Source organism: Pseudomonas sp. SWRI154 (genome assembly GCF_014268645.1).
Taxonomy (GTDB): domain Bacteria; phylum Pseudomonadota; class Gammaproteobacteria; order Pseudomonadales; family Pseudomonadaceae; genus Aquipseudomonas; species Aquipseudomonas marvdashtae.
In genome coordinates this window covers 1-56,973 of record NZ_JABWQW010000014.1, presented here as the reverse complement: position 1 = coordinate 56,973, position 56,973 = coordinate 1, and the positions used below count along the sequence as shown (strand labels likewise).

General features: G+C 61.7%; 50 protein-coding genes, 3 pseudogenes and 1 riboswitch (1 of these 54 only partly in view). Of the genes and pseudogenes, 35 read left to right on the top strand and 18 right to left on the bottom strand.

What is annotated here, in order from left to right; translation table 11 throughout:
• Together HU806_RS14585 and gshB are read right to left on the bottom strand one after the other, a co-directional pair.
• Positions 1-572: the 5' portion of an energy transducer TonB gene (locus tag HU806_RS14585; protein WP_186612134.1), read on the bottom strand. It extends 319 nt beyond the left edge of the window; 572 of the gene's 891 nt are visible here — the first part of the coding sequence; its start codon is at positions 570-572; its stop codon lies beyond the left edge, outside the window.
• Between the two features lie 50 nt (positions 573-622).
• Entirely contained in the window at positions 623-1,594 is a 972-nt protein-coding gene (gene gshB / locus HU806_RS14580) for a glutathione synthase (protein WP_186612058.1), read from the bottom strand.
• A gap of 224 nt (positions 1,595-1,818) precedes the next feature.
• Here gshB and HU806_RS14575 point away from each other — a divergent pair, with 224 nt between their 5' ends.
• The 17 genes from HU806_RS14575 to madM all read left to right on the top strand — a co-directional run bounded on the left by HU806_RS14575 (position 1,819) and on the right by madM (position 20,594).
• Positions 1,819-2,247 (top strand): response regulator, encoded by a 429-nt coding sequence (locus tag HU806_RS14575; protein ID WP_186612057.1) that lies wholly within the window; start codon positions 1,819-1,821, stop codon positions 2,245-2,247.
• Between the two features lie 45 nt (positions 2,248-2,292).
• Complete coding sequence (pilH, locus tag HU806_RS14570; RefSeq protein ID WP_186612056.1) at positions 2,293-2,658, top strand: twitching motility response regulator PilH; 366 nt, start codon at positions 2,293-2,295, stop codon at positions 2,656-2,658.
• Positions 2,659-2,668: 10 nt separating this feature from the next.
• The gene (locus HU806_RS14565; protein ID WP_186612055.1) at positions 2,669-3,208 is read left to right on the top strand and encodes a chemotaxis protein CheW; all 540 of its coding nucleotides are present in this window, start codon (positions 2,669-2,671) and stop codon (positions 3,206-3,208) included.
• A 48-nt stretch (positions 3,209-3,256) separates the two neighbouring features.
• Positions 3,257-5,317, top strand: a complete 2,061-nt coding sequence (locus HU806_RS14560) for a methyl-accepting chemotaxis protein (protein ID WP_186612054.1) — start codon at positions 3,257-3,259, stop codon at positions 5,315-5,317.
• 176 nt (positions 5,318-5,493) lie between these two features.
• Positions 5,494-11,418 carry an Hpt domain-containing protein gene (locus HU806_RS14555; protein WP_186612053.1) on the top strand — a complete coding sequence of 1,975 codons (5,925 nt, stop codon included), beginning with the start codon at positions 5,494-5,496 and terminating at the stop codon, positions 11,416-11,418.
• Entirely contained in the window at positions 11,411-11,872 is a 462-nt protein-coding gene (locus tag HU806_RS14550; protein WP_186612052.1) for a chemotaxis protein CheW, read from the top strand. The genes HU806_RS14555 and HU806_RS14550 overlap by 8 nt, the downstream gene beginning before the upstream one ends.
• A gap of 212 nt (positions 11,873-12,084) precedes the next feature.
• Positions 12,085-12,714, top strand: coding sequence for a nucleotidyltransferase domain-containing protein (locus tag HU806_RS14545; RefSeq protein WP_186612051.1), 630 nt, complete (start codon positions 12,085-12,087; stop codon positions 12,712-12,714).
• Entirely contained in the window at positions 12,677-13,102 is a 426-nt protein-coding gene (locus tag HU806_RS14540) for a hypothetical protein (protein WP_186612050.1), read from the top strand. The genes HU806_RS14545 and HU806_RS14540 overlap by 38 nt, the downstream gene beginning before the upstream one ends.
• A gap of 239 nt (positions 13,103-13,341) precedes the next feature.
• Positions 13,342-15,012: a malonate decarboxylase subunit alpha gene (mdcA, locus tag HU806_RS14535; RefSeq protein WP_186612049.1), complete on the top strand. Its 1,671-nt coding sequence runs from the start codon at positions 13,342-13,344 to the stop codon at positions 15,010-15,012.
• A complete protein-coding gene (locus tag HU806_RS14530) occupies positions 15,013-15,888 on the top strand; it encodes a triphosphoribosyl-dephospho-CoA synthase (protein WP_186612048.1) in 876 nt (291 codons plus the stop codon).
• Positions 15,888-16,187 carry a malonate decarboxylase subunit delta gene (locus tag HU806_RS14525; RefSeq protein WP_186612047.1) on the top strand — a complete coding sequence of 100 codons (300 nt, stop codon included), beginning with the start codon at positions 15,888-15,890 and terminating at the stop codon, positions 16,185-16,187. Before HU806_RS14530 ends, HU806_RS14525 begins: the two co-directional genes overlap by 1 nt.
• The gene (locus HU806_RS14520; RefSeq protein ID WP_186612046.1) at positions 16,180-17,031 is read left to right on the top strand and encodes a biotin-independent malonate decarboxylase subunit beta; all 852 of its coding nucleotides are present in this window, start codon (positions 16,180-16,182) and stop codon (positions 17,029-17,031) included. The genes HU806_RS14525 and HU806_RS14520 overlap by 8 nt, the downstream gene beginning before the upstream one ends.
• Positions 17,028-17,831, top strand: a complete 804-nt coding sequence (mdcE, locus tag HU806_RS14515; RefSeq protein ID WP_186612045.1) for a biotin-independent malonate decarboxylase subunit gamma — start codon at positions 17,028-17,030, stop codon at positions 17,829-17,831. The genes HU806_RS14520 and mdcE overlap by 4 nt, the downstream gene beginning before the upstream one ends.
• Positions 17,825-18,448, top strand: a complete 624-nt coding sequence (locus HU806_RS14510; protein WP_186612044.1) for a malonate decarboxylase holo-ACP synthase — start codon at positions 17,825-17,827, stop codon at positions 18,446-18,448. Before mdcE ends, HU806_RS14510 begins: the two co-directional genes overlap by 7 nt.
• Positions 18,445-19,365 carry a malonate decarboxylase subunit epsilon gene (mdcH, locus tag HU806_RS14505; protein ID WP_186612043.1) on the top strand — a complete coding sequence of 307 codons (921 nt, stop codon included), beginning with the start codon at positions 18,445-18,447 and terminating at the stop codon, positions 19,363-19,365. The genes HU806_RS14510 and mdcH overlap by 4 nt, the downstream gene beginning before the upstream one ends.
• Positions 19,366-19,431: 66 nt before the next feature.
• Positions 19,432-19,824, top strand: coding sequence for a malonate transporter subunit MadL (gene madL, locus HU806_RS14500; RefSeq protein ID WP_186612042.1), 393 nt, complete (start codon positions 19,432-19,434; stop codon positions 19,822-19,824).
• Between the two features lie 5 nt (positions 19,825-19,829).
• Entirely contained in the window at positions 19,830-20,594 is a 765-nt protein-coding gene (gene madM / locus HU806_RS14495; RefSeq protein WP_186612041.1) for a malonate transporter subunit MadM, read from the top strand.
• A gap of 55 nt (positions 20,595-20,649) precedes the next feature.
• Here the strand turns inward: madM and HU806_RS14490 are convergent, their stop codons facing one another.
• On the bottom strand, positions 20,650-21,564 hold the full coding sequence (locus HU806_RS14490) for a LysR family transcriptional regulator (protein WP_186612040.1): 915 nt from the start codon (positions 21,562-21,564) through the stop codon (positions 20,650-20,652).
• Between the two features lie 125 nt (positions 21,565-21,689).
• Here HU806_RS14490 and trhA point away from each other — a divergent pair, with 125 nt between their 5' ends.
• The gene (gene trhA, locus HU806_RS14485; RefSeq protein WP_186612039.1) at positions 21,690-22,307 is read left to right on the top strand and encodes a PAQR family membrane homeostasis protein TrhA; all 618 of its coding nucleotides are present in this window, start codon (positions 21,690-21,692) and stop codon (positions 22,305-22,307) included.
• Here trhA and HU806_RS14480 read toward each other — a convergent pair.
• Positions 22,295-23,218 carry a LysR family transcriptional regulator gene (locus HU806_RS14480; RefSeq protein ID WP_186612038.1) on the bottom strand — a complete coding sequence of 308 codons (924 nt, stop codon included), beginning with the start codon at positions 23,216-23,218 and terminating at the stop codon, positions 22,295-22,297. The genes trhA and HU806_RS14480 overlap by 13 nt on opposite strands.
• A 105-nt stretch (positions 23,219-23,323) precedes the next feature.
• Between HU806_RS14480 and HU806_RS14475 the strand changes: the two genes are divergently transcribed.
• Both HU806_RS14475 and HU806_RS14470 read left to right on the top strand, forming a co-directional pair.
• A complete protein-coding gene (locus tag HU806_RS14475; protein WP_186612037.1) occupies positions 23,324-24,565 on the top strand; it encodes a D-amino acid dehydrogenase in 1,242 nt (413 codons plus the stop codon).
• A gap of 24 nt (positions 24,566-24,589) precedes the next feature.
• Complete coding sequence (locus HU806_RS14470) at positions 24,590-25,492, top strand: transporter substrate-binding domain-containing protein (protein ID WP_186612036.1); 903 nt, start codon at positions 24,590-24,592, stop codon at positions 25,490-25,492.
• Between the two features lie 28 nt (positions 25,493-25,520).
• Here the strand turns inward: HU806_RS14470 and HU806_RS14465 are convergent, their stop codons facing one another.
• Entirely contained in the window at positions 25,521-26,240 is a 720-nt protein-coding gene (locus HU806_RS14465; RefSeq protein ID WP_186612035.1) for a 16S rRNA (uracil(1498)-N(3))-methyltransferase, read from the bottom strand.
• Positions 26,241-26,410: 170 nt separating this feature from the next.
• Positions 26,411-27,817, bottom strand: a complete 1,407-nt coding sequence (gene bioA / locus HU806_RS14460; protein ID WP_186612034.1) for an adenosylmethionine--8-amino-7-oxononanoate transaminase — start codon at positions 27,815-27,817, stop codon at positions 26,411-26,413.
• Positions 27,818-28,039: 222 nt separating this feature from the next.
• On the opposite strand from bioA, the gene HU806_RS14455 reads away from it, so the two are divergent.
• On the top strand, positions 28,040-29,800 hold the full coding sequence (locus HU806_RS14455; RefSeq protein WP_186612033.1) for a flavin monoamine oxidase family protein: 1,761 nt from the start codon (positions 28,040-28,042) through the stop codon (positions 29,798-29,800).
• A gap of 752 nt (positions 29,801-30,552) precedes the next feature.
• On the opposite strand, the gene llpB is transcribed toward HU806_RS14455, so the two are convergent.
• Positions 30,553-31,059, bottom strand: a complete 507-nt coding sequence (llpB, locus tag HU806_RS14450; protein WP_186612032.1) for a lectin-like bacteriocin LlpB — start codon at positions 31,057-31,059, stop codon at positions 30,553-30,555.
• Between the two features lie 338 nt (positions 31,060-31,397).
• Here llpB and HU806_RS14445 point away from each other — a divergent pair, with 338 nt between their 5' ends.
• Positions 31,398-31,949, top strand: a complete 552-nt coding sequence (locus HU806_RS14445; RefSeq protein WP_186612031.1) for a cytochrome b — start codon at positions 31,398-31,400, stop codon at positions 31,947-31,949.
• A gap of 32 nt (positions 31,950-31,981) precedes the next feature.
• Positions 31,982-32,563 carry a YceI family protein gene (locus HU806_RS14440; protein ID WP_186612030.1) on the top strand — a complete coding sequence of 194 codons (582 nt, stop codon included), beginning with the start codon at positions 31,982-31,984 and terminating at the stop codon, positions 32,561-32,563.
• Positions 32,564-32,632: 69 nt separating this feature from the next.
• Here the strand turns inward: HU806_RS14440 and rhlE2 are convergent.
• The 5 genes and pseudogenes from rhlE2 to ahcY all read right to left on the bottom strand — a co-directional run bounded on the left by rhlE2 (position 32,633) and on the right by ahcY (position 39,220).
• A pseudogene (gene rhlE2, locus HU806_RS14435) lies at positions 32,633-34,493 on the bottom strand (RNA helicase RhlE2).
• Positions 34,494-34,723: 230 nt separating this feature from the next.
• Positions 34,724-35,535, bottom strand: a pseudogene (locus HU806_RS14430) (substrate-binding periplasmic protein); the annotation flags it as partial.
• Positions 35,536-35,619: 84 nt separating this feature from the next.
• Positions 35,620-36,702: a hypothetical protein gene (locus tag HU806_RS14425; protein WP_186612028.1), complete on the bottom strand. Its 1,083-nt coding sequence runs from the start codon at positions 36,700-36,702 to the stop codon at positions 35,620-35,622.
• 83 nt (positions 36,703-36,785) lie between these two features.
• Positions 36,786-37,631: a methylenetetrahydrofolate reductase [NAD(P)H] gene (metF, locus tag HU806_RS14420; protein ID WP_186612027.1), complete on the bottom strand. Its 846-nt coding sequence runs from the start codon at positions 37,629-37,631 to the stop codon at positions 36,786-36,788.
• A gap of 179 nt (positions 37,632-37,810) precedes the next feature.
• Positions 37,811-39,220, bottom strand: coding sequence for an adenosylhomocysteinase (gene ahcY, locus HU806_RS14415; protein WP_186612026.1), 1,410 nt, complete (start codon positions 39,218-39,220; stop codon positions 37,811-37,813).
• 23 nt (positions 39,221-39,243) lie between these two features.
• Positions 39,244-39,349: riboswitch (S-adenosyl-L-homocysteine riboswitch) on the bottom strand.
• A gap of 189 nt (positions 39,350-39,538) precedes the next feature.
• Between ahcY and HU806_RS14410 the strand changes: the two genes are divergently transcribed.
• Entirely contained in the window at positions 39,539-39,940 is a 402-nt protein-coding gene (locus HU806_RS14410) for an acyl-CoA thioesterase (protein WP_186612025.1), read from the top strand.
• 99 nt (positions 39,941-40,039) lie between these two features.
• Complete coding sequence (locus tag HU806_RS14405; protein WP_186612024.1) at positions 40,040-40,936, top strand: formate/nitrite transporter family protein; 897 nt, start codon at positions 40,040-40,042, stop codon at positions 40,934-40,936.
• Here the strand turns inward: HU806_RS14405 and HU806_RS14400 are convergent.
• Complete coding sequence (locus HU806_RS14400) at positions 40,887-42,056, bottom strand: MFS transporter (RefSeq protein WP_186612023.1); 1,170 nt, start codon at positions 42,054-42,056, stop codon at positions 40,887-40,889. The genes HU806_RS14405 and HU806_RS14400 overlap by 50 nt on opposite strands.
• A 151-nt stretch (positions 42,057-42,207) precedes the next feature.
• Here HU806_RS14400 and HU806_RS14395 point away from each other — a divergent pair.
• Together HU806_RS14395 and HU806_RS14390 are read left to right on the top strand one after the other, a co-directional pair.
• Positions 42,208-42,378 (top strand): annotated as a pseudogene (locus tag HU806_RS14395) (EamA family transporter); the annotation flags it as partial.
• A 49-nt stretch (positions 42,379-42,427) separates the two neighbouring features.
• Entirely contained in the window at positions 42,428-42,811 is a 384-nt protein-coding gene (locus HU806_RS14390; RefSeq protein WP_186612022.1) for an MAPEG family protein, read from the top strand.
• Between the two features lie 81 nt (positions 42,812-42,892).
• On the opposite strand, the gene mltA is transcribed toward HU806_RS14390, so the two are convergent.
• On the bottom strand, positions 42,893-44,080 hold the full coding sequence (gene mltA / locus HU806_RS14385; RefSeq protein WP_186612021.1) for a murein transglycosylase A: 1,188 nt from the start codon (positions 44,078-44,080) through the stop codon (positions 42,893-42,895).
• 124 nt (positions 44,081-44,204) lie between these two features.
• On the opposite strand from mltA, the gene HU806_RS14380 reads away from it, so the two are divergent.
• Complete coding sequence (locus tag HU806_RS14380) at positions 44,205-44,654, top strand: c-type cytochrome (protein ID WP_186612020.1); 450 nt, start codon at positions 44,205-44,207, stop codon at positions 44,652-44,654.
• A 60-nt stretch (positions 44,655-44,714) separates the two neighbouring features.
• On the opposite strand, the gene HU806_RS14375 is transcribed toward HU806_RS14380, so the two are convergent.
• Together HU806_RS14375 and ligB are read right to left on the bottom strand one after the other, a co-directional pair.
• Positions 44,715-45,110: a DUF1090 domain-containing protein gene (locus tag HU806_RS14375; RefSeq protein WP_186612019.1), complete on the bottom strand. Its 396-nt coding sequence runs from the start codon at positions 45,108-45,110 to the stop codon at positions 44,715-44,717.
• A 90-nt stretch (positions 45,111-45,200) separates the two neighbouring features.
• A complete protein-coding gene (gene ligB / locus HU806_RS14370; protein ID WP_186612018.1) occupies positions 45,201-46,874 on the bottom strand; it encodes an NAD-dependent DNA ligase LigB in 1,674 nt (557 codons plus the stop codon).
• Positions 46,875-47,081: 207 nt separating this feature from the next.
• Here ligB and HU806_RS14365 point away from each other — a divergent pair, with 207 nt between their 5' ends.
• Positions 47,082-47,702, top strand: a complete 621-nt coding sequence (locus HU806_RS14365; RefSeq protein WP_186612017.1) for a LysE family translocator — start codon at positions 47,082-47,084, stop codon at positions 47,700-47,702.
• Positions 47,703-47,765: 63 nt separating this feature from the next.
• Here HU806_RS14365 and metK read toward each other — a convergent pair whose 3' ends face one another.
• Positions 47,766-48,956 carry a methionine adenosyltransferase gene (metK, locus tag HU806_RS14360; RefSeq protein WP_186612016.1) on the bottom strand — a complete coding sequence of 397 codons (1,191 nt, stop codon included), beginning with the start codon at positions 48,954-48,956 and terminating at the stop codon, positions 47,766-47,768.
• 19 nt (positions 48,957-48,975) lie between these two features.
• Positions 48,976-49,971: an ArsR/SmtB family transcription factor gene (locus HU806_RS14355; protein ID WP_186612015.1), complete on the bottom strand. Its 996-nt coding sequence runs from the start codon at positions 49,969-49,971 to the stop codon at positions 48,976-48,978.
• Positions 49,972-50,225: 254 nt separating this feature from the next.
• Between HU806_RS14355 and tkt the strand changes: the two genes are divergently transcribed.
• From tkt to fba, 6 genes are all read left to right on the top strand, one after another.
• Positions 50,226-52,223, top strand: coding sequence for a transketolase (gene tkt / locus HU806_RS14350; RefSeq protein WP_186612014.1), 1,998 nt, complete (start codon positions 50,226-50,228; stop codon positions 52,221-52,223).
• A gap of 146 nt (positions 52,224-52,369) precedes the next feature.
• Positions 52,370-53,425, top strand: coding sequence for an erythrose-4-phosphate dehydrogenase (epd, locus tag HU806_RS14345; RefSeq protein ID WP_186612013.1), 1,056 nt, complete (start codon positions 52,370-52,372; stop codon positions 53,423-53,425).
• Positions 53,426-53,449: 24 nt separating this feature from the next.
• A complete protein-coding gene (locus HU806_RS14340) occupies positions 53,450-54,613 on the top strand; it encodes a phosphoglycerate kinase (RefSeq protein ID WP_186612012.1) in 1,164 nt (387 codons plus the stop codon).
• A 31-nt stretch (positions 54,614-54,644) separates the two neighbouring features.
• Entirely contained in the window at positions 54,645-54,869 is a 225-nt protein-coding gene (locus tag HU806_RS14335) for a hypothetical protein (protein WP_186612011.1), read from the top strand.
• A gap of 57 nt (positions 54,870-54,926) precedes the next feature.
• Positions 54,927-55,262: an MliC family protein gene (locus HU806_RS14330; RefSeq protein WP_186612010.1), complete on the top strand. Its 336-nt coding sequence runs from the start codon at positions 54,927-54,929 to the stop codon at positions 55,260-55,262.
• A 149-nt stretch (positions 55,263-55,411) separates the two neighbouring features.
• On the top strand, positions 55,412-56,476 hold the full coding sequence (gene fba, locus HU806_RS14325; protein ID WP_003177554.1) for a class II fructose-bisphosphate aldolase: 1,065 nt from the start codon (positions 55,412-55,414) through the stop codon (positions 56,474-56,476).
• The last annotated feature ends 497 nt before the right edge of the window (positions 56,477-56,973 follow it).

Sequence of the window (56,973 nt, the reverse complement as noted above, 5' to 3'; positions counted from 1 at the left end):
CGCATGGTCGACGCAGCGCTCAGGCGATGAATGCGCGGACGTTTGGCGTACAACTGCTGCTCCTGGGCCAATTCGGCTTCCAGGCTGGCGATGTCACTGGACAGCTGCGAGCTGTCGAAGGTTGGCTCGGGGGCCTTGGGTTTCGGATCAGGCTTGACCTCTTCCTTGACCGGGGCCTTTTTCGGCTTTGGCGCCACGGTGGTGACGGCAGCCTTCGGTGCCGTCTCCTGCACCTCCGGCTTGGCGGCCGGCGGCGGGGTGATCTTTTGTACCTTGTTGTCCTGAAACGGCGCGATCTCGGTGGTCTTGGGAATCGCTTTCTTTTCCAGGGTGCCGCTGCCTTGCTGGTTTTCCTGGGCCAGGAAGTCCGCCTTCTGTGGCTTGGTTTCACTCTTGAAGGTGGCCAGGGTGATTTCCAGGGTCTGGCTGATCTGCTTGGGTTCGACCGTGGCAAAGCCAACGCCCAGCAGCACGGCCAAGTGGATCAATGCCGCCAGGAACAAGGTGAAACCGAGACGATCAGCCGGGCGCACACCGCGATGGGCGAGCTCTTGGGGCAGATCGGACGGCATCTTAGCTACAGGCTTCAAGCTTCAAGCTCCAAGTCAGGCTGCACGCTGCATCAAACTTGCCGCTTGAAGCTTGAAGCTTGCAGCTTTTTGTCGATGGCCTCCATCAACATCCCGCCGATGTCCGTGCCGAAGGCATTGTCGATTTCGCGGATACAGGTCGGACTGGTGACGTTGATCTCCGTCAGGTGCTCGCCAATCACATCCAGACCGACGAACAGCAGGCCTTTCTCGCGCAGGGTCGGGCCGACTTGGGCGGCGATCCACCGATCCTTCTCGGTCAGCGGGCGGGCTTCGCCGCGACCGCCGGCCGCCAGGTTGCCGCGGGTTTCACCAGCGGCGGGGATACGCGCCAGGCAATAATCGACAGGTTCGCCGTCGATCATCAGGATGCGTTTGTCGCCATCGACGATGGCCGGCAGGTAACCCTGGATCATGATCTGCTGCTTGCCGTGCAAGGTCAGGGTTTCAAGGATCACCGACAGGTTCGGGTGACCGGCGGTGTGACGGAAGATCGAGGAACCGCCCATGCCGTCCAGGGGCTTGAGGATCACGTCGCCGTGATGGTCGGCGAACTCGCGCAACACGTCCGGGCGACGGCTGACGATGGTCGGCGGCGTGCACTGCGGAAACAGCGTGGCGAAGAGCTTTTCGTTGCAATCGCGCAGGCTCTGCGGCTTGTTGACCACCAGCACGCCAGCGCTTTCAGCCTGCTCCAGCAGATAAGTGGAGTAAACGAATTCCATGTCGAACGGCGGATCCTTGCGCATCAGGATCACGTCCAGGTCGCTGAGCAGCGCATCGCTTTCCTCGCCCAGTTCGAACCACTTCTCGGGATTGGCGAAGACTTTCAGCGGCTTCATCCGCGCCCGGGCCTGGCCTTCGGCCTGGTAGAGATCACGCTGCTCCATATAGAACAGCTCCCAGCCGCGCTTCTGAGCGGCCAGCAACATGGCCAGCGAGCTATCCTTTTTATAGGAAATGCTGGCGATAGGGTCCATGACAATGCCGACGCGTACGCTCATGGCTTGGTTCCTCGAAAATTGGGTGGGCACGAAGGGCGTGAAAAAGTGGCGTCAGAGTGGCGCCCCCAAGATTGGCGGTCAAGGAAAAACCGCCGTACCGAGCGGCTGATAGATCGGCGCTGGAGACTGTGCTAAAAAGGCTGCCATGTGACGTGCGGGCCTTGAACATCAAGGGTTTGCGCTGTCGATCACTCTTATGCGTTAAAAACCGGTTTGCAGTGGCAATGGCAGAGCATCTTACGCAGCAGCAACCCAGCGCCTTGAAGGTCATGGTCATCGACGACTCGAAGACCATCCGCCGCACCGCCGAAACCTTGCTGCGCAACGCCGGTTGCGAGGTGATCACGGCGATCGACGGCTTCGATGCCCTGGCCAAGATCGTCGACCATCACCCAGGCATTATCTTTGTCGACATCATGATGCCGCGCCTGGACGGTTACCAGACGTGCGCCCTGATCAAGAACAACAGCGCTTTCAAGGCCACGCCAGTGATCATGCTGTCGTCGCGCGATGGCTTGTTCGACAAGGCCAAGGGACGCATCGTCGGCTCCGATCAATTTCTGACCAAGCCTTTCAGCAAGGAAGAGTTGCTGGGCGCGATACAGGCCCATGTCCCGGGTTTTGCCGCTGCCCAGTTGCACCAGGCACATTAATGACGCTCGGCCTCGGGCCCGAGGTCTAGAAGAATGGGGAATACCATGGCACGAGTTCTGATCGTCGATGATTCGCCGACTGAAATGTACAAGTTGACCGGCATGCTGGAAAAGCACGGCCATCAGGTCCTGAAGGCCGAGAACGGCGCCGATGGCGTGGCACTGGCGCGCCAGGAAAAGCCCGACGCGGTGTTGATGGACATCGTCATGCCTGGCCTCAACGGGTTCCAGGCCACGCGCCAGCTGACCAAGGACCCGGACACCGGCCATATCCCGGTCATCATCATCACCACCAAGGACCAGGAAACCGACAAGGTCTGGGGGACGCGCCAAGGGGCGAAGGACTACCTGACCAAGCCGGTGGACGAAGAAACCCTGATCGCGACCCTGAACAAAGTACTGGCGGGTTGAAAGCGCGGCCATGAGCCAATCCCTGACCGCATTCGAGCTGTTGCTGCAGATCGATCGGCGCTGTCGGCTATTGGGCGCGGACTTGCCGTCCCAACCGATCCACCGCGATAGCTGGAGCGGCATCGGCTTTCGCCTGGGCGAACATTGGTACGTGGCGCCCATGGGCGAAGTCAGCGAGGTGCTGCACGAGCCGCGCCACACGCCTTTGCCCGGGGTCAAGCCATGGGTTCGCGGCGTGGCTAACCTGCGCGGACGTTTGTTGCCATTGATGGACCTGTGCGGTTTCTTCGGCCATGAACTGTCCAGCGTGCGCAAGCATCGGCGGGTACTGGTGGTGGATCATGACGAGGTGTTCGCCGGCTTGCTGGTGGACGAAGTCCAGGGGTTGCAGCATTTCCCCCAGGGCAGCCTCGAATCGATTTTGACGAACGACCTCGATGGCCCGGAATCAGCCTTCGTCCAGGGCCGTTTTGGCGCAGAGCGGCAATGGCGGGTGTTCAGCCCGTTTGCACTGGCGCGCTCGCCAGGATTCATGGATGTGGCGGTTTAACGAGACTTAGCGCGGCCCCTGTGGGAGCGAGCAGGACAGGCGAGGACCATGATCAAAACTCAAACAGGCAAGACACTGGAGGCGTCGCGCAGTCGTTCGCAGATCATCGTGCTGTTCGTCGCGCTGATCGTCTTCATCATGCTGTTATTTGCCAATTTCGCTTACCTCAACACCCAGTCTACGTACGACAAGCAGTACATCGGCCATGCCGGTGAGTTGCGAGTGTTGTCCCAGCGCATCGCCAAGAACGCCACCGAGGCCGCGGCCGGCAAGGCCGCAGCCTTCAAGCTGCTGAGCGATGCGCGCAACGATTTCGCCCAGCGCTGGGGCTATCTGAAACAAGGCGACCCGGTGACCGGCCTGCCGCCGGCGCCCGCCACCCTGCGCCCGCAGATGCGCGCTGTGCAACTGGACTGGGAGCGCCTGCTGAAGAACACCGACGCCATCCTCTCCAGCGAGCAGACCGTCCTGTCGTTGCATCAGGTCGCGGCGACCCTGGCCGAAACCGTGCCGCAACTGCAGGTCGAATACGAGAAAGTCGTTGAAATCCTCCTGCAACGCGGCGCGCCGGCCGCCCAAGTGGCCATGGCCCAGCGCCAATCATTGCTGGCCGAGCGGATTCTTGGCGCGGTGAACACGGTGTTGGCCGGCGACGAGAACGCCAGCCAGGCGGCCGACACGTTTGGCCGCGACGCCGCGCTCTTTGGCCAGGTGCTCAACGGCATGTTGCAGGGCGACGCGACCTTGAAAATTTCCCAGGTACAGGACCGCGATGCCCGTGCGCGCCTGACTGAAATCAGCGAGCTGTTCGAATTTGTCTCCGGCTCGGTGGATGAAATTCTCGAGACTTCTCCGGAGCTGTTCAAGGTCCGCGAGTCGGCGGGCAACATCTTCAACCTGTCGCAGACCTTGCTCGACGAAGCCTCGCACCTGGCCACGGCCTTCGAAAACCTCGCCGGTGGGCGGTCCGTCAACACCATTGGCGGCTACGTATTGGGCCTGCTGGCGCTGATGTCGATCATCCTGATCGGGTTGGTGATGGTCCGCGAGACCAATCGCCAGTTGCGTGAAACCGCGGAAAAGAACGAGCGCAACCAGAACGCGATCATGCGTCTGCTGGATGAAATCGAGGACTTGGCCGACGGCGACCTGACCGTGACGGCTTCGGTCACCGAAGACTTCACCGGGACCATCGCCGATTCGATCAACTATTCGGTGGATCAACTGCGCGACCTGGTGGCGACGATCAACCTGACCGCTGGCCAGGTGGCCGCCGCCGTGCAGGAAACCCAGGCCACCGCCATGCATCTGGCCCAGGCGTCCGAGCACCAGGCCCAGCAGATCAGCGAAGCTTCGACTTCAATCAATGAAATGGCCCAGTCCATCGACCAGGTGTCCGCCAATGCCGCCGAGTCGTCGGCCGTGGCCGAGCGTTCCGTGGAAATCGCCAACAAGGGCAACGAGGTGGTGCACAACACCATTCATGGCATGGACAACATTCGCGAACAGATCCAGGACACTGCCAAGCGCATCAAGCGCCTGGGTGAGTCATCCCAGGAAATCGGCGATATCGTCAGCCTGATCGACGACATTGCCGACCAGACCAACATCCTTGCACTGAACGCGGCGATCCAGGCGTCCATGGCGGGCGATGCCGGTCGTGGCTTTGCGGTGGTGGCCGATGAAGTGCAGCGGTTGGCGGAACGCTCCTCGGCGGCGACCCGGCAGATCGAGACGCTGGTGCGAGCGATCCAGGCCGACACCAACGAAGCGGTGATCTCCATGGAGCAGACCACTACCGAAGTGGTCCGCGGCGCCCGGCTGGCACAGGACGCCGGGGTCGCGCTGGAAGAAATCGAAGGGGTTTCCAAGACCTTGGCGGCGCTGATCCAGAGCATTTCCAACGCGGCACAGCAGCAGACCACCTCGGCGGGGCAGATATCCTTGACCATGAATGTGATCCAGCAGATCACCAGCCAGACCTCGTCCGGCTCCACTGCCACCGCCGAGAGCATTGGCAACCTGGCGAAAATGGCCAGTCAGCTGCGCCGCTCGGTGTCGGGGTTCACCTTGCCGGCGACGCCGGTGGCGGATGAGGGCAAGGGGTGACTATTGAGAAGGGTTATGTGGCGGGGGGGCTTTCGTGGCGAGGGAGCTTGCTCCCGCTGGGGGGCGTAGCCGCCCCAAAGATTTTGTGAGCGCTGCGCACTCAAGCGGGAGCAAGCTCCCTCGCCACGGAGTCCTCGGCCGTACCACAGGCATGCGCCTGTTGATTTGGAGTGGTTATGGGTGATCGGCACGACTACGTGGCCCTGGAATGGGTCAAGGGCGAGATTGCCGAAACGCTGAAGCAGGCCCACCTGGCCCTTAATCGCCTGGTGGACGACCCGCAGGCGTCGGATGCCCTTGCCCAATGCCTGGCCTGCATCCATCAGGTCCATGGCGGCCTGCAAATGGTCGAGTTCTACGGCGCGGCGTTGCTGGCCGAGGAAATGGAGCAGCTGTGCGGCGCCTTGCAGAGCGATCGAATCGCCCATCGCGACGAGGCTATCAGCCTGTTGCGCCAAGCCTTGGGCCAGTTGCCGATCTATCTTGATCGGGTCCAGGGCGCTCGCCGCGACCTGCCGTTAGTGGTGCTGCCATTGATCAATGACTTGCGCAGTGCCCGGGGCGAGAGCCTGTTGTCGGAGACCAGCCTTTTCAGTCCGCAATTACCCGATATTGCCCCGCTCGGCGCGGACGCCTTGAAACGGCTCGAGCCGGCCGACCTGCCAGGCACCTTGCGCAAGTTGCGCCAGACCCTGCAAGTGGCCCTGGTGGGGCTGTTGCGCGAACAGGACGACGCCACCCATCTCGGTTACCTGGCCAAAGTCTTTCACCGTTTGGAAACCTTGTGTGCCGGCGCGCCGCTCAACGCACTGTGGCAAGTCGCTTCGGCGCTGGTCGAAGGCATGCGCGACGCACGCATCGGCAACAGCCCGGCGCTGCGCAGCCTGTTCAAGGACGCCGACAAGGAACTCAAGCGCCTGCTGGAGCAGGGCATTGCCGGCATCAATCAGCCGGCCCCACCCCACTTGGTCAAAAGCTTGTTGTTCTATATTGCCAAGGCCGAACACCCCAGCGGGCAGATGCAGATCATGAAAGAACGCTACTCACTTGACGACGCGCTGCCCGACGGCGCCATGGTCGATGAAGAACGGGCGCGGCTGGCCGGGCCCGACCGCGATGCCATGCGCTCGGTGCTGGCGGCGCTTTGCGAAGAATTGGTGCGGGTCAAGGAGCGCCTGGACCTGTTCGTGCGCAGCGACCGCCAGCACGCCTCGGAACTGGACAGCCTGTTGGCGCCCCTGCGGCAGATCGCCGACACCTTGGCGGTGCTCGGTTTCGGCCAGCCGCGCAAAGTGATCATCGACCAATTGGCGGTAGTGCTGAGCCTCGCCCAAGGTCAACGCGACCCGGATGACGCGACGCTCATGGATGTCGCGGGGGCCTTGCTCTATGTCGAGGCAACGCTGGCCGGCATGGTCGGCACCGTCGAGCCTGAAAGCCGCGACGACAACCCTCTGCCAACGACTGACCTGACCCAGATCCACCAGATCGTCATCAAGCAAGCCCACACCTGCCTGCAACAGGCCAAGGACATGATCGTCGATTACATCGACGCCGACTGGAACCGCGAGCAGCTCGAGGCGTTGCCGGGGTTGTTGACCCAGGTGCGTGGCGCGCTGGCGATGATTCCGTTGAACCGTGCCGCCAGTCTCGTGGAGGCTTGCAACGGTTCCATCCACGAGCATCTGCTGCTCGATCATGCCCAGCCGGGTTGGGAAGAACTCGATCATCTGGCCGATGTGATCACCGGCCTGGAATATTACCTGGAGCGTTTGAGCGAAGACCCCCAGAAGCCTGCCGAGGGTCTGCTGGATGAGGTCGAACGCAGCCTCGGCGCCCTAGGCTATTTCCCAGACGAAGCCCGCGTGCCGTTGCTCGATGATGTGCTGAGCCCCAACGAGGCCCAGGTCATGCAGGACTTGCAGGAACTGGACGATCCGCAAACCGTGCAATCGCTCGCCGAAGTCCTGGCCAGCCCGGTCTCGGCGCTCAACCCGCCGGCGAGGAACATGCCGGCCAGCCTGCTGCCGCCGCTGGATGAAAGCCCGGTGGACGACGAACTGCGCGAAGTGTTCCTCGAGGAAACCGCCGAGGTCCTGGACGTCCTGCATGAGTACCTGCCGCGCTGGGCCGCTCACTCGGATGACCACGTTGCCCTGACTGAGCTGCGCCGAGGCTTCCATACCCTCAAGGGCAGCGGTCGGATGGTCCGGGCGCTGATCCTGGGCGAGCTGGCCTGGGCTGTGGAGAACCTGCTCAATCGCGTATTGGAGCGCAGCGTCGAGCCGGGTACTTCGGTCCGGCAGTTGGTTGAAGAAACGGTGCAATTGCTGCCTGAGCTGGTCGCCGATTTCGCGGCCTCTCACCAACGCCAGCGTGACGATGTCGACCGCTTGGCCGCACGTGCCCATGGGCTTGCCAAAGGCAGTGATGAAGAGGATGACGACGAACAGGACGTGGCTGCGCTCGATCCTTTACTCCTGAAAATTTTCGACAATGAAGCCCAGGCCCACCTCGCCACACTCAATCGCTTTCTCGACCAAGCCGCCGAGCAGTTGCCGTTGCAAGCCGGCGACGAACTGCAACGGGCCTTGCATACGCTCAAGGGCAGCGCATCGATGGCCGGTGTAGCGCCAATCGCCGAGCTTGCCGGGGTGATGGACGAAATGGCCCGGGAATACAGGGCGCATCTGTTGGCCCTCGACCTGGAGGAGGTTGAGCTGTTGCTGGAAGGCGAAGGGCTGCTGCGACGTGGCCTGCGCCAGTTGCACAGCGAACCGCTGGCGCCGATCCCCGGTGCCGTCGACCTGATCCAGCGCGCCCGGGCGCTGTTGGCCGAGCGCCTGCAAGCGGCCCACGGCTCGCCGGACCAAGGCGTGCGAACCAAGCGCAATCCGCAATTGATCAATAACTTCCTCGCCCAAGGCATGGACATCCTGCTGGACGCGGAAAACCTGCTGCAGCGGTGGCAACAACACCCCGCCGAAAGCCAGGAATTGAGCGCGCTGCTCGATGAGCTGACCACCCTTGGCGAAGGCGCACACCTGGCCGACCTGCACCCGGTGGACGAGCTCTGCGAAGCCTTGCTCGATCTCTATGGTGCGGTGGAAGAAAGCAGCCTGGCGGTCAGCGAGACCTTTTTTCAAGAGGCGCAACGGGCCCATGAAGCGCTGATCGACATGCTTGATGAACTGGCGGCCGGGCAGCATGTGAATCCGCAACCCGCACGCGTCCAGGCCCTGCGCAGCCTGCTTGAAGAGAGTCTCGATCCAGCCGCCACCGGGCTGATTCGAAGCGATGGCAGCCGCACGCTGAGCATCCGCGAGCTGGGCCACGCGACGGCTGAAATGGAGCGTGACTCGCCCGCCGTTGCCGCGGTGGATGAAGACATCGCCTCGATCTTCCTCGAAGAAGCGCAAGACATTCTGGAAAGCGCCGCCCAGGCCTTGCAGCGCTGGCTCGCCGACCCGGACAACGGCGCACCGTTGTCATCGCTGCAACGCGATTTGCATACCCTCAAGGGTGGCGCGCGCATGGCGGATATCCGGCCGGTAAGCGACCTCGCCCAAGAGTTGGAGAATCTCTACGAAGGGCTGGTGGACCGCCGCTACAGCTACAGCGCGGAACTGGCGCAGTTGCTCAACAGCAGCCACGAACGCCTCGATCTGTTGCTTGGGCAATTGCAGCAAGGCCAGCCGCTGGGGGATCCCGTCGCGCTGATCGACGCCATTCACCGGTTCCGCCAGGACAGGCCGAGCGCCATCGAAGCGGTAGGGACGGGCCAGAACGATGCAGCCGGCCACGACCCCGAGCTGCTGGAAATCTTCCTCGAAGAAGGATTCGACATTCTCGACAGTTCCGGCGCGGCGCTGCTGCGTTGGCAGGAAGAACCGTCGAACCGCCAGGCCGTGGAGACACTGCTGCGCGATTTGCACACCCTCAAGGGTGGCGCGCGAATGGTGGAGATCACGCCCATCGGCGACCTCGCCCATGAACTCGAGAACCTCTGCGAAGGTTTGTCGGCGGGGCTGCTGCAACCGGGCCCCGAACTCTTTGCCTTGCTGCAAAGCAGCCATGATCGGCTGGCGCAGATGCTCGATGCGGTCCGTGCGGGCCAGCCGTGTCCACCCGGCGACCGGTTGATCGCGCGGATCCAGGCAGTGAACCATCCGCCGGTCAACGAGGCGCCTGAAATCGCTTCGCCAGCGCAACCGACATCGCCCCCTGTTCCTGCGCCCCTGCCGACACGAGCCGATCCCGCCGCGCCAGGCGACGGCGCGGACATGGTCAAAGTCTCTGCCGAACTGCTCGATGACCTAGTGAACCTGGCGGGGGAAACCTCGATTTATCGCGGCCGCATCGAGCAACAGGTCAACGACGCGCGCATCGCCCTGAGCGAGATGGAAACCACCATCGAGCGCATGCGCGACCAATTGCGACGCCTGGACACTGAGACCCAGGGGCGGATTCTCAGTCGCCAACAGGTGGAAGCCGAACGGTTGGGCTACGAAGAGTTCGACCCGCTGGAAATGGATCGCCACTCTCAATTGCAGCAATTGTCCCGGGCGCTGTTCGAGTCCGCCTCGGACCTGGTCGACCTCAAGGAAACCCTTGATCGCAGCAATCACGACGCGGAAAACCTGTTGCAACAGCAAGGGCGCATCAACACCGAACTCCAAGAGGGCCTTATGCGTACGCGCATGGTGCCGTTCGAACGAATGCTGCCGCGCCTCAAGCGCATCGTCCGGCAAGTGGCGCAGGAATTGGGCAAGGACGTGGAGTTCGTGGTCGACAATGCCGAGGGCGAGATGGACCGCAACGTGCTCGAACGCATGGCCGCGCCTTTGGAGCACATGCTGCGCAACGCCGTCGACCACGGTCTTGAGTCCGCCGACGTGCGCGTCGCCGCCGGTAAGCCGGCGCGAGGGCGCATCAGCCTCGAGCTGTCCCGGGAGGGCGGCGACATCATTTTCGACATACGTGACGACGGTGCCGGTGTGCCGCTGGACGCGGTACGGCGCAAGGCGATCAAGCGTGGCATGTTGTCGCCAGACAGCGACATGAGCGATCGCGACGTGTTGCAATTCATCTTGCAGCCCGGGTTCTCCACCGCCGAAAAAATCACCCAGATCTCCGGGCGTGGCGTCGGCATGGACGTGGTCCATGAAGAGGTACGGCAGTTGGGCGGCAGCATGGCCATCGACTCGACACCGGGGCAGGGCGCGCATTTTCGCATTCGCCTGCCGTTCACCGTGGCGGTTAACCGGGCCTTGATGGTGCAGTGTCACGAAGACCAGTACGCCATTCCGTTGAACACCATTGAAAGCATCGTCCGGGTGCTGCCCGCCGAGCTGGATGGCTATTACCAGCTCGATCCGCCGGTCTACACCTATGCCGGGCAGCGTTATGAACTGTGCTACCTCGGCGAGCTGCTGAAAACCGCCGCTCGCCCGAAATTGCTGGGCCAGAGCCAACCCTTGCCGGTGCTGCTGGTGCAGTGTAATGAACGGCATATTGCCGTGCAGGTGGACGCCACCACCGGGACCCGGGAAATCGTGGTCAAGAGCCTTGGTCCGCAATTTTCGGCGGTCCGGGGCCTGTCGGGAGCGACGATCCTGGGGGACGGCCGGGTGGTACTGATCCTTGACCTGCTGGCGCCGATCCGCGCTTTGCCACACCAGGCCCCACGTCGCGATGGACGCGCGCAAGGCGAGAGTGAACCTCAACGTCCGCTGTTGGTTTTGGTGGTGGACGACTCTGTAACCGTGCGCAAGGTCACCAGCCGCCTGCTGGAGCGCCATGGCATGCACGTGCTCACCGCCAAGGACGGTGTGGACGCCATGGCGTTGCTGGCCGAGCACTCCCCGGACCTGATGTTGCTGGACATCGAGATGCCGCGCATGGATGGCTTCGAAGTGGCGGCGCAAGTGCGCAACGATCCGCGCCTGGCACATCTGCCGATCATCATGATCACCTCCCGCACCGGCCAGAAACACCGCGACCGCGCCACGGCAATCGGCGTCAACGACTACCTGGGCAAGCCTTACCAAGAGTCAGTGTTGCTCGACAGCATTGCGTACTGGAGCAAAAACCATGCATGACTCTCGCGCCAGTCATCTCACCGGGCTATTGCTGCCCTTGGCCGACCGGCACCTGATCCTGCCCAACGTGGCGGTGGCCGAACTGATCGATTACCAGAGCAGCGCGTTCGATCTGGACACCCCGCCGTGGTTCCTGGGCTGGGTGAGCTGGCGTGAGCGGCAAATCCCGCTGCTGAGCTTCGAGTCGGCCTGCGGCCAGAAGACCGTGATGGGCGAGCGCGTGCGCATCGTCGTGCTCAATGCCCTGGGCGGCCGACCGGAGCTGCGCTTCATCGCCCTGCTGGTGCAAGGCATCCCACGCTCCTGCAAGCTCGACAGCCAGTTGAGCTACGTCGATGTGCCGCTGTGCGGGCTGGAACAGGCGGCGATGCAGGTGGGGGAGCATGTGGCGAAAGTGCCGGATCTGTTGGCGTTGGAAGAGTTGGTGGTGGCAGCGGGGCTGGTAAAAAACTAGGCATGGCGTTGTACCTGTAGGAGCAGGTATTCATTTCATCGAGATCTCAAAATCGTCGAGATTCCGTGGCCAGGGAGGTTTTTCCCGCTGGACTGTGAAACAGTCCCATAAAGGTCTGTTAAGTCCCTTTATGGGACCGAGTTAAGCGGCAAGACTTGATAAGTCCCAAAAAGGGACCTATCGTTCCCTTTTTGGGACTGTAGGTTGCTTCTATGAATCACCTTCCTCTCAGCGATGCGCTGTTCACGGCCACTCAGCGCCGGGTCTTAGGTTTGTTGTTTGGTAAGCCGGATCAAAGCTTCTACACCAACGAAATTGCCCGCTGGGCTCAAATAGGCAAAGGCAGCCTTATGCGCGAGCTGGAACGCCTGCAACGCTCAGGCGTGCTCACCATGACTCGTTTGGGCAATCAAACCCATTATCAAGCCAACCCACGCTGCCCGATTTACGCTGAGCTGCTAGGCATCGTGCGCAAAACTATCGGTATTGCCGAACCGTTGCGCCAGGCATTGGAGCCTTTTTCAGGACAACTGCGCTGGGCGTTCGTCTATGGCTCTGTCGCCAAGGGCCAAGCGAACACATCCAGCGACATAGACCTCATGCTGATTGGCGAGGGCCTGCACTACAGTGAAGTGATGGAGCGGCTCTTACCTCTGGAAGAACAACTGGGTCGCCCCCTCAACCCTACGCTCTACACGCCTCAGGACTGGGTAGCAAAATTTGCGGCCGGCAACAGCTTTGTGGTGCGGGTAGCGCAACAGGACAAGATCAATTTGCTGGGTGAAGTCCCTTTGGAAACCAAGGATGGACAAGCACCAAAACCTGGAGAATCTGTTACATAGCGGCGGCCTGAAAGCCGAACCACCGGATCGCCAGGAGTGTGAGGGCCTGATGCGTTCAGCCGCGGATCGCTTGAAGGATGCCCAAACAACAGCCCTTTCTTTCGCCAGCCGTTTCGACCTGGCATACAACGCGGCCCATGCCTTGGCGCTCACGGCGCTACGCTTGAGCGGTTATCGGTCGGACAAGCGCTATCTGGTCTTCCAGTGCCTAATTCACACGGCGGACATCGGCAAAGTACAGGTCCGGTTATTCGCGTTGTGTCATGAGCGGCGTAACCTTGCCGAGTACGAGGGTTATATGGACGAAGACCATGCACTCCTTACCCAACTGATTGAGAGCGCAGCAGAACTGCTCGAACGGGTCCGGCAATTGATGGCCAAGACTTGATATCCGTGGCGAGGGAGCTTGCTCCCGCTGGGCCGGGCTGGCGCTCCAGCGCAAAGCGGCCCCAAAAGCGACGACTGCTGCGCAGCCGAGCGGGAGCAAGCTCCCTCGCCACAGAAGCATTGTCCGCTGCGGCATTCAACCGTTACTCCCACCGTAACAATCCACCGCTGAGCTTGATTGATGCCCTCGCCACAACACTCCTAAGGTAGCTCCCACGACAGCGAAACCGTGGAGTGATCATGACAACAATAATATCCCCCGACTCGCGCTGGACGCGGCGGCGCAGCGAAAAGCAGCGGCGTCTCGGGCTGGTGAAGGGGTTGGCCGACGGTGTGGTGCTGCCCACCGATAAGATCATTGCCGCGCTGGAGGTATTGATCCTGCCCGGCGACCGTGTGGTGCTGGAGGGCAATAACCAGAAGCAGGCGGATTTCCTGTCGCGGTCGCTGGCGAAAGTCGACTCTTCAAAATTGCACGATCTGCACATGATCATGCCCAGCGTTGGCCGGTCCGAGCATCTGGACCTGTTCGAGCGCGGCATCGCCCGCAAGCTCGACTTCTCCTTCGCCGGCACCCAGAGCCTGCGTATCAGCCAACTGCTTGAAGACGGCTTGCTGGAAATCGGCGCGATCCACACCTACATTGAACTCTATGCCCGCCTGGTGGTGGACCTGATTCCCAACGTCGTGCTGTCAGCCGGTTTCATGGCCGACCGCGCCGGCAATATCTACACCGGCCCGAGCACGGAAGACACGCCGGCGCTAATCGAACCGGCGGCGTTCAGCGATGGCATCGTCATCGTCCAGGTCAATCAGCTGGTAGACGACGTCAGCGACCTGCCGCGGGTGGATATCCCGGCGTCCTGGGTCGATTTCGTGGTGGTGGCCGACAAGCCGTTCTACATCGAACCACTGTTCACCCGCGATCCGCGCCACATCAAGCCGGTGCATGTGCTGATGGCGATGATGGCGATCCGTGGGATCTACGAAAAACACAACGTCCAATCCCTCAATCACGGCATCGGCTTCAACACTGCCGCCATCGAATTGATCCTGCCGACCTACGGCGAATCCCTTGGTTTGAAGGGCAAGATCTGCCGCAACTGGACCCTCAATCCACATCCGACCCTGATCCCGGCCATCGAAAGCGGCTGGGTCGAAAGCGTGCATTGCTTCGGCACCGAGCTGGGTATGGAAAACTACATCGCCGCTCGTCCCGATGTGTTCTTCACCGGCCACGACGGCTCGCTGCGTTCCAATCGCATGGTCTGCCAACTGGCCGGACAGTACGCGGTGGACCTGTTCATCGGCGCTACCTTGCAAGTGGACGGAGACGGCCATTCCTCGACGGTGACCCGAGGCCGCTTGGCCGGTTTCGGCGGTGCGCCGAACATGGGCCATGATCCCCGCGGTCGCCGTCACGGTACGCCGGCGTGGCTCGATATGCGCCACGGCGATGGCGAGGCGCCGTTGCTCGAGCGCGGCAAGAAACTGGTGGTGCAGATGGTCGAGACGTTCCAGGAGGGCGGCAAAGCCACTTTCGTCGAGACCCTCGACGCGGTGGACGTGGCGAAGAAAGCCGGCATGCCCCTGGCGCCGATCATGATCTACGGCGACGACGTTACCCACCTGCTCACCGAAGAGGGCATCGCCTATCTGTATAAGGCCCGCTCTTTGGAAGAGCGTCAGGCGATGATCGCGGCGGTGGCTGGGGTCACCGCCATCGGCTTGCGCCATGACCCGAAAGACACCGCGCGCATGCGTCGCGAAGGGCTGATCGCCTTGCCCGAAGACCTCGGCATCCGTCGCACCGACGCCACCCGCGAGCTGCTCGCGGCCAAGAGCGTGGCTGACCTGGTGGAGTGGTCCGGTGGCCTCTACAACCCGCCCGCCAAGTTCAGGAGCTGGTAAATGCGCGCCCTAAACCTGCAACCCCAAACATTATCCCTGGCTGAACGTTTGGCCGACCTGGCGGTGGACGCGTTGATCGACGAAGCCGACCTGTCACCTAAACCGGCCTTGGTGGACCGTCGCGGCAGCGGCGCCCACACCGATTTGCACCTGGGCCTGATGCACGCTTCGGCGCTGTCGTTGTGGCCGGCCTTCAAAGAAATGGCCGAAGCCGCGTTGGTCTGCGGCGAGATCGGCCTGCCGCTGCGCGAAGCGCTCGGCCGGATCGGCCGTGAAGGCGAAGCCGCGATGCTGGCGACCACGGGCGGGGTGAATACCCACCGAGGTGCGATCTGGGCCTTGGGCTTGCTCGTGGCGGCGGCGGCGCTGGAGCCTGAATCCAACGTCGCTGGCGCCGTCACCCTACGTGCTGCCCGCCTGGCCTTGCTCAACGACCGTCATGCGCCCCAACCGTTGAGCCACGGCGCCCAGGTCGCCCAGCGCTATGGTGCGCGCGGTGCCCGGGAGGAAGCGCAACTGGCGTTCCCGGCCGTCACCGGCCTGGGCCTGCCGCAACTCAAGCACAGTCGCGCGGCGGGCGCGGACGAACAGAACGCCCGGCTCGATGCCTTGCTGGCGATCATGACCACACTGGCCGACACCTGTGTGCTCTACCGCGCCGGCGAAGCGGGTCTGTACGCCATGCAACAGGGCGCCCAAGCCGTGCTGGCTGCCGGTGGCAGCGCGACCTGGGCGGGTCGCCGCCAATTGCACGCGCTGGACCAACAACTGATTGCCTTGAACGCCTCGCCCGGCGGCGCTGCCGACCTGCTCGCCGCGTGCCTGTTCCTCGACCGTATCGAACGCGGCGATGGCTTCTTCCCTGGAGTGTGCTGATGGAAACCTTATCCTTTGAATTCCCCGCCGGGCAGCCGCCACGGGGCAGGGCGCTGGTGGGCTGCGTCGGCTCGGGCGACCTGGAAGTGCTGATCGAACCAGGCTTGGCGGGCACGCTTTCGATTCAAGTGCAGACCTCGGTCAATGGCAGCGAGCAACGCTGGCGGCATCTGTTCGCGCGCATGTTCGACGGCCAGACCCCGCCTGCGATGACCATCGATATCCACGATTTTGGCGCCACCCCCGGCGTGGTGCGCTTGCGCCTGGAACAAGGCTTCGAGGAGATCGGCCATGACTGACAGCGCCGCGTTGCTCAACAAGCACAGCTTCGTCGAACTCGGCGCCCGGCAACGAGCCAAGGCCCTGCTCGATGAGGGTACGTTCCGCGAATTGCTCGACCCGTTCCAGCGTGTCATGTCGCCCTGGCTGCTGCGCCAGGGTGTGGTGCCCCAAAGCGATGACGGCGTGGTGATCGCCAAGGGCACCCTCGATGGTTTGCCGGTCGTTGTGGCAGCTATCGAAGGCGCGTTCCAGGGCGGCAGCCTCGGCGAAGTCGGCGGGGCAAAGATTGCCGGTGCGCTGGAGTTGGCCGCCGAAGACAATCGCAACGGCACTCCCACCCGCGCCGTGCTGCTGCTGGAAACCGGTGGCGTGCGGTTGCAGGAGGCCAACCTCGGGCTCGCGGCGATTGCCGAGATTCATTCGGCGATTGTCGACCTGCGCCAGTACCAACCGGTAGTCGGCGTGGTGGCCGGCAGCGTTGGCTGCTTTGGCGGCATGTCAATCGCCGCCGGGCTGTGCAGCTATTTGCTGGTGACCCAGGAAGCGCGGCTGGGCTTGAACGGTCCTCAAGTGATCGAACAGGAAGCCGGCCTCGACGAATACGACTCTCGCGACCGGCCGTTCATCTGGAGCCTGACCGGCGGCGAGCAGCGTTTCGCCACCGGACTGGTGGACCGTTATGCCGCCGATGATGTGGCACGGATTCGCCAGCAGGTCGCCGAGCTGCTGCACCTGGGCGTGCCCACCGAGCACCGCAGCGCTCAGGCCGAGCTGTTCCTCCAGCGCCTGGCTCGCTTGGATACCGATGTGCAAATCGAACTGGCGACGGTTCGCCAGTTGTATCAGGGAGAACGTCCATGAGTGCGTATTCGTTGAGGGGCTTGCGTTGGTTCGAGGCCCTGAGCGGCGGTGCCGCGCCGTTGGACGGCTTGCCCGCTTCGCTGAAAGTCGCCGATGTCCAACTGGGCGGGCAGCCGGCGCGGCTGCTGGCCGTCGTGGCCGATTCGACCAACCGTTTTCCTCGGGCTCGCAACGGCGAAGTCGGGTTGCTCGAAGGGTGGGGCCTGGCCAAAGCCGTGGACGACGCCATCGAGGCCGACCGCCATGCCGCAGCCAAGCGAGCGTTGATCGCCATCGTCGATGTGCCTAGCCAGGCTTACGGCCGGCGCGAAGAAGCCTTGGGCATTCATCAGGCTTTGGCCGGTGCCGCCGACAGTTATGCCCGGGCCCGACTGGCCGGGCATCCGGTGATTGGCTTGCTGGTGGGCAAGGCGATGTCGGGCGCATTCCTTGCTCACGGTTACCAGGCCAACCGACTGATCGCCCTGCGCGACCCGGGCGTCATGGTCCATGCCATGGGCAAGGCCTCGGCGGCGCGGGTGACCTTGCGCAGTGTCGAAGAGCTTGAGGCCTTGGCCGCGAGTGTGCCGCCGATGGCGTATGACATCGACAGTTTTGCCAGCCTGGGGCTGCTGTGGGAGTCCTTGTCGGTGGAGCGGATCGAGCAACCCACGGCCACGGACCTGGCTCGGATTACTGATTGTCTGCAACAGGCGATCAACGACGTGGTCGGGGCGCCTCGTGACTTGAGCAGTCGCCTCGGTGCGACCCACCGGGCGGCCTCCAGTAGGGTTCGCCAATTGTTGAGAGCGCAGTGGTGAACGGGTTCCTCGCCCATGACCTGCTTTGGGGGATGACCCCGCAGCAGCTGCCCGCCGGTGCGCCGGCATGGGTGGTCGAATCGATTGCCGTCGGGCAACCCGTGGTGGTTCGGCGCTCGCTGACGGCACCGGATCAAATCGCGGTGGGAGTGCGTGGACGCTTGCGTGAGCAACGTTACGCAACGTCGATGGTGGTCGCGGCGATTTCCCGTCGCGTCAGGCCGGAAGCGCTTTGTCACGTCCCGTCGACGCGTGATTTGCCCGCCCTGCAAGCGCTCTCCCGCCTGCGCCCGATACTCGACGCCAGCGGCTGGACCTGGGGTGTGAGCGGTAGCGCCGGGTTTGAACTCGCCACGGGCGTCGAGGCGCTGCATGAGGGCAGCGATCTCGATTTGATTATGCGCACGCCGCGCTTTTTGGACCGTCTCCAGGCCAGGGAGCTGTTGGCGCAATTGGATGCCTCGATGTGCGTCGTCGACATGCAGTTGCAGACGCCTTTGGGCGCCGTCGCGCTGCGCGAATGGGCGGGCTCGTCGCCTCGGGTGTTGCTCAAGGACAACGTTCAGGCCCGGCTGGTGAGCGACCCTTGGCAGCCTTCACTGGAGCAGGTCGCGTGAGCAGCCTCTTCGTCTTTCCCGGCCAGGGTGCGCAGCGCGTGGACATGCTCCATGGCTTGGCGCAGCAGACCCTGGACGAAGCGGGCGACGTACTCGGTGAAGATGTCTTGCAACTGGACACTGCCAAGGCGCTGCAATCGACCCGTGCGGTGCAACTGTGTTTGCTGATCGCTGGCGTGGCGGCTTCTCGTCGGCTGCTGGAACAAACCCCCGCGCCGGACTACGTGGCGGGGCTGTCCATCGGCGCGTATCCGGCGGCGGTGGTGGCCGGGGCGCTGGCGTTCGAGGATGCGTTGCGATTGGTCAGCCTGCGCGGCGAGTTGATGCAACAGGCGTATCCGCAAGGCTACGGCATGACGGCGATCATCGGCCTGGATCTCGCGGCGGTGGAAGCTTTGCTGGCACAGGTCCACAGCGAAACCACACCGGTCTACCTGGCCAATATCAACGCCGACAACCAAGTGGTCATCGCCGGCAGCGACGAAGCCATGGGGCTTGTCGCCGAAAAAGCTCGCAGCCAGGGCGCTGGCAAGGCCTGCCGATTGTCGGTCAGCGTGCCGTCCCATTGCCCGTTGCTGGAGGCACCGGCCTGGACGTTGGCCGAGGCGTTTACCGCTGTACCGTTGAAAGCGCCAACCTTGGGCTATCTCAGCGGCAGCCGCGCTCGGCCGGTGATCAACACCGAGGCCTTGCGCGACGACCTCGCCTTCAACATGTGCCGCGTCGTCGATTGGCGCGGCACAGTGCAAAGCGCCTACGAGCGAGGCGTGCGGCTGCAAATCGAACTGCCACCCGGCGCGGTGCTCACCGCCCTGGCGCGCCGGGTGTTCGAGCAAGGCACGGTCATGGCTTTCGACGGTGCCCGGCTCGATACCTTGCAGACGCTATTGCGTGAGGAGGGACGCCGCCAACCCTAGACACCGACTCAAGCTGGCGAAGCACAAAAACAACAACTTCGACGATGCACTTTGAGGACTATGACAATGATTATCTATGGTGTGGCGTTTCTGGCCTTTTGTACCCTGGCGGGTATTTTCATCGGTGAGCTGCTGGGCAAACTGATTGGCGTGCCGGCCAACGTCGGCGGCGTCGGTATTGCGATGCTGCTGTTGATTGGCTTGGGCAGTTACCTGAACAAGCGCGGCCTGTTCAAGGGCAAGTCCGAGGCCGGAGTGGAGTTTTGGAGCGCGATCTACATCCCCATCGTGGTCGCGATGGCCGCCCAACAAAACGTCTACGGTGCACTCAAGGGCGGGCCGATGGCGATCCTGGCCGGGACCTTGGCGGTGGTCATCGCTTTTGCGCTCGTTCCGGTGCTGGTGCGCATCGGCAACAAGACGCCTGAAGCCGATGTTTCCGCCAAGACCGTAGGGTGATCGCCATGTACGAATCAATGATGAAGGTGATTACCGGCTACGGCCTGATCAGTGGTTTTGCCATCGTCGGCATCACCATGTGGGTGTCGTACTGGATCAGCGACACGTTCACCAAGGGGCGGTTGCACGGCTCGGCCATTGCGATTTTGCTGGGGCTGGTGCTCTCGTACATTGGCGGTGCGATGACCGGTGGGCAGAAAGGCGTCGTGGACATCCCGCTGCTCTCCGGCATCGGTTTGCTCGGCGGTGCCATGCTGCGGGATTTTGCCATTGTCGCCACGGCATTTGGCGTCAGTATCGAAGAACTCAAGCGTGCTGGTTTCGTTGGGGTGCTGGCCTTGTTCGTTGGGGTCGGAACGTCGTTCATCGCCGGGGTCGGGGTCGCGATGGCCTTCGGATATACCGACGTGGTGAGCCTGACGACGATTGGTGCCGGTGCAGTGACTTATATCGTCGGTCCGGTGACTGGCGCGGCGATTGGCGCCAGTTCGCAAGTCATGGCGTTGTCGATTGCCGCGGGGTTGATCAAGGCGATTCTGGTGATGGTGGCGACGCCTTTCGTGGCGCCCTATATCGGGCTTAACAATCCGCGCAGCGCAGTGATTTTCGGCGGATTGATGGGCACATCCAGCGGTGTGGCTGGCGGCCTTGCGGCGACCGATCCGAAGTTGGTGCCCTATGGCTGCCTGACGGCGGCGTTTTATACCGCGCTGGGCTGTTTGCTCGGGCCTTCGCTGCTATATCTGATCATGCGGGGATTGATGGGCTAAGGCTTGAGTGATCGTTCCCACGCAGAACGTGGGAACGATCATGACTGGCTCGGTTTCAGGCCTGGCGGTTGGCGTACATCCGGCATTCAGCCAATAGCGCCAGCAAGTTTGGGTCACGCTCCTTGGCCTTCAGGAAGACCACGCCGATGTGCTGCTGCAACCGGTACTTTTCCTGCAACGGGATCAGCTTCACCCGGTTCTCATACACCGCCGCAATCCTGCCTGGCAGGAGGGCGTAGCCCACCCCTGAGCTGACCATGCTCAGCAGGGTGAAAATGTCGTTGACCTGCATCGCCACCTTCGGCTCGAACCCCGCCTGCTTGAATACCCGGTTACCGTCCTGATGCGTGGCGAAGCCCTGGGTCAAGGTGATGAAGGTTTCGTTGCGCACTTCGGCGAGATCCACTTCGCTGCGTTGGGCAAACGGCGAGTCGGCTGGGGTGGCCAGGAAAATATCATCGGAAAACAGCGCGATCTGCTCGCAATCCGGATCGTTGACGCTGTCGTCCAGGGACACCAGGATCGCGTCCACTTCCATGTTCTTGAGCTTGTACAACAGGTCGATGTTGGAGCCCATGATCAGGTCGATATTGAGTTCGCTGCGGCGGATCTTCAGGCCCATGATCAGTTGTGGCACGGTCTTGACCGTCAACGAATACAGCGAGCCCAGTTTGAAACGCTCGGCGGAAAAACCTGCCGCCTCGCGGGTCAGGCGCACGCTTTCGACCACGTCCTGGATCAGCTTCTGCGCGCGCTCTTCCAACACATAAGCGCTCTCCAGCGGAGTGAGGTTGCGGCCTTCGTGCTTGAACAGCGGGCAACGCAGCGCGCTCTCCAGCGAATGAATGGCCCGGTGCACGCTGACGTTGCTGGTCTGCAAATCCGCCGCGGCCCGCGCCAGGTTGCCGGTGCGCATGAAGGCGAGGAACACCTCGAGCTTTTTAAGGGTCAATTCTTCGTCGATCAGCATGGGGTGGACTCTTATTCGTATGGCCTGATTGTGCCCCAATCGGTCTTGGGGTGTGATCAACCATTGCACTTTGAAGCGCCAGGCCTGAGCCTTGGCGCCTGTTTCGAAATGTGGGGTGGGATTGGATGTATCACGGGGAACGACTCAACGCCTGGACGCATTTGGTGGGGGCGGTCGCGGCGTTTATCGGCGCGGTGTGGTTGCTGGTGATTGCCGGGATGGCCGGCGATCCTTGGAAGATCGTCAGCGTGGCGATCTACGGACTCACCTTACTGGTGCTCTACAGCGCCTCGACGGTTTATCACAGTGTGCGTGGGCGCAAAAAAGAGATCATGCAAAAGGTCGATCATTTTTCGATCTATCTGTTGATTGCCGGCAGCTATACACCGTTCTGCCTGGTGACCTTGCGGGGGCCGTGGGGCTGGACTTTGTTCGGGATCGTCTGGGGCCTGGCGGTGATTGGCATCTTGCAGGAGATCAAGCCGCGTTCCGACGCGCGGGTCCTGTCGATTGTCATCTATGCGGTGATGGGCTGGATTGTATTGATCGCGGTCAAGCCGTTGCTGGCGGCCCTGGGCAGCACCGGTTTCGCCTGGCTGGCCTCGGGCGGCGTGCTCTACACCGTCGGCATCATTTTTTTCGCCCTCGATCATCGCCTGCGCCATGCCCATGGTATCTGGCATCTATTCGTCATCGCCGGCAGCCTGCTGCATTTCGTGGCGATCATGTTCTACGTGCTTTGAGCGCTCACAAACAGGCGATCGAGTTGCGCCTGGGCCTGGCGGGCGACAATCTCCAGCAAGGCGCCCAAGGTGTGTGCCGGCGCCTCATTGGCTCGCGTCACGGCATACAGGGAAATGGGCAGCGGCGGTGACAATGGCCGTATGACCGTGCGGGTGCTCGACGCACCCAGGGCGGTGAACGGGTCGATAACGGCCAGCCCGGCCCCGGATTCCGCCATTGCCCGCGCCAGTGAGTAAGTCTGTACGGCGATGCTCACGCGCGGCGGCGGTTCCACTGACTTTAGGTAGCCGTCCAACCGGGCTGACAGCGGGTCGGTGCTGGACAGGCCGATCAACGGCGCGTCGGACAGCGCCTGCAACGGCATCGGCGTGCCGACCGCCACGTCAGGCCATTGGCCGCTCGGTGCCAGGGCCACCAGCACGCCGCTGGCGAGGGGCTGGGCCTTGAGGCCCGGATGATCAGGCGCTTGCAGGGTCAGGGCGAGATCGATCTCGCGCATCAGCAGGTTTTGTGTCAGCTCACGGCTGTGAGCGCTCGATAACTCACAAAGAATGTCTGGGTAACGTTGGGTCCACTGATGGATCGCCGTCGGCAGCAGCGACAAGGCCAGGGCCGGCGTGGCGCCGATTCGCAGGCTGTGGCCCGGCTCGCGGCGCAGGCTTTGGGCCAACCGCCGCACGCCTTGCAGGCTTTCGCTGACCTTGTCGACTTCGCGCTCCAGCTCCAGCGCTTCAGGCGTGGCCTGCAACTTGCCGCGCACGCGCAGGAACAGCGCAAACCCCAACTGCTGCTCGGCATGCTGCAACACCTTGGTCACCGCCGGCTGGGAAACGTGCAGCAACTGAGCGGCGCCGCTGATGGAGCCGGTCTGGCGAATCGCCTGGAAAATCTCGATATGACGAAGACGCATGGCGAGCCCATAACCTTTGCTTATAGGAGGCTCATCTTTATTCATTGTTCGAGGGCTGTCACCTGGTCCTAATCTCGGTCCATTCGAAACGGGTGTGAGATGGACATGGCTCAGCGGGTTTGCATCATCGGTGGCGGTGTGGTCGGGTTGGCGAGTGCTTATGCGCTGGTTCGCGATGGCGTCGATGTCACCCTGGTAGAGGCGCGGGATGCGTTGGGCAGCGAAACCAGCTTCGCCAACGGCGGCCAGTTATCCTACCGCTACGTCACGCCACTGGCGGACGCCGGTGTGCCGTGGCAGGCGTTGGGCTGGATGCTGCGCGGCGATTCACCCCTCAAGCTGCGCCCGCGCCTGGACCCGGCCCAGTGGCGCTGGATGGCGGCGTTCATCGGTGCGTGCCGGACCTCGGTCAACCGGCGCAACGGCGCGCACCTGTTGCGCCTGGCATTGTTGAGCCAGGCGACCTTGCAGGCTTGGCGCGAAGACGACCACCTTGACGGCTTCGAGTGGCGGCGCAACGGCAAACTGGTGACGTTTCGCAATGCCGGCCATTTCGAACGCGCTCGGCAGCGACTGACCGACCACGCTCATCAGCAAGTGCTGGGCGCGGCCGAATGCGCCAGCCTGGAGCCGGCGCTGGGCGACGTTCCGTTCGTGGGCGGGATCTACACGCCGGACGAGGAGGTCGCCGATTGCCATGGCTTCTGCCAACAACTGGCGGCGCGGCTACGGGCTTCGGGGCGCTGCGAGTTCCTGTTAGGGCGTCCGGTGACCGGCATCCAGCATGCCAACGGCGCGGTGTACGCCATCGACCTGGGCGAGCAACGCCTGGACGTGGAACACCTGGTGATTGCCGCTGGCCACCGCAGCGCCGCGCTGGCTTTGCCCGGAGTGCGGCTGCCGCTGTACCCGCTCAAGGGCTACAGCCTGACGGTGCCGATTGAGGCGCGGCACCGGGCGCCGGAGTTGAGCATCACCGACTATGACCGCAAGGTCGTCTACGCTCGCATCGGTGAACAACTGCGAGTGGCAGCGATGGTGGACATTGTCGGTTTCGACCCAGCGCCAGATCCCAAACGCCTGGCCCTGATCCGGCGCCAGGCCATTGAAACTTTTCCCCTGGCTGGCGATTACCAGCGCGCCGTGGAATGGACGGGCATGCGTCCGGCCACGCCCAGCGGCGTACCGCTGATCGGAGCCACCGGTTACCGCAACCTGTGGCTCAACCTCGGCCATGGTGCCTTGGGATTTACCCTGGCCTGCGGCAGCGGTCGTTTGCTCAGTGAGCTGATTTGCCGGCAAAAACCTTCCATCGACTTGCAGGGCCTCACGCCCCGCGCCGCCTGACCCACCCACAACGGAGAACAACAAATGAAAAAAATCACGTTGATCGGCTGCACCCTGAGCCTGCTGCTCGGCGCCCAGGCTTTTGCCAATGAAGCGCCCCCGGCCGGCACGCTGGACAAAATCGCCAACAGCAAAAGCATTACCCTGGGTTATCGCGATGCCTCGGTGCCGTTTTCCTATGTCGCGGACAATAGCGGCAAACCGATGGGGTATTCGGTGGAACTGGCAAGCAAGATCGTCGAGCGCATCAAGCAGCAACTGGCGTTGCCGCAACTGAATGTGAAGTACAACCTGGTCACTTCACAGACACGCATCCCGCTGGTGCAGAACGGCACCGTGGACCTGGAGTGCGGTTCCACCGGGGTGACCGCCGAGCGGCAAAAGCAGGTGGCCTTTTCCTACGGCTTCATTTACGTGAAGGGCCAGTTGCTGACGGCCAAGGACAGCGGCATCCGCAGCTTTGCCGATCTGCGCGGCAAAAACGTCGTGACGACGGCAGGCACGACCAACGAACGCTTCCTCAAAAGCTACAACCAGGACAACAAGGTCGATATGTTCGTCATCAGCGCCAAGGACCACGGCGAAGCGTTCCAGATGCTGGAAACTGGCCGGGCGGCGGCATTCTACATGGACGATGCACTGCTCTACGGCGAGCGGGCCAAGGCGCGCGATCCGCACAAATGGGTGGTGGTCGGGGAAGAGCAGTCGCGGGAGATCTACAGCTGCATGGTGCGCAAGGACGATCCGAAATTCCTCGCGCTGGTCAATGCGACCCTGGCTGACTTGTACAAGTCAGGGGAAATCAACGCTATCTACGATCGCTGGTTCCAGCAGCCAATTCCGCCCAAGGGCCTGAATCTTGAGTTCCCGATGACCAGCGAGTTGAAGGCGATCATCGCCAAGCCGACCAGTGATCCGGTGAAATAAACCGGTCATGCCGGGACAGTGTTTGGTTTCAGAAATCTCCCCACAACTGCTGTGCCACCGTCAACGCCACCACCGGCGCGGTTTCGGTGCGCAGCACACGGGGGCCGAGGCGGGCGGCGTGGAAGTCGGCGGCCTTGGCCTGCTCGACTTCGCCATCCGACAAGCCGCCCTCGGGGCCGATCAGAAACGCCAGCGTTGACGGTTTGGCGTGGCTGACCAGCGGTTCGGCCACCGGGTGCAGCACCAGTTTCAGCTCGGCGTCGTTCTGCTTCAGCCAGTCGGCCAGCAGCAACGGCGGGTGGATGACCGGCACGGTGGAGCGCCCGCATTGCTCGCAGGCGCTGATAGCCACCTGACGCCAGTGCAGCAGGCGTTTGTCGGCGCGTTCGTCCTTGAGACGCACTTCACAGCGTTCGGTGAAAATCGGCGTGATCTCGCTGACACCCAGTTCCGTGGCTTTCTGAACAGCCCAGTCCATGCGCTCGCCGCGGGACAGGCCCTGGCCTAAGTGAATACGCAAGGGCGATTCAGCCTGACCGGCAAATTGCTCGTCGAGCTGCACGCGCACACGCTTCTTGCCGACTTCGGCCAAGGTGCCGCGAAACTCCTGGCCGGAGCCGTCGAACACTTGAACCGCATCACCCTCGGCCATGCGCAGCACCCGGCCGATGTAATGGGCCTGGGCTTCGGGCAACTCATGGTCGCCGAGGCTCAGGGGCGTGTCGATGAAGAAGCGGGACAGTCTCATGTTTTGTTCTCTAAGTACGGGTGCGCATTGCTGCATGGTCAAGTGCTGTTGTGGCGAGGGAGCTTGCTCCCGCTCGATTGCGCAGCAATCGCAAGAATGGGGGCCGCTACGCCCGAAGCGTCGGACCGGCCCAGCGGGAGCAAGCTCCCTCGCCACGGGAAAGCGTGCAATCAGCCTGGATCGCGATAACCCGGATGGAAGTCCTTCGGCACCGCGACGCTGACCTTGTCCCGGGTGGCGATGTCGATGCCTTCGCTGGCGACCTCGGCCAGGAAGTCGATCTGTTCCGGCGTGATCACATAAGGCGGCAGGAAATACACCACGCTGCCCAGCGGCCGCAGCAATGCACCGCGTTCCAAGGCATGCTGGAACACCGTCAGGCCGCGGCGCTCCTGCCACGGATAGGCGGTTTTGCTGGCCTTGTCCTTGACCATTTCGATCGCCAGCACCATCCCGGTCTGGCGCACTTCCGCCACGTTCGGGTGGTCGGCCAGGTGCGCGGTGGCGCTCGCCATGCGTTGGGCCAGCGCCTTATTGTTTTCGATAACGTTGTCATCCTCGAAAATATCCAGCGTCGCCAGGGCTGCCGCGCAGGCCAGCGGATTGCCGGTGTAGCTGTGGGAATGCAGGAAGGCGCGCAGGGTCGGATAGTCGTCGTAGAACGCGCTGTAGACCTCATCGGTGGTCACGCATGCCGCCAGTGGCAGGTAACCGCCCGTCAGGGCCTTCGACAGACAGAGGAAATCCGGCGTGATGCCGGCCTGTTCACAGGCAAACATCGTCCCGGTGCGGCCGAAGCCGACCGCGATTTCATCGTGGATCAGGTGCACGCCGTAGCGGTCGCAAGCTTCGCGCAATAGCTTCAAATACACCGGGTGGTACATACGCATGCCGCCGGCGCCCTGGATCAGCGGTTCGACGATCACTGCCGCCACCGTGTCGTGGTGCTCGGCCAGGGTCTGTTCCATGGCGGCGAACATGTTGCGCGAATGCTCTTCCCAGCCCATGCCGTCCGGACGGTGGTAGCAGTCGGGGCTCGGCACTTTGATGGTGTCCAGCAGCAACGCCTTGTAGGTTTCGGTGAACAGCGGTACATCGCCCACCGACATCGCCGCGATGGTTTCGCCGTGGTAACTGTTGCTCAGGGTGACGAAGCGCTTTTTGTCCGGTCGGCCGCGATTGATCCAGTAGTGAAAGCTCATCTTCATCGCCACTTCGATGCAGGACGAGCCGTTATCGGCGTAGAAGCACCGGGTCAAGCCCTCGGGCGTCATCTTTACCAGGCGTTCGGACAGCTCGATCACCGGTTGGTGGCTGAAGCCGGCGAGGATCACGTGCTCCAGCTGGTCGACCTGGTCCTTGATGCGTTGGTTGATGCGCGGGTTGGCGTGACCGAACACGTTGACCCACCAAGAGCTCACCGCGTCGAGGTAACGCTTGCCTTCGAAGTCCTCCAGCCACACGCCTTCGCCGCGCTTGATAGGGATCAGCGGCAGCTGTTCGTGATCTTTCATCTGGGTGCAGGGGTGCCACAGCACCGCGAGATCGCGTTGCATCCACTGGTTATTCAGGCCCATGTACAGTCTCCTCGAGGCGGCTCGCGGCGGGCGCGGGCAAAACAATCGCGCAAGCCTATGCAATGGCGGCCTTGCGAACAACCCATTGTGTCGTTGTCGCTACTTTGGGCTAGGCGATAGACGCCGCTAGCGGCGCTTTGATGGCTGACGTATTCTTCGCCGTTCCCGGAGCCGACTGGCTCAAAAAATCGAAAATTCTTACGTCATTCCGGAGTTCGTTGAATGTCTGCTGGTTGGCTGCGCGCCTGTGCGCTGGTGATGATAGGGCTGTTCAGCGTTTCGGCGCTGGCCAAGGACAAGCAACCGACAGCAATTGTCATCGGCGGAGGGTTGGCCGGGCTGACGGCGGCCTATGAGCTGCAGAACAAAGGCTGGGCCGTGACGTTGCTGGAAGCCAAGCCGAGCCTGGGCGGTCGTTCTGGCATGGCCACCAGCGAGTGGATCGGCAACGAAAAAACCCAGCCGGTGCTGAACAAGTACGTCTCCACCTTCAAGCTGAGCACCACGCCGGCGCCGGAATTCGTGCGCACCCCCAGTTATCTGATCGACGGTACCTACTTCTCCGCCGCAGACCTGGCAACCAAGCAACCCGCCACCGCCGAAGCGCTCAAGCGCTACGAAACCACGGTGGACGAGTTGGCCCGCTCCATCGACGATCCGCTGAACCCGGCGGCGACCAATACATTGCACGCGCTCGACCAGATCACGGTGTCCGGTTGGCTCGACCGCCTGCAATTGCCCGCCACCGCGCGGCAACTGGTCAATCAGGAAATTCGTACGCGCTACGACGAACCGTCGCGGCTGTCGCTGTTGTATTTCGCACAGCAGAACCGCGTCTATCGCGGCGTGTCCGACCGTGACCTGCGCGCTTCGCGCCTGCTCGGCGGCAGCCCGGTGTTGGCCCAGGCGTTCGTCAAACAACTGAAAGTCATCAAGACCAGCTCTCCCGTCTCGGCGATTTCCCAGGACAAGGACGGCGTCACCGTCAAGGTTGGCGCCGTTGGCTACCAGGCTGATTACGTGGTACTGGCCGTGCCATTACGGGCGTTGAACAAAATCCAGCTGACCCCGGCCCTGGATGCCCAGCACCTGGGCGCGATCAAAGGCACCAACTACGGTTGGCGCGACCAGATCATGCTCAAGTTCAAGACCCCGGTCTGGGACAGCAAGGCACGCATGTCGGGCGAGATCTACAGCAATGCCGGCCTGGGCATGATGTGGATCGAACCGGCCATGAAGGGCGGCGCCAACGTGGTCATCAACCTGTCCGGCGACAACGCTCGGGTGATGCAGGCTTTCGGCGACAAGCAGATGGTCGATCAGGTGCTGATCCGCCTGCACGCGTTTTATCCACAGGCCCGTGGCGCGTTTACCGGCTATGAAATCCGCCGCTACAGCACCGACCCATCCATGGGCGGCGCGTACCTGGCGTTTGGTCCGGGCCAGATCAGTAAGTACTGGCGTCTGTGGGAAAAACCTTTGCAACGTGTAGCCTTTGCTGGCGAACACACCGACGCGTTGTACCCAGGCACCCTGGAAGGCGCATTGCGCAGCGGCCAGCGCGCAGCCAGCCAGGTGGAAGACCTGGCGGCTGGCAAGTCGTTCGAACCACCGAAAGTCGCCCCGGCCGCAGCGGCTGCCGCCGGCGCGGTGGCGGCGAAGAAAGGCAACTTCTTCAGCAACCTGTTCGGTGGCTCGGATGACGACAAGAAGCCGGAACCGGCCAAGGCCCCCGAGCCGGTAGCCCCGCCTCCAGCGCCTGCACCGACACCCGCGCCAGCGCCTGCCCCGGTCGCGCCACTCGCGCCTGCCCCGGTGAAAGTCGAGCCCGCCAAGAAAGCCGCGGCCAAGCCGGCGGCGAAGAAGCCTGCGGCCAAGACCCCGGCTAAAAAAGCCCCGGCCAAGGCTCCGGTGAAAAAGGCTGAACCGGCGAAGAAACCGGTAGCCAAACCGGCGACAACTACTGAGACCCAGGCTCAGTAACCTTCAGGCGTAAAAAACGCGGCCTAAGGGCCTAATGCGGTTCACTTAAGGCAATCGACAAACCCGTGGCGAGGGAGCTTGCTCCCGCTGGGCCGCGAAGCGGCCCCAAAACCTGACAAATGCGGAATATCAGACATACTGCACCCGCCGGTTTACGACTGCTTCGCAGCCGAGCGGGAGCAAGCTCCCTCGCCACAGCTCCATCATTTTTCTCAAATGAACCACATGGGCCCAAGGGTCGCGTTTTTTTATCCCGCATCAAGCGGATCGGCGCCGCTTGATAAGCGCGACGTCCTACACGCATCGGCGATATATCGGAAACTTCCCACCCTTTAACCGGAAGCAGGCGATAGCGCTTACCAAGGCGTAAGTCTAGGCTCCTCGAAAAACAGGAGTGCGTATGAAAATACTAATTGTAGTGGTTGTATCGGTTTCGATATATGGATGTGTGTATGGCGAATGCCGGGATCCTTTGAAGATTCCGATGATTCCAAAAAGAGATCCGCAGTTGGCATACAAATGCTCCATCGATCCATATAAGCCCGAGTGCTCAGTAAACTAATAATTCACAATTTTCATCTCGTAAAAGCTGGAACTAATATGAAATTGATAGCGGCTTTAATGCTGTTGGCAGCATTCGGTGCCAGTGGTTGCACTGCTGATGGCCGTATGGTGCTGAAAAAGCACGATCCTCAATTAGTTTATAGATGCGACATGGATCCTTACAGACCTGAGTGCGTCAATAAGTAACTCTAGAAAGGCGGCAGTGAAAACGACCAGGTTTTAAGTTCAAAGTCCTCAAATAAAACTTTGACCCGCTTTGGCTTGGACATTCGCCCCGGAACGAAGCCATAGCGGGCCCAGCGAAGATTGCCCGTTCGCATGTCAAAAATGACCAGGTTTCCATCGTCCTGCATGACCATATAGGTGTTGAACCAAAGAGATTTGTCTGTGCTGTGGGTGCTTTCGGCGATCCATAATCGCCGTCTAGACGGATCATAAAGAAAACCACTGTTGCTGACGACGAATTGCAGTGGTTCACGCATTCTCCTCGGATACAACGTGGCGCTGTAAGGCTGTTTATCACTAGCGGTCCAGATAGTTGCCTCGCGGTCTTTGATTACCAGGTTGCCATCGGCCTGTAAGATCAATCGGAACCGTCCATTGCTGGATCTCAGGTATTGCCCGGGGGACATCGTTTGATTAGGAGGTAATTGCGGCGAGCCGCTAGCTTTGAAAGGGGTATAACGAACAGCCATTTTGTTCACCTTGTTCAATGAATTGTTGAGCGCTCATTTGATCAAGGGTAAAAGCGGAAATGGCGATACATATGTATTGCATGGAAAAAATACTTGAGCGGCGGTGATGGCCCCCGCGGGGTCCGCTATGGGGGCGAGCCTGCTGGCGAAAGGTCCATGCAGACACCTAACGGCTGCCTGTATCCTCGCCATTACCCACCGTTTCCCCTTTAATCTTTCCTTAACCCACCCCTTCCAGACTGATGATCGTATTTCTCGATATTTCAAAGCGAAAATTTCCGCTTTAAATCGATAGATAACTCGCTAGTCTTGGTCACAGTTTTTACAGGATATGAGCAATGCAGCTACGCAACTCTTCTTCCCGCTATGGCTGGGTCAGCATCGTTTCGCACTGGGCCGTAGCGCTGACGGTGTACGGGCTGTTCGCGCTGGGCCTGTGGATGGTCGGGCTGGATTACTACAGCACTTGGCGCAAAGACGCGCCGGACCTGCACAAGAGCATCGGCCTGGTGCTGCTGGCGGTCATGGTGCTGCGGGTGATCTGGCGTTTTGTCAGCCCACCGCCACCGACCCTGGAAACCTATGGCCGTCTTACCCGCGTCGGCGCCAAGGTCGGTCATAGTGCCCTGTATCTCGGGCTGTTCGCCGTGATGATCGCCGGTTACCTGATTTCCACCGCAGACGGTGTCGGGATCTCGGTGTTTGGTTTGTTTGAAGTACCCGCGCTGGTGTCCGGACTGCCCGATCAGGCAGACGTCGCCGGCCAGATTCACTTTTACCTGGCGTGGGCGCTGGTAATTTTTTCCGGCCTCCATGCGTTGGCAGCATTGAAGCACCACTTTATCGACCGTGACGCGACCCTCAAGCGAATGCTGGGGCGCCAAGCCTGATGTTCAACCTCGACTCCAAAGGAATAGAAAGCATGTTGAAAAAGACGCTCGCCGCTCTGGCAATCGGTTCTGCCCTGCTGTCCGCCGGCCAGGCCATGGCCGCAGACTACGTGGTTGACAAGGAAGGCCAGCACGCCTTCGTCGACTTCAAGATCAGCCACCTGGGCTATAGCTACATCACTGGTACCTTCAAGGACATCGATGGCAAGTTCAGCTTCGACGCTGCCAAGCCCGAAGCCAGCAAAATCGAGTTCAACGTCAACACCGCCAGCGTGTTCACCAACCACGCCGAGCGTGACAAGCACATCGCTAGCGCTGATTTCCTGAACGCCAGCAAATTCGGCAAGGCCACCTTCGTTTCCACCAGCGTCAAGTCCACCGGCGCGAACACCGCCGATGTGACCGGTGATCTGACCCTGCTGGGCGTGACCAAGCCGATCGTGGTCAAGGCCACCTTCCTGGGTGAGGGCAAGGATCCATGGGGCGGCTACCGTGCCGGCTTCGAAGGCACCACCACCATCAAGCGTTCTGACTTTGGCAAGCAGAAGGACCTGGGACCGAAATCCGACGTGGTCGAGCTGTACGTTTCGTTTGAAGGCGTCCAGGCGAAGTAACGTTCGCCCCTGACAAAAAAAACGCCCCTGGCCTTGCGGCCGGGGGCGTTTTTCTTTGTGCTTGAAAACTCAGCGATTGCGCGTCAGCAGCGCCGGTTTTTCGCCGCGCGGGCGGCTTGGCAGTTCATCCAGCTGCTCAGGCGTCGGGAAACGATCGACCTTCGATTCCTTGTGCATGATTTTCGGCTGGCTGCCACGCGGGTTCTGCACGGCGGGTTCCTGACGAGGCTGGTTGTCATCACGGGCCGGGCGGCGTGGACGAGAGTCTTCGCGACGGGCCTGGCCGTCACGCGGAGCGCCGTTGCGTGGGCCGCTGCGCTTGGCCGGCGGAGTGCCGGTGGACGAGCCGTTGCTGTTGCGCGGACCGTTCTGGCGACCTTGTGGCTGGCCATTGCGTGGTGCGCCCGCAGCCGCGCCTGGTGCCGGTGCGCCTGGACGACGACCGCGACCCTGGGCCGGTTTCTGCTGGGGTACGTAGTCGACACGGTTGCCAAAGTTATCGACATCATCGTCGAGGAACTCGTCCGGGGCACGATCGGCCGCGGCGCGCGGTGCTGGGCGCTGCTGCTCACGGGCTGGCGTACCTTCACGGGGCTTCTGCTCGCGGGCCGGACGTTCGCCGCGACCGCTGGTGGCCGCCTTTTCCTTGCCCTTGTCCTTGCCTTTGTCTTTACGACCGCCGCCACCGCCGCCGCCATTCGGACCGTCGCCGCGTGGACCACGCGGGTTGCGCGGGTTGCGAACATCCGGACGTTCACGCACTTCAGGCTTTTCAGCCTCGATGGTGCTGGAATCGAAGCCCATCAGGTCGCCGTCGGCGATCTTCTGCTTGGTCATGCGCTCGATGCTCTTGAGCAGCTTCTCTTCGTCCGGCGCGACCAGCGAAATCGCCTCGCCCGAACGACCGGCCCGTACGGCCGATACGGTGTACGTAGTCTTCATCGACATTCGGCAACTCGAAGTTGACCACATGCGGTAGCTGGTCGATGTCGAGGCCGCGAGCGGCGATGTCGGTAGCAACCAGGATGCGCACTTCTCCGGCCTTGAAGTCGGCCAGGGCCTTGGTGCGGGCGTTCTGGCTCTTATTGCCATGGATCGCCACAGCCGGCAGGCCATGCTTGTCCAGGTATTCGGCGAGGCGGTTGGCGCCATGCTTGGTGCGAGTGAACACCAGGACCTGTTCCCAGGCGCCGGTGGTGATCAGGTGCGCCAGCAGGGCACGCTTATGGCTGGCCGGCAGGCGGAATACGCGTTGCTCGATGCGCTCGACCGTGGTGTTCGGCGGCGTGACTTCGATGCGCTCCGGGTTGTGCAAGAGCTTGCCGGCGAGGTCGGTGATGTCCTTGGAGAACGTCGCCGAGAACAGCAGGTTCTGGCGCTTGGCCGGCAGGCGGGCCAGCACTTTTTTCACGTCATGGACAAAACCCATGTCGAGCATGCGGTCGGCTTCGTCCAGCACGAGGATTTCCACGTGGGACAGATCGACGCTGCCCTGGCCAGCCAGGTCCAGCAGGCGACCGGGGCAGGCCACCAGCACGTCGACGCCACGCGCCATGGCCTGGACCTGCGGGTTCATGCCGACGCCGCCGAAAATGCAGGCACTGACGAATTTCAGGTCGCGAGCATAGACCTTGAAACTCTCGTGCACCTGGGCCGCCAGTTCGCGGGTAGGGGTCAGGACCAGTACGCGCGGTTGGCGCGGGCCGTGACGCTGGGATTTGTCTGGATGACCGTTAGGGAACAACCGCTCCAGGATCGGAAGGGCGAAACCGCCGGTCTTGCCAGTACCTGTCTGTGCGGCGACCATCAGATCGCGACCTTGCAACACGGCGGGGATAGCCCGCTGTTGCACCGGGGTAGGCTGGGTGTAGCCGGCGGCTTCGATGGCGCCGACTAAAGCCTCGGAGAGACCGAGGGAAGCAAAGGACATGAGTAATCCTGTTTTTAGTGAGGGCCTGGCCCAAAGGGATAGTCTTGCCTGGCGCGAATGGGATCAATCGAAGACCTCATCCCGTCCGGTCCCGCCGGGTCTGGAAGACGGATCCGGACAGGGCTCGCGCGGGCTGGAAGCTGCGCTGTAGCGGTGTCGGGATGCCTTTTGCAAGACCGGGCGTCCGGGCGTGAGCCTGGCGGGAACGCCGGAGTATAACAGAGCAATCGCCGTGCGCCGCTTTCCTGCTGCTCAACGGTGTATTTCAGCGTGGCACCGTGTCGGGCTGCGCCGTCCTGGCCGCTGGGCCGGCGCCATAGCGGGCGCTCAGTTCGGCATAGGCGGGCTCATGCTTGAAACGCTTGAGTTCTGCTCCGAAGCGTTGCACCAGCAGATCCATGCCGGCGCCGCGCCGCACCGCCAGGTATTGGCTTTGGCGGCTCACGACCGTGGGACTTTCGGTGATCTGGTCGCCCAGTTGCAGCGCCTTGAGCACATGCCGGCCGACCCGGCGGTCGGTGATGAGCAAGTCAATCCGGCCCAGTTGCAACTTGCCGAAGTTGGCCTCGTGGGTGGGCGCAGCTTCTTGTTTGAATCGGGTCGATTCCCTGAACGCCTGGCTGTACAGATAACCGGGGGAGGTGCCGACGGTCAGCCCGTCCAGGTCCTCGAGGTTACGAAACGGATGGGGCCTTGCGTTGGCGTAGAACATGACGAACTCCACATCCGACAGCGGTTCGCCGGGGTAGAGCAGCAAGGCATCGCGCTCGTCGCTGCGGAAAATGTCCAGCGCGCCGTCCGCCAGCCCTTGTTCCAACATCGCCAGGCAACGTTTCCAGGGAAGCAGTTGCCATTCTACGTCGATGCCCAGGCGCTTGAAGACGATGGCCGTGGTTTCATAGTCCAGCCCCAGGGTCTTGCCATTTTCTTCATAGACGTAGGGCGCCCAGGGTTCGGTGACAATGCGCAACTTCTCGGCCTGGGCGGCGACGCTCAGGCACAAGAGAAGGAGGGCTGTCAGTAACTGGACGACTACGGGCATGGCCGGAGGTTACGACGAGAGCTCATCAAATAGCTAGAGCGCTCTGGCACGTGGCTTCGTGCCCGGCATCGGTCATGCAGGGCACTAACTGCCTTTCGTCTGCATCAAGTGGCGATAGATGGATTCGCGGCGCTCGCCCAGCACCCATCGAATGAGGGGATGGCTGAGCCACTGTTTGAGCTCATGATCCTGCAAGGGTTTTTTCAGTCGATGTTCGACGTTCTCCAGCGCCTTTTCCCACCAGACCGGGCCGCAGGCTCGATCGAACGGGTTCGGGTGAGGGTAGCAGCCATAGAGGATTTCACGCATGAACTGGCGTTTATGGCCGGGTAGCGCCACGGTAATGACTTTGTACGCCAAGCGTTGGAGTGTGGGCGGGCGGGGCAGGACGGCGGTGACTTGCCGTGTTTCATCCAGCGCATACTGGCAAACCGGCGCTGCGCGATGTTTGTCGTACCAGGCTTTGGTCTTGGCACGGAACAGTTGCTTGCGGCTCCAGTAGTGGTGGATCAGGTCCGGACATTCACTGACCTGGACCTTGCGATAGGCCGCCACCGACAGGCAGAACTCTTCCAGGGTGTAAGCCCCGTTCGCGAGCACATAAAACTCATCCATCAGGGCGATCGATTGGTCCAGGATTGCCGTATCGGCCGCGTAGAGACCGATCACGCCCGAGTTCAGCAATGGCATGGCATCGTCAGCCAGTTGCCGCTGTTGCAGAGGCTTGGCGAGCGTCAGGTACAGTCCCGCATCCTTGTTGGCGCCATAATTCAAGCCGAAGGCGTTACACAGCAGCGTACCTGGCTTGATCCGCTGGAAAAGAGCCAGGGGCGAGCAATGGAAAAAGGTGTCCGTGTCGATCAGCAGTGCCAGTTCATGCTCTTCGAGCACCTTCTGCAGGACAACGTGCTTGGCTCGGAAGTGATAGCCGTGCGGGGCGATCCAGCCTTGCCGTGTTTCGTTGTCCAGCGGGCGCAGCCGAACCGGCAAACCGTCGTAGGGCGCGGGATTGTCAGTGAACACCTGGATGTCCAGCGCTTCACCTGGGGTCTCGCGCAGACCCGCCAGAGCGCTGGCGATGCTGAAGACCGCTTCCTGGTGATAAGTCTCGGCCCCGTAGACCAGATAAATGAGTTGTGGGGTCGTTGACCTGTGACCATTAGGCATCTAACGCAATCCTCCAGATGTTTGTGTAAAAAAAAGCCCTGGTTTTTGCCAGGGCCTTTTTTTGTACCACTGCATTAAGTCAGTTAACGCGGCAGTTTGAGGTTATTCCATACCGCGAGGCTGGGCTCGGCCTGGTTCAGGGTATAGAAATGCAACCCCGGTGCACCGCCTTGTAACAAACGCTCACACATTTGCGTGATGATTTCTTCACCGAAGCTTTGGATGCTGGACGTGTCGTCGCCGTAGGCTTCCAGTTGCTTGCGGATCCAGCGCGGGATTTCTGCCCCGCAGGCGTCGGAGAAACGCGCCAGCTTGCTGTAGTTGGTGATCGGCATGATTCCCGGTACCACGGGGATCTCGACACCCAGCTTGCGAACGCGCTCGACGAAATAGAAATAGCTGTCGGCGTTGAAGAAATATTGGGTGATTGCACTGTTGGCGCCGGCGTTGGCCTTGCGCACGAAATTGCGCAGGTCATCTTCAAAGTTGCGCGCCTGGGGATGCATTTCCGGGTACGCGGCGATTTCGATGTGAAAGTGTTCGCCGGTTTCTTCGCGAATGAACTCAACCAGTTCATTGGCGTGACGCAGCTCGCCACTGGCCATGCCCATGCCTGACGGCAGGTCGCCGCGCAGGGCCACGATGCGCTTGATGCCGGCGGCTTGGTATTGGGTCAGCAGGTTGCGCAGGTCATCCTTGCTATCGCCCACGCAAGACAGATGTGGAGCGGCCGGGACTTTGACTTCGCTTTCGAGCTGCAGCACGGTGTTCATCGTGCGGTCACGGGTCGAACCGCCGGCGCCGTAGGTGCAGGAGAAGAAATCGGGGTTGTAGCTGGCCAACTGGCGGGCAGTGGCGATCAGTTTTTCATGCCCAGCATCGGTTTTCGTCGGGAAGAACTCGAAGCTGTAGCGGCGTTCTTGGGACATGGTCGGGGCTCCCAGCGGCAAGCCACAAGCTATAAGCTGCAAGAGGGCGGTGCGCCGAATTCCTGTGCTTATAAGCTTGCAGCTCGCGGCTGCGTAATAGCGATGAAGAAGGAAGCCTCAAGCTGCAAGTGAACAACCGCTTTCACTTGCAGCTTGAAGCTCAAAGCTCGCAGCTGCCGTCAGTACCTATAAGCGTGCGGCTTGAACGGGCCTTCGACGGTGACGCCGATGTAGTCAGCCTGTTGCTTGGTCAGTTGGGTGACCACGCCGCCGAAACCGCGGACCATTTCCAGGGCCACTTCTTCGTCGAGTTTCTTCGGCAACACTTCCACGGTCAGGCGCTCGGCTTTCTGGGCCGGCGACAGGTCGGCGTATTTCTGGCCGAACAGGAAGATCTGGGCCAGGACCTGGTTGGCGAACGAACCGTCCATGATGCGGCTCGGGTGACCGGTGGCGTTGCCCAGGTTAACCAGGCGGCCTTCGGCCAGCAGGATCAGGTAGTCATCGTTTTGCGGGTCGAAGCTGCCGGTGCCGGTACGGTGTACCTTGTGGACCTGCGGCTTGACTTCTTCCCATGCCCAGTTCTTGCGCATGAAAGCGGTGTCGATTTCATTGTCGAAGTGGCCGATGTTGCAGACCACTGCGCGCTTCTTCAGGGCCTTGAGCATGTTGGCGTCACAGACATTGACGTTACCGGTGGTGGTGACGATCAGGTCGATCTTGCCCAGCAGTGCCTTGTCGATGCTGGCCTCGGTGCCGTCGTTGATCCCGTCGATGAACGGCGAAACCAGCTCGAAACCGTCCATGCACGCTTGCATGGCGCAGATCGGGTCGACTTCCGACACCTTGACGATCATGCCTTCCTGACGCAGGGATTGGGCCGAACCCTTGCCCACGTCACCGTAGCCGATCACCAGGGCCTGCTTGCCCGACAGCAGGTGGTCAGTGCCGCGCTTGATGGCATCGTTGAGGCTGTGACGGCAACCGTACTTGTTGTCGTTCTTGCTCTTGGTCACCGAGTCGTTGACGTTGATGGCCGGGATTTTCAGTTCGCCCTTGGCCAGCATGTCCAGCAGGCGATGTACGCCGGTGGTGGTTTCCTCGGTCACACCGTGGACCTTGTCCAGCACGGCCGGGTATTTCTTGTGCAACAGTTCGGTCAGGTCGCCGCCGTCGTCGAGGATCATGTTGGTTTCCCACGGCTGGCCATCCTTGAGGATGGTCTGCTCCAGGCACCATTCGTACTCTTGCTCGGTCTCGCCTTTCCAGGCGAAAACCGGGATACCGGCAGCGGCAATGGCCGCGGCGGCCTGGTCCTGGGTCGAGAAGATGTTGCAGGAGGACCAACGAACTTCGGCACCCAGGGCAACCAGGGTTTCGATCAGCACGGCGGTCTGGATGGTCATGTGGATGCAGCCGAGGATTTTTGCGCCCTTCAGTGGCTGTTCGCCAGAATATTTGCGGCGCAGGCCCATCAGCGCTGGCATTTCGGATTCGGCAATGATGATCTCGCGACGGCCCCAGGCAGCCAGGGACATGTCGGCGACTTTGTAGTCGGTAAAAGCAGCAGGCGTGATAACAGCGCTCATGAAGAGCCTCCATTCGTAATGTATGCGAATGGGCGCCGTTGTGCGTTTAGTGCCTGTGCGGGAGCCCCGTACAAACAACGCCCCATCCGAGCCTGACAGGTCGAGCCTGCTGCAGCGCCCCTCGGACAGGTGGCGGGAACGACCCAAAGCGTGGGCCGGCAAAGCGGTGGCGATTATAACGGGCTAATCGGATCTTCCAAAGGGTTTCTGTCGGCAAATCAAAATTGCCGATGATCGTTATAGGCTTGGCGACGTAGAGCCTGCCCGCCCGGTCTGCCATGATGCCGGCATTCATCGGCCAGACGTTCAGGAGTGATCATGAATTTCCACACCCGCAAATGGGTCAAGCCCGAAGACCTCAATCCCAATGGCACGCTGTTCGGCGGCAGCTTGTTGCGCTGGATCGACGAGGAGGCGGCGATCTACGCCATCGTCCAGTTGGGTAACCAGCGCGTTGTCACCAAGTACATCTCTGAAATCAATTTTGTCAGCGCTTCGCGCCAGGGCGACATTATCGAACTGGGCATCACCGCCACCGAATTCGGTCGCACGTCCATCACCCTGACGTGCGAGGTGCGCAACAAGATCACCCGCAAGAGCATCCTGACAGTGGAGAAGATGGTGTTCGTCAATCTCGGCGAAGACGGCTTGCCCGCGCCCCATGGTCGGACGGAGATCAAGTACGTCAAGGATCAGTTCAAGGGCGACACTGTCGAATAAGGCCGGCGGTGCTACAGGCGCCGGTCATTTCCTGGCACCACTGAACAGCTCCGAACGCCGCGTGTCGTAGGTACATCACGCCACCGGTTCAGGAGCTGTATGGACACTCACGAAGACGGCAAGACCCCTGACCTCTCGGCACAGGAACAGCACGAGGTCGACCGCAACCAGCCGCCACGGGCGGCAGTGCTGCATGAAATCATCCGCACCCAGGGCAATCAGGAGCTGGAACGCAGTGTCGCCGCGCTCTGGTGGTCGGCGCTGGCGGCCGGCTTGACCATGGGGCTGTCGCTCATGGCGATGGGGTTGCTCAACTCGCGGCTGCCGGACCACGAAGGTTTCAAAGTGATTGCCAGTCTTGGCTACTGCGCCGGCTTCCTGGCGGTGATCCTCGCGCGCCAGCAGCTATTTACCGAAAACACCCTGACCGCCGTGCTGCCCATCATGAGCAAGCCAACGTTGGGCAACTTCGGCCGCTTGTTCAGGCTATGGGGTGTGGTGTTGGTGGGCAATCTGTGCGGCACCTTGCTGGTGGCCTATGTGATGCTGCACCTGCCGATTTTCGATCAGCGCACCGACCAGGCGTTTCTGGAAATCGGTCGTAAGGTCATGGAAAACGACACCGGCCAGATGTTCGCCAAGGGCATCATTTCCGGTTGGATGATCGCCACCATGGTGTGGATGATCCCCTCAATGGAAAGCGCCAAGATGTGGATCATTGTGCTTATCACTTATCTCATGGCGCTGGGGGATTTCACCCACATCGTCGTCGGCTCGGCCGAGGTCTCCTATCTGGTGTTTGCCGGCCAGTTGTCCTGGGAGGATTTCTGGATGGTGTTCGCCGCGCCAACCCTGGCGGGCAACATCATCGGCGGCAGCTTCATCTTTGCCCTGATCAGCCACGCGCAGGTGCGCAGCGAGACCAACATTCCCCTCAGTACCCCTCTCAGTCGGCAAAGCCTGCCGCGGCGCCCAGGCGACGCTGCCGATAAATAAAGTACAGCGCAGTCAATACGGTCAGCCCGCCGACCAGGGCGCCGGTCCACGGCAGGTCGGCCAGGTTGGCGCCGCTGGCCACCACCAGTCCGCCGATCCAGGCGCCGGCGGCGTTGCCCAGGTTGAAGGCGCTCTGGTTCAGCGTCGAGCCGAGGTTCGGCGCTTCATGGGCCTGGTCGATGATCAGCAATTGCAGGATCGGGCACAGGGCGAAGGCGAAGATGCCCCACAGCACCAGGGTAATCGCCGCTGGAATCACCGATTGGCTGGTCTGGCTGAACGCGGCCAACACCAGCACCACGGCCAGCGCCATGCCTACCAATGATGGCAGCAGGCGCCGGTCGGCCAACCGCCCACCAAGAAAACTGCCCGCCGTGAGGCCGACACCGAACAACAGCAGCATGACGGTGATGCCGTGAGGGCTCACGCCGGTGATGTCCTGCAGGATCGGCGCGATGTAGGTGAACACGCTGAACAGGCTGGTAGAGGCCAGCACGCTCATGCCCAGCGCCAGCAGCACATTGACCTTGCCCAGGACCTTGAACTCGCTGGCGAGGTTAGCCTTGTCCATCGCAATCTCCTTGGGCAGCCAGACCCATTGGGCAATGGCTGCGATCACGCCGATTACCGATACCGCCCAGAACGTCGACCGCCAGCCGGCGTATTGGCCCAGCGCGGTGCCCAATGGCACGCCCAGGACATTCGCCAACGTCAGGCCGGTGAACATCATCGCGATCGCCTGGGCCCGTTTGTTCGGCGCCACCAGCCCGGCCGCCACCACCGAGCCGATCCCGAAAAACGCCCCGTGACACAGCGCGGTAATGACCCGGGCGGCCATCAGCGTGACGTAGTTCGGCGCCAGGGCGCAGAGCACGTTGCCGAGGATGAACATCAGCGTCATGCTCAGCAGCGTTGCCCGGCGTGGCATATTGGCGGTGCCGATCGCCAGGATCGGCGCGCCGAACACCACGCCCAAGGCGTAGCCGGTGATCAGCAACCCGGCCTGGGGAATGCTGACGCCCAGGTCGCGGGCGACATCGGGCAGCAGGCCCATGATGACGAATTCAGTCGTGCCGATGCCGAAAGCGGCAACGGCCAAAGCAAGCAAGGCGAGTGGCATGCGCAGGGTCTCTGTCTGTAGTCTTGACGCTCTGATCAGCCATACGCATGCCGATGCTCCGATTCGAACGAAACGGGCAGCAGCAAAGTTATTGGAATTGGCTTATGCGCAACTGAGTGCGGCGTGGTCGGGAGCAGTATAAACCGCTGCGGTGCTGTGGGCCATGCAACTGGGCTCAATCGCCGATGCGGCGGCGCTGCGGGAGATCGGGGTAATCCTGGTTGTGCTCTTTGGCATGCGCTACCTTAAAGAACCTTTTGGCCGGCAACGGCTCTTAGCCTGCGGGCTGGTGCTGATTGGCATGCTGGTGATGAAACTCTGACCGGTGCCACACGCTCGATTTTCTATAAAACTCAAAAAGGAAGTGCGGTATGACGGTAGCCCTGTGGTGTGTGTTGATTGCTTTTATCCTGCCTTACCTGTGTATCGGCATCGCCAAGGCGGGCGGCAGGTACAGGCTGCAGGATAACCACGATCCCCGGGATTTCCTCGACGCGCTCGAAGGCGCACCCCGGCGTGCCTACGCCGCGCAATTGAACAGCTTCGAGATCGCCCCGTTTTTTGCTGCCGCCGTGATCGTCGCGCACCTGGCCGGCAACGCCGAGCTGGTAACCATCAACGTGCTTGCCGTGTTGTTCATCACCAGTCGTCTGCTGTACATCATCTGCTACCTGGCGGACTGGGCAATCCTGCGTTCGCTGGTATGGTTCGTCGGGGTGGGGTTGGTGCTGAGTTTCTTCTTTGTTTCGGTCTGAAGCAGGTTTGTAGAGGTCAGCGTTTGAGCGGTTCCCATCGCGATGAGCTCGCGATGAGGTCCCGCCCATCGACTCCAATCCTCAGGGATTGGCAGTGATCGCATTCGCCACCTGCGGCACTTGCGGCAAAGCCATACCCTTGGGCCAGAGCATCCAGATTTGTCCTTGTTGCTTCATGTCCCCCGCCAGTTGCCCCGCAGCCTCGCCGGTGCCCCAGAACAGGTCGGCCCGTACTTCGCCGGTAATCGCGCCGCCGGTGTCCTGGGCCGCGACGGGGCGATTCAAGGCGCTGCCATCGGGGCGAGTCGTGGATAGCCACAACAGGCTGCCAAGGGGGATTACCTTGCGATCCACCGCCACGCTGTAGCCGGCGGTGAGCGGTACGTTCAGCGAGCCGCGAGGGCCTTCGTTGCTGTCGGGGTTGCGGTTGAAGAATACATAGCTGGGGTTGCTCCCCAGCAACTCCGGAATCCGCTCCGGGTGGGCCTTGGCCCAGGCATTGATGGCGCCCATGGTCACGTCTTCTTTCTTCAGCTCGCCCTGTTCGACCAGCCACCGGCCGATGGGCCGATATGGGTGGCCGTTCTGGTCGGCGTAGCCGATGCGCACCTGGCGACCGTCATCGAGTCGAATACGCCCCGAACCCTGGATCTGCAGGAATTGCAGGTTCATCGGGTCTGTCAGCCAGGCGATAACTGGCGCCTTCACCCCTTGGGTCTCGATGGTAGTCGCGTCGTCGTAGGGTTTCAGCACTCGGCCTTCGAGGCGACCGCGCAGGCGCTTGCCCTTGAGTTCGGGATAGAGGCTGTCCAGTGCAACGACGATCATGTCCTCCGGCACGCCGTACACCGGGATATTCGCGGTAGCTGTTTGGGTGAGGCTGCCGGGATAGACCGGTTCGTAGTAGCCGGTGATCAGGCCGTTGGGGCTGTTGTCGCCCGAGCGTAGGCCATAGACGTCCAGGTGCTTTTTCATAAAGTTGCGTACGGCCGATGCGGTCTGCGGCACATTGGCCGCTGCCGCGCAGGTCGGGCCCCAGTTCGGGTCGGCCTTGAGCCGGGTGCAAGCGCTGCGCCAGGAACCGAAACCGGCCAGCAAGTCTTCGTCGGAGACCGAAGGCAGCGCCTCCCACGGTGCGCTGACATAAGTGGCGAGGGCGTGGGTCTTAGGCTCTTCGATTTTTTCACCGCGATTGCAGCCTGCCAGTAATGCGATCAGCGGTAGGGTCAACGCCAGGCTTTTCTGCCAGGGCTTGAAGCGGCTGTTCATGAAATTTTCCTTTGCAGTCGTTGAGCGCGGTCAGGCGCTCGACAACCCGTATTGTTGATAGGGCCATTGGTCTTTGCCCGCGACCCGGAGGATACTAGCGGCCGTTTCCCGTTCCGAGGCCAAGATGTTTGTAAGACGATTTTCCATGGTCGTGCTGGCTTGCCTGGTGTTGTCCGCCTGCGGTGGCGTCGACCCCAACTCCCCGCTGGGCCAGCGCAAGGCGATTTTCAAACAGATGCTCAAGACCAACGAAGAGTTGGGTGGCATGCTGCGCGGACGTATTCCATTTGACGGCGCACGTTTCGCTGAAGGCGCGGTAAAACTCGATCAACTGTCCCGCGAGCCGTGGAAGCACTTCCCACCGGTACGCGAGCAGGACCACACCAGCGCCTTGGACGAGGTCTGGCAAAAACAGGCGCGTTTCCAGGAGCTGGCCCGTAGCCTTGAGATTGCCACCGGTGAGTTGGTGGTGGCCAGCAAAGTCCAGCCCTACAGAGCCAGTCAGTTGGGACCGGCGGTGCAACAGGTCGAAGATGCGTGCAGTGCCTGTCACAAGGAATTTCGGGATTATTGATGTGGGGCAGCTGCAAGCCACAAGTTACAAGCTGCAAGCTTGAAGCTTGAAGCTTGAAGCCTACTTGTCCAACTCATCCACCGCTTCCTGCAGTTCCTTGCGCGAAGCCGCCAGTTTGTCCTTGCGCTTGTTGATCCTCTCCGCGTCGCCCTTCTTCATGGCTTTTTCCAAGTCGGCCTGACGGCGACTGACTTCATGCTTGGCCTCGAGCACTTTGTTCTCGCGCTCCTTGCGCAAGGAGGCGTCGGTGCAGTGGGTTGTGACTTCGCTCAGTGCCGTTTCGAGACCCGCCTGCTGCTCCTGATTGCCTCGGGACTTGGCCTGCTCGATCTGGTTGATGATGCCCTGGCGCTTGGCCGCGCAGCCGGTGAGCTCCGGGGTTTGCTCATCCGCCAATGAAGAGGTAGCCATGGCGCTGCATAACACCAGAAGGGCAACAGGGGGCAGGAAATTCATAGCAACTCCGTATAAAGACGCGCGGGCGGTCGGGCAGATGCGCTGTTTGACGCATGCCTACCCCTTGGGTTCAACCGCGCGGGGCCTGAATTAGAAGCCATCGACCCCTGCGGTGCGTAGTGTTTCAGTCAAGGCCAGCACCTGCGGGTCGCGAAAAAAAGCGCTTAGTTGCGCGGCGCGTCCCGGCCCGATGCCGGCCTCGGCTTGCCATTGTTCGGTGCTGCGCTCGGCCAATGCCTGCCACGGTCCGTCCAGCCTGGCCTGTGCGGTAGGCGGCAGGCCGAGGGCCTTGAGCCACTGGCGAAACGGTCGATGCCGGGCGCTGTCTAGGCTGGCAAGCAGTTGGGTACTGCTGCGTTCGCCGAAGCCGGCAATGGTAGCAAGCTCGGCGGCATCGAGGGTCAACCAATCGAGCAACCCGTCGAGTCGCCCGGCGGCCAGCAGTTTTTCCCAGGTGCCCGGGCCGACATGACGCAGGGCGAGCCCGTGCTTGCCGCTGAGCCAATCCAGGCGTGCCAGGAATTGACTCTCGCAGCCGGGCGTCGGTTGCCAGCAACTCAAGAAATGATAATCGGCCGCCGCTGGGGCACTCACGTCTTGGCGCTCCAGGCTGCGCAGCACAACCGCGTCGAGTCGCGGGATCGTCAGGCCGGCCAGGCTGATGGCAACGCGATCGCCGGGGCGTACGTCCATGTCCTCCCAGTGCTTGAGCGAGCTGACGCTCACCCGGCGGATCCTGCGGTCGTCGAGCAGGGTAGGTTCAATTTCCAGCACGGGCGTGATGCGTCCGGTACGACCGACCTTGAAGTTTACTTTGCGAACTTCGGCAAGGGCTTGGGCATACGGGTATTTCCAGGCCACGCTCCAGAAAGGCGCCTTGGCCTGCCAGCGGTCGGCGGATGGACGGCGGCTCTGGCGCAGGACGATTCCATCAGTGGCGAAGGGCAGCGGCGTGCGATACCAGTGGTTGCGCCAGTGCTCGGCATCGGCCAGGTGCCGGACGGGCTGGTTGTAGTCCAGGGTGTCAGCGAAGCCCAGCTCATTCAGCGCGGTCATCCGCTCGGGCAAGGTGTCCGGCCCTTCTGGCCAGTCCCAGGCGAACAGACCGATATATTGCGTATCGTGCGTCGTCAGGTTGCCGCGCGCCATCAGGCCCGCCACGGTCCCCCGGGCGTTCAAGCTGCCCCTGACGGCTTGGACGTGATCGTCCAGGCGCCGATACAACTCGCCTTGGACGACCACGCTCAAAGGCTGGCTCAGTTGCTGCGGAATGGCGTCGATCTTGCGCGCATTCGTGGTCCAGTCATGCCCGTGTTTGCCGTCGCCACGGCTGATCGCCTGCTGCAGGCGCCCTTCCCGATAGACGAGAGTCACTGCCACGCCATCGACTTTCGGCTGGATCCAGACATCTTCTCGGTGGCGTAGCCAGGCTCCCACCGTGTCGGCGTCCTTGAGTTTTTCCAGGCCGGTGTGAACGATCGGGTGCGCCACCTTTCCGCCCGCTGAGCGCAGCGGATTCGTGGGCGCGGCGAGGTTCAGGCAAGTGCGCCATTGGTCCAGCTGTTCGAGGGACTGGTCATAAAGTTCGTCGGCCACCAGGGATCGGCCGAGGCGGTGATAACTGTCGTCCCAAGTGTCTATCTGCTGTTGCAGCGCGGCGATTTCTGCTCGGGCGCGCTCGGCGGGCCAGTCGGGGCAGGGCGCGGCGACTGCAGGGACAGTGACGAATAGCAGGCAGGCAAGTACATGAAAAAGCGCTGGCATCGAAGCATCCTTGCTTGGTTGAGTACCTGAAGGCTAGTCATTGCCTGGGAAGTCGCGAGACTTGGAGCGTTACCGGATTTTGCGGAGCCTGATGGCGAAGTCGCGGCGGTACAGTTGAGGTATGAATTCGTCGCGCAACTGTCCCTTGAACCCCTCGACGACCGGCGCAGAATGGGCCTTCGACTCGTCGCTGCCAGGAGCGCCCCGATGGACCTGACGACCCTCGCTGTTTTCATCCCAGCCTGCTTTGCGTTGAACATGGCGCCGGGGCCTAACAATCTCCTGTCCATCAGTAACGCTTCGCGCTATGGCTTCGTCCGGGCGTGCAGTGGCGGTGCCGGCCGGTTGCTGGCGTTTGCGATCATGATTGCCTTGGCGGCAGTAGGGCTGACCGCCGTCCTGCACACTTCCGAGTTGTTATTCCTGGGGATCAAGCTCGTTGGTGCCGGTTATCTGTTCTTTCTCGCCGTGCAGTTGTGGCGGGCTCAGCCTGAAACCGACAGCGAGGCGGCGATGACCTCCACGAGCATGGCCAGTCTGGCGCGTCAGGAATTCCTGGTGGCGATTGGCAATCCGAAAGCGATCCTGCTGTTTACCGCGTTCCTGCCGCAGTTCGTTGACCGCTCCGGCACCGTCACCCAGCAATTCGCGGTGCTCGGCGGGCTCTTCCTGGCGTTGGAATGCGTTGCCATCGGCTTGTATTGCTACATGGGTATTTATGCGCGACGACTGTTTGCCCGGCCGAGTGGCAAGCGGCTGTTCAATCGGATGTGCGCGGGGTTGTTGGCGAGCGCGGCTTCGTTCTTGCTGGTGGCGCGGCGGGCCTGAACAGCGGATACAAAAAAGCCCCTGGCGACTACATCGCCAGGGGCTTTTTCATTTCATCGGGTATTACAGGCCGGCAGCGGCGCGCAGGGCGTCAGCGCGGTCGGTCTTTTCCCAGGTGAACGTGGTGAACGTGTCGTCACCCACGGTCTTGGTCTGCGGCGTGCGGCCGAAGTGGCCGTAGGCTGCGGTCTCCTGGTACATCGGGTGCAGCAGGTCGAGCATGGTGGTGATCGCGTATGGACGCAGGTCGAACACTTCGCGGACCAGGTTGATGATCTTGTCATCGCCAATCTTGCCGGTACCGAAGGTGTTCAGCGAGATCGACGTAGGCTGGGCGACGCCAATGGCGTAGGACACCTGGATCTCGCAGCGCTCGGCCAGGCCGGCGGCGACGATGTTCTTGGCGACATAACGACCGGCGTAGGCCGCCGAACGGTCAACCTTGGATGGATCCTTGCCGGAGAACGCGCCGCCACCGTGACGGGCCATGCCGCCGTAGCTGTCGACGATGATCTTGCGACCGGTCAGGCCGCAGTCTCCCACCGGGCCGCCAATGATGAACTGGCCAGTAGGGTTAATGTGGAACTGGGTGTCCTTGGACAGCAATTCGGCAGGCAGTACGTGCTTGACGATCAGTTCCATCACGCCTTCGCGCAGGTCTTTGTAGGACACTTCCGGGTTGTGCTGGGTCGACAGCACGACGGCGTCGATGCCAACGACCTTGCCGCCTTCGTAACGGCAGGTCACTTGCGACTTGGCGTCCGGGCGCAGCCAAGGCAGCAGGCCGGATTTACGGGCTTCAGCCTGACGCTGGACCAACTGGTGCGAGAAGGTGATCGGCGCTGGCATCAGCACGTCGGTTTCGTTGCTGGCGTAGCCGAACATCAGGCCCTGGTCGCCAGCGCCCTGGTCTTCCGGCTTGGCGCGGTCAACGCCCTGGTTGATGTCGGGGGACTGCTTGCCGATGATGTTCATCACGCCGCAGGTCGCGCCGTCGAAGCCGACGTCGGAGCTGTTGTAGCCGATGCCCAGGATCACATCGCGAACGATCTGTTCCAAGTCGACCCAGGCCGAGGTGGTGACTTCGCCGGCGATGATCGCCACGCCCGTTTTCACCAGAGTCTCGCACGCCACGCGGGCGAACTTGTCTTCAGCAATGATGGCGTCCAGCACCGCATCAGAAATCTGGTCGGCGATTTTGTCCGGATGCCCTTCAGACACGGACTCGGAGGTGAAAAGGGAGTATTCGCTCATCTCGATGTTTTCCTACAAGTTACCGATGGTGAGTGTCGCCAGCCGGTCGCTGAAAATGGCGGACCTGAATCTGGAAACCATTACGTAAGCCTACATAGAGGCTTTCCCCGGGCACGAGGCCCGCAGCGGTGGCCCAACGGGCCAGATCGTCCTGTTCAAACCCCAACCATAGATCACCGCAGGCCTCCTTGGCCCAACTCTGGTTGTGGCTGCATAACTCTGTCACCAACAGGCTACCGCCCGGTTGCAACAGGTTGGCCATGTGCTTGAGCGCATCGGCCGGCGCGGCAAAATGATGAAGCACCATATTCAATACAACGCAGTCGGCCCGCAGGTTCACGCTGTTAAGGGCGTCGGCCAGTTGCAGGCTGACGTTAGCCAGCGCCTCACGCTCGCACACCTGGCGGGCCAGCTCCAGCATGGCCGGGCTGTTGTCCAGCGCCGTCACCTGGCCGAAGCGCCGCGCCAGTTCCGGAAGGAAAGCACCGTCGCCGGGGCCGACTTCAATGGCCGTGGCAGCCGGCTCGAAGCTCAATTTGTCCAGCAGCGCCACAACGCTGTCACGGTACTGCGGCAGTCCTGCGATCAAATCCTGCTGGGCGCGAAATTTCTCTGCCACCCGTGCGAAGAAATCCTGGCTGGCTGCAGCCCGTTGCCCGTGTACCTGGGCGATGCGCGCCTGCACGTCGATCGGCAGATCCAGCTCATCCACTTCCTCCAGCAGCGCGGCGTGCAGCTTGCCGCCCAGAAGGTCGGTATGGGGCAGGGCGCGGCGATAAAAAATCGCATTGCCTTCACGGCGGGTCGCCACCAGGTCAGCCTGGGCCAGCACTTTAAGGTGATGGCTCATGCCGGATTGGCCGATACCAAAGATCTGCGCCAGTTCCAGCACGCCGAATGAGTCGTTGGCCAGGGCGCGCAATACATTGAGCCGCAACGGATCGCCGCCGGCCTTGCAAAGGGCCGCCAGCTCATCGCAATCGTCATGGCGAATGGAAGGCACGCGTAAATTCATGGACGGCAGTCTAGTGACCGGTCTGGCCCATCGCAAGGGCAATATCAAAAAGTTTTGATATTGCTCGATAAATGGCACTTCCCGAAGGAGGCGTGACTCTACCCACCATCAGCGGAAAGGTTTCACCCAGCTAATGCGACGTTATCCGCCGCAAATATCGCCTTTGGACGACTATCTGATTGCCCAAGGCGGGTGGGTGAGGGAAAATGCTCGCCTTTTTTCAGTTTCGTTATTCAAAACCCAGGAGATCAGCGATGCCCAGCCGTCGTGAGCGTGCCAATGCCATTCGTGCCCTTAGCATGGATGCCGTGCAAAAGGCCAACAGCGGCCATCCCGGTGCCCCCATGGGTATGGCGGATATCGCCGAGGTGCTATGGCGCGACTACCTCAAGCACAGCCCGAGCAACCCAGCGTTTGCTGACCGTGACCGCTTCGTGCTGTCCAACGGCCACGGCTCGATGTTGATCTACTCGCTGCTGCACCTGACCGGCTACGACCTGTCGATCGATGACCTGAAGAACTTCCGCCAGCTGCATAGCCGCACCCCGGGCCACCCGGAATATGGCTATACCCCGGGCGTGGAGACCACCACCGGTCCATTGGGCCAGGGCCTGGCCAATGCCGTGGGTTTTGCCTTGGCGGAAAAAGTCCTGGCCGCGCAGTTCAATCGTCCAGGTCACAACGTAGTCGATCACCACACCTACGTGTTCCTGGGTGATGGCTGCATGATGGAAGGCATTTCCCATGAAGTCGCCTCTCTGGCCGGCACCCTGGGCCTGGACAAGCTGATCGCGTTCTATGATGACAACGGCATTTCCATCGACGGCGAAGTCGAAGGCTGGTTCACCGACGACACCCCGAAGCGTTTCGAGGCCTACAACTGGCTGGTGATCCGCAACGTCGACGGTCACGACCCTGAAGAAATCAAGATTGCCATCGAGACCGCTCGCAAGAGCACCCAGCCGACCCTGATCTGCTGCAAGACCACCATCGGTTTCGGCTCGCCGAACAAGCAAGGCAAGGAAGATTGCCACGGCGCGCCACTGGGTGCCGAGGAAATCGCCCTGACCCGCGCCGCGTTGAAGTGGGAGCACGGTCCGTTCGAAATTCCGGCCGACATCTATGCCGAATGGGACGCCAAGGAAAAAGGCCGCGCGGCCGAAGCCGAGTGGGACCAGCGTTTCGCGGCCTATTCCGCCGAATTCCCTGAGCTGGCCAACGAGCTGGTGCGTCGTCTCAGCGGCGAGCTGCCGGCCGATTTCGCCGAGAAGGCTTCTGCCTATATCGCTGAAGTCGCGGCCAAGGGCGAGACCATCGCCAGTCGCAAGGCCAGCCAGAACACCCTGAACGCCTTTGGCCCGCTGTTGCCGGAACTGCTCGGCGGCTCGGCCGACCTGGCCGGTTCCAACCTGACGCTGTGGAAAGGCTGCAAAGGCGTCAGCGCCGAGGACGCCAGCGGCAACTACATGTACTACGGCGTTCGCGAGTTCGGCATGAGCGCGATCATGAACGGCGTTGCCCTGCACGGCGGCCTGGTGCCTTACGGCGCGACCTTCCTGATGTTCATGGAATACGCCCGCAACGCCGTGCGCATGTCGGCGCTGATGAAAAAACGCATTCTGTACGTGTTCACCCACGATTCCATCGGCCTGGGCGAAGACGGCCCGACGCATCAGCCGATCGAGCAACTGGCGAGCCTGCGCTGTACGCCGAACCTGGACACCTGGCGCCCATGCGACGCCGTGGAATCGGCCGTGGCCTGGAAACATGCCATCGAGCGTAACGACGGTCCGTCGGCGCTGATCTTCTCGCGTCAGAACCTGCAGCATCAGGAACGCGATGCTGGCCAGATCAGCGACATCAGCCGTGGCGGCTACGTGCTCAAGGACTGCATCGGCGAGCCTGAGCTGATTCTGATCGCCACCGGTTCGGAAGTGGGCCTGGCCGTTCAGGCGTTTGACAAGCTGACCGCGCAGGGCCGCAACGTGCGCGTCGTGTCCATGCCGTGCACCAGTGTGTTCGATGCCCAGGATGCCGGCTACAAGCAGGCCGTGCTGCCGCTGCAAGTCAGCGCGCGGATTGCCATTGAAGCCGCCCATGCCGATTACTGGTACAAGTATGTGGGCCTGGAAGGCCGCGTCATCGGCATGACCACCTACGGCGAATCGGCCCCTGCGCCAGCGCTGTTCGAGGAATTCGGCTTCACCCTGGAAAATATCCTGGGTCAGGCTGAAGAACTGCTGGAAGACTGATCCGCAAACAGGTTGTCTGTTCTGACGCTATTGTGAGCAAGCTCGCTCCCACACGGTTTTTACCGGTCTTGTGGGAGCGGGCTTTTCAGCGATAGCGCTGGCCCAGACGACGCTGCCTCAATGGTTCAACCCGATCAGAGAGCCCCATGCCCCAACCGCGTCCCTACAAAGTTGCACTCAACGGCTACGGCCGCATTGGTCGTTGCGTCTTGCGTGCGTTGTTCGAGCGAGGGGCCTCGGCCGGTTTCGAAATCGTGGCGATCAATGATCTGGCTGACATGGCCAGCATCGAATACCTGACACGCTTTGACTCCACCCACGGCCGGTTCCCCGGCGAAGTGCGGGTCGAGGGCGATTGTCTGCATATTAATGGCGATTGCGTGAAGGTCCTGCGCAGCGCCACCCCCGAAGGCATTGATTGGGCGTCCCTGGGCGTTGATCTGGTGCTTGAATGCTCCGGTGCCTACAACACCCGCGACGATGGCCAGCGCTTCATTGCTGCGGGTGCGCCACGGGTGCTGTTCTCCCAGCCGATGGCCAGCGAGGCGGATGTCGACGCCACCATCGTCTACGGGGTGAACCAGGATTGCCTGACCGGCGAGGAGCTGCTGGTGTCCAACGCGTCCTGCACCACCAACTGCGGCGTGCCGCTGTTGCGTCTGCTGGATCAGGCCATTGGTCTGGAATACGTGTCGATCACCACGATCCATTCGGCGATGAACGACCAGCCGGTGATCGACGCCTATCATCACGAGGACTTGCGCCGGACCCGTTCGGCCTTTCAATCGGTGATTCCGGTGTCCACTGGTCTGGCGCGTGGCATCGAACGGCTGTTGCCGGAACTTGCCGGGCGAATTCAGGCCAAAGCCGTGCGGGTGCCGACGGTCAACGTGTCCTGCCTCGACATTACGATGCAGACCGTGAGCGATACCGACGCCACCGAGGTCAACCGGATCCTGCGCGAAGCCGCCACCAGCGGCCCGCTCAAAGGCCTTCTGGCCTACACCGAATTGCCTCACGCCAGTTGTGATTTCAACCACGACCCACATTCGGCCATTGTCGATGCCAGCCAGACCCGCGTTTCCGGGCCCCGGCTTGTGAACATCCTGGCCTGGTTCGATAACGAATGGGGTTTTGCCAATCGAATGCTGGACGTTGCCGAGCATTACCTGCAAACCGCTTCCAATAAACCTGCTCTCTAAACAGTTACCCAGGAATTGCGACCCATGACCGTGTTGAAGATGTCCGACCTCGATCTGCAAGGTAAGCGCGTACTGATCCGCGAAGACCTCAACGTCCCCGTCAAGGACGGTGTTGTCACCAGCGACGCGCGTATCCTGGCCTCGCTGCCGACCATCAAGCTGGCCCTGGAAAAAGGCGCGGCCGTGATGGTTTGCTCCCACCTGGGCCGTCCGACCGAGGGCGAGTTCTCAGCCGAAAACAGCCTCAAGCCTGTCGCCGATTACCTGAGCAAGGCCTTGGGCCGCGAAGTGCCGCTGGTGGCCGATTACCTGGGCGGCGTCGACGTCAAGGCCGGCGACGTCGTGCTGTTCGAAAACGTGCGCTTCAACAAGGGCGAGAAAAAGAACGCCGATGAACTGGCCCAGCAATACGCCGCCCTGTGCGACGTGTTCGTAATGGACGCGTTCGGCACGGCTCACCGTGCCGAGGGCTCGACCCACGGCGTGGCGAAATTCGCCAAAATCGCCGCTGCCGGCCCGCTGCTGGCAGCCGAACTGGATGCGTTGGGCAAGGCCCTGGGCTCTCCGGCCCAACCGATGGCCGCTATCGTTGCCGGTTCCAAGGTTTCCACCAAGCTGGATGTGCTCAACAGCCTGAGCCAGGTCTGCAATCAGCTGATCGTCGGCGGCGGCATCGCCAACACCTTCCTCGCCGCAGCCGGTCACCCAGTCGGCAAGTCGCTGTACGAGCCGGATCTGTTGGATACCGCCCGTGAAATTGCCGGCAAAGTCAGCGTGCCGCTGCCAGTGGACGTGGTCGTTGCCAAGGAGTTCGCCGAGAGCGCCACCGCCACGGTCAAGCTAATCGCTGACGTGGCCGAGGACGACATGATCCTCGACATCGGCCCACAAACCGCCGCCAACTTTGCCGAACTGCTGAAATCTTCCAAGACTATCCTGTGGAACGGTCCGGTCGGTGTGTTCGAGTTCGACCAGTTCGGCAACGGCACCAAGGTGTTGGCCCAGGCCATCGCTGAAAGCGCCGCGTTTTCAATCGCTGGCGGTGGCGACACCCTGGCGGCCATCGATAAATATGGCGTGGCCGAGCAGATCTCCTACATTTCTACCGGTGGCGGCGCGTTCCTCGAATTCGTCGAAGGCAAAGTGCTGCCGGCCGTGGAAGTCCTGGAAAGCCGGGCCAAGGCCTGAGGCAACGTTGACCAGGCAAAGGAGTGTTCCGATGGTCAAGACGTTCATGACGCTGCTGGCCGCGACATTGCTGGCGGCCTGCTCGAGCAGCCCGAAAGCCACGACGCCCGATACTGCGGCGCCAACGCCCGAGGAAGGCTGCTACCAGGCTGACTGGCAGGCCGAGACCAACCCGGTGCTGAACAAGCGATCCGGCCCGGACGGCCTGGATAAATACGAGACGCAAGCGCCGGTCAAGGAACATGGTTGCCCTTGACGGGTCAGACTCTTTAACTCAGGGCGGGCGGCGCGGGCCGTCAGCCGAGGAACACGGATGAAAGGCTTTATCGCCGTTGTGGCATTGGCGTTGTTGGCCGGTTGCTCGCAACTGGGTTTTTTGCAGTCGTCCGAGCCTGCCGTAGGGGGCTGGACGAGCTGGACGTGTGACAGCGAGGCCAAGGTGCTCTGGCGTTATACCGATGCCGCTCACAAGGAAGTCGACGTACGCCTGGGAGGCGCCGAGAAGGTCTATCACCTCAAGCTGGAACCGGGCGCTGAAGGTTCGCTGTACAGTGATGACATGCTGGCGTTTCACGTAAAAGGCGAGGAAGGCCTGGCATATTGGGTCGCTACCAATGACTTGATTGGGCGTGGCTGCAAGGCTGATTGAACTGATTCCAAGGCCCCGTGCAAGCGCTACGATTTTTGCAACACCGAACACGCAGGCCGGGCCAGCCCGACCGGCAATGACTTGAATAGCCGCCGCCGCTCCGGCAGGCTGGCACGATTAACGACCCTCGACCGGGAGAGACACACACAATGGCACTTATCAGCATGCGTCAGATGCTGGACCACGCAGCCGAGTTCGGCTACGGCGTCCCAGCCTTTAACGTCAACAACCTTGAGCAGATGCGCGCCATCATGGAAGCCGCTGACAAGACTGACTCCCCGGTGATCGTCCAGGCTTCGGCCGGTGCCCGCAAATACGCCGGCGCGCCGTTCCTGCGTCACCTGATCCTGGCGGCGATCGAAGAATTCCCGCACATCCCGGTGTGCATGCACCAAGACCACGGCACCAGCCCTGACGTCTGCCAGCGCTCCATCCAACTGGGCTTCAGCTCGGTGATGATGGACGGTTCCCTGGGCGAAGACGGCAAGACCCCGACCGATTACGAATACAACGTGCGCGTGACCCAGCAGACCGTCGCCATGGCCCACGCCTGCGGCGTCTCGGTGGAAGGCGAGCTGGGTTGCCTGGGCTCTCTGGAAACCGGCATGGCCGGTGAAGAAGACGGCATCGGCGCCGAAGGCGTTCTGGATCACAGCCAGATGCTGACCGACCCGGAAGAAGCCGCGGATTTCGTCAAGAAAACCCAGGTCGACGCCCTGGCCATCGCCATCGGCACCAGCCACGGCGCCTACAAGTTCACCAAGCCACCTACCGGCGACGTGCTGGCGATCGACCGCATCAAGGAAATCCACAAGCGCATCCCTAACACCCACCTGGTGATGCACGGCTCGTCCTCGGTGCCGCAGGAGTGGCTGGCGATCATTAACCAGTACGGTGGCGACATCAAGGAAACCTACGGCGTGCCGGTTGAAGAAATCGTCGAGGGCATCAAGTACGGTGTGCGCAAGGTCAACATTGACACTGATCTGCGTTTGGCTTCGACCGGTGCGATGCGTCGCTTGATGGCGACCAACCCGAGCGAGTTTGACCCGCGTAAGTTCTTCGGTGCGACCGTGACGGCGATGCGTGATGTGTGCATTGCCCGTTATGAGGCGTTTGGTACGGCGGGTAATGCTTCGAAGATCAAGCCTATTTCTTTGGAAGCTATGTATCAGCGGTATTTGAAGGGTGAGTTGAACGCTAAGGTTAATTGATGATTTAGCGCTGTGAGAAAACCCGCAGAGATGCGGGTTTTTTTTATGGGTGGGGTTTCTTGTTTTTGTGTGTATATCCGTTTTTTTTGTAACGGCTACTTATGGTTCCGCTCTTACAGCGGCTCACTTTTGAGAAGCGCAAAAGTAAGCAAAACGCTTTTGCCCCACCACTCGGTGCCTCGCTAGGGCTCGGCATGCCCTCACTCCGGCATTGCTCCATGGGCCCGCCGCGAAGGGCCATCCATGGCCCAGCGCAGCTATCCCGGCATCCATGCCGGGATGCCCACTCCACAATGCCTGCGTTCGGCCATCGTGGTTAACGGGGCGCCCGAGATCAACGTCCACGCCGAGGCGGCTTTATAGCCGACCTGGCTCTTGGTGGGACCGCGTTTCCCCTGTGCGAACCGAAGTGCGCCCCAGAAGTTGGACACCCTATCCAACCTCCGGGGTGTTTTCATGAGTAAGTACACATCGCAATTCAAGCTGTCCGCTATCAC

What these genes read in the sequence shown, in the direction of transcription:
- ligB (WP_186612018.1), bottom strand. Translation starts at nt 46,874, where the DNA reads ATGCCAGCGCTTTTTCATGTACTTGCCTGCCTGCTATTCGTCACTGTC.
- HU806_RS14390 (WP_186612022.1), top strand. Translation starts at nt 42,428, where the DNA reads ATGACGGTAGCCCTGTGGTGTGTGTTGATTGCTTTTATCCTGCCTTAC.
- HU806_RS14375 (WP_186612019.1), bottom strand. Translation starts at nt 45,110, where the DNA reads ATGAATTTCCTGCCCCCTGTTGCCCTTCTGGTGTTATGCAGCGCCATG.
- HU806_RS14335 (WP_186612011.1), top strand. Translation starts at nt 54,645, where the DNA reads ATGGTCAAGACGTTCATGACGCTGCTGGCCGCGACATTGCTGGCGGCC.
- HU806_RS14380 (WP_186612020.1), top strand. Translation starts at nt 44,205, where the DNA reads ATGTTTGTAAGACGATTTTCCATGGTCGTGCTGGCTTGCCTGGTGTTG.
- HU806_RS14470 (WP_186612036.1), top strand. Translation starts at nt 24,590, where the DNA reads ATGAAAAAAATCACGTTGATCGGCTGCACCCTGAGCCTGCTGCTCGGC.
- HU806_RS14560 (WP_186612054.1), top strand. Translation starts at nt 3,257, where the DNA reads ATGATCAAAACTCAAACAGGCAAGACACTGGAGGCGTCGCGCAGTCGT.
- madL (WP_186612042.1), top strand. Translation starts at nt 19,432, where the DNA reads ATGATTATCTATGGTGTGGCGTTTCTGGCCTTTTGTACCCTGGCGGGT.
- HU806_RS14565 (WP_186612055.1), top strand. Translation starts at nt 2,669, where the DNA reads ATGAGCCAATCCCTGACCGCATTCGAGCTGTTGCTGCAGATCGATCGG.
- HU806_RS14425 (WP_186612028.1), bottom strand. Translation starts at nt 36,702, where the DNA reads ATGCCTAATGGTCACAGGTCAACGACCCCACAACTCATTTATCTGGTC.
- HU806_RS14490 (WP_186612040.1), bottom strand. Translation starts at nt 21,564, where the DNA reads ATGCTGATCGACGAAGAATTGACCCTTAAAAAGCTCGAGGTGTTCCTC.
- fba (WP_003177554.1), top strand. Translation starts at nt 55,412, where the DNA reads ATGGCACTTATCAGCATGCGTCAGATGCTGGACCACGCAGCCGAGTTC.
- HU806_RS14575 (WP_186612057.1), top strand. Translation starts at nt 1,819, where the DNA reads ATGGCAGAGCATCTTACGCAGCAGCAACCCAGCGCCTTGAAGGTCATG.
- mltA (WP_186612021.1), bottom strand. Translation starts at nt 44,080, where the DNA reads ATGAACAGCCGCTTCAAGCCCTGGCAGAAAAGCCTGGCGTTGACCCTA.
- HU806_RS14440 (WP_186612030.1), top strand. Translation starts at nt 31,982, where the DNA reads ATGTTGAAAAAGACGCTCGCCGCTCTGGCAATCGGTTCTGCCCTGCTG.
- HU806_RS14540 (WP_186612050.1), top strand. Translation starts at nt 12,677, where the DNA reads ATGGACAAGCACCAAAACCTGGAGAATCTGTTACATAGCGGCGGCCTG.
- metK (WP_186612016.1), bottom strand. Translation starts at nt 48,956, where the DNA reads ATGAGCGAATACTCCCTTTTCACCTCCGAGTCCGTGTCTGAAGGGCAT.
- HU806_RS14525 (WP_186612047.1), top strand. Translation starts at nt 15,888, where the DNA reads ATGGAAACCTTATCCTTTGAATTCCCCGCCGGGCAGCCGCCACGGGGC.
- HU806_RS14555 (WP_186612053.1), top strand. Translation starts at nt 5,494, where the DNA reads ATGGGTGATCGGCACGACTACGTGGCCCTGGAATGGGTCAAGGGCGAG.
- HU806_RS14530 (WP_186612048.1), top strand. Translation starts at nt 15,013, where the DNA reads ATGCGCGCCCTAAACCTGCAACCCCAAACATTATCCCTGGCTGAACGT.
- HU806_RS14545 (WP_186612051.1), top strand. Translation starts at nt 12,085, where the DNA reads ATGAATCACCTTCCTCTCAGCGATGCGCTGTTCACGGCCACTCAGCGC.
- HU806_RS14445 (WP_186612031.1), top strand. Translation starts at nt 31,398, where the DNA reads ATGCAGCTACGCAACTCTTCTTCCCGCTATGGCTGGGTCAGCATCGTT.
- madM (WP_186612041.1), top strand. Translation starts at nt 19,830, where the DNA reads ATGTACGAATCAATGATGAAGGTGATTACCGGCTACGGCCTGATCAGT.
- HU806_RS14365 (WP_186612017.1), top strand. Translation starts at nt 47,082, where the DNA reads ATGGACCTGACGACCCTCGCTGTTTTCATCCCAGCCTGCTTTGCGTTG.
- HU806_RS14465 (WP_186612035.1), bottom strand. Translation starts at nt 26,240, where the DNA reads ATGAGACTGTCCCGCTTCTTCATCGACACGCCCCTGAGCCTCGGCGAC.
- HU806_RS14400 (WP_186612023.1), bottom strand. Translation starts at nt 42,056, where the DNA reads ATGCCACTCGCCTTGCTTGCTTTGGCCGTTGCCGCTTTCGGCATCGGC.
- HU806_RS14355 (WP_186612015.1), bottom strand. Translation starts at nt 49,971, where the DNA reads ATGAATTTACGCGTGCCTTCCATTCGCCATGACGATTGCGATGAGCTG.
- HU806_RS14330 (WP_186612010.1), top strand. Translation starts at nt 54,927, where the DNA reads ATGAAAGGCTTTATCGCCGTTGTGGCATTGGCGTTGTTGGCCGGTTGC.
- ahcY (WP_186612026.1), bottom strand. Translation starts at nt 39,220, where the DNA reads ATGAGCGCTGTTATCACGCCTGCTGCTTTTACCGACTACAAAGTCGCC.
- tkt (WP_186612014.1), top strand. Translation starts at nt 50,226, where the DNA reads ATGCCCAGCCGTCGTGAGCGTGCCAATGCCATTCGTGCCCTTAGCATG.
- HU806_RS14550 (WP_186612052.1), top strand. Translation starts at nt 11,411, where the DNA reads ATGCATGACTCTCGCGCCAGTCATCTCACCGGGCTATTGCTGCCCTTG.
- llpB (WP_186612032.1), bottom strand. Translation starts at nt 31,059, where the DNA reads ATGGCTGTTCGTTATACCCCTTTCAAAGCTAGCGGCTCGCCGCAATTA.
- HU806_RS14340 (WP_186612012.1), top strand. Translation starts at nt 53,450, where the DNA reads ATGACCGTGTTGAAGATGTCCGACCTCGATCTGCAAGGTAAGCGCGTA.
- gshB (WP_186612058.1), bottom strand. Translation starts at nt 1,594, where the DNA reads ATGAGCGTACGCGTCGGCATTGTCATGGACCCTATCGCCAGCATTTCC.
- HU806_RS14520 (WP_186612046.1), top strand. Translation starts at nt 16,180, where the DNA reads ATGACTGACAGCGCCGCGTTGCTCAACAAGCACAGCTTCGTCGAACTC.
- HU806_RS14410 (WP_186612025.1), top strand. Translation starts at nt 39,539, where the DNA reads ATGAATTTCCACACCCGCAAATGGGTCAAGCCCGAAGACCTCAATCCC.
- HU806_RS14405 (WP_186612024.1), top strand. Translation starts at nt 40,040, where the DNA reads ATGGACACTCACGAAGACGGCAAGACCCCTGACCTCTCGGCACAGGAA.
- mdcE (WP_186612045.1), top strand. Translation starts at nt 17,028, where the DNA reads ATGAGTGCGTATTCGTTGAGGGGCTTGCGTTGGTTCGAGGCCCTGAGC.
- trhA (WP_186612039.1), top strand. Translation starts at nt 21,690, where the DNA reads ATGTATCACGGGGAACGACTCAACGCCTGGACGCATTTGGTGGGGGCG.
- mdcA (WP_186612049.1), top strand. Translation starts at nt 13,342, where the DNA reads ATGACAACAATAATATCCCCCGACTCGCGCTGGACGCGGCGGCGCAGC.
- metF (WP_186612027.1), bottom strand. Translation starts at nt 37,631, where the DNA reads ATGTCCCAAGAACGCCGCTACAGCTTCGAGTTCTTCCCGACGAAAACC.
- HU806_RS14475 (WP_186612037.1), top strand. Translation starts at nt 23,324, where the DNA reads ATGGCTCAGCGGGTTTGCATCATCGGTGGCGGTGTGGTCGGGTTGGCG.
- bioA (WP_186612034.1), bottom strand. Translation starts at nt 27,817, where the DNA reads ATGGGCCTGAATAACCAGTGGATGCAACGCGATCTCGCGGTGCTGTGG.
- HU806_RS14480 (WP_186612038.1), bottom strand. Translation starts at nt 23,218, where the DNA reads ATGCGTCTTCGTCATATCGAGATTTTCCAGGCGATTCGCCAGACCGGC.
- HU806_RS14455 (WP_186612033.1), top strand. Translation starts at nt 28,040, where the DNA reads ATGTCTGCTGGTTGGCTGCGCGCCTGTGCGCTGGTGATGATAGGGCTG.
- pilH (WP_186612056.1), top strand. Translation starts at nt 2,293, where the DNA reads ATGGCACGAGTTCTGATCGTCGATGATTCGCCGACTGAAATGTACAAG.
- epd (WP_186612013.1), top strand. Translation starts at nt 52,370, where the DNA reads ATGCCCCAACCGCGTCCCTACAAAGTTGCACTCAACGGCTACGGCCGC.